This window comes from Plantibacter sp. CFBP 8775, assembly GCF_014839505.1.
Taxonomy (GTDB): Bacteria; Actinomycetota; Actinomycetes; order Actinomycetales; family Microbacteriaceae; genus Plantibacter; species Plantibacter auratus.
Genome location: NZ_JACYNV010000002.1, coordinates 512,509 through 568,148 on the forward strand (window position 1 = coordinate 512,509; position 55,640 = coordinate 568,148).

A 55,640-nucleotide genomic window follows, 5' to 3' on the forward strand; every position below is an offset into this window, starting at 1 on the left:
AAGAGCGGGCGGAGAGCACGTCCACCCGACCGGATCACCCGGGCGGTGACTCGTCGAGCGCATCGAGCTCCCGCAGCGCCGCCTCGGCGCGCTCGAGTCGATCGCCCTCCGACTCCTCCCACCACTTCGGGCCGCGTTCACCGAGCCCGTGCTTCGCGAGCCCGACGCGACGGCGGGCAGCAGCGACCGCATCCTCGTCACCCGCCCGCTTCCCGACACCGACACCGGAACGCCCACGACCGAGATGGGACTGCAGGGACGCGACGAGCTCCGACGGCAGAATCGGATCCGTCCGGCGCCAGCGCCTGCCGTTCACCACGAACCAGTGGTCGTCCTCCACCGGCCCGTCGTCCGATCGCGGCGTCACGGGTGCCTCCTGGAGACGACGCAGGGCCCGGCCCGCCGCGAATGCGGACGAGACCGGGCCCTGGAGGTCATGACGACGCGATCAGCCGTTCTTGACGGCGTCGAGCACGCCCGCCCAGCCGAAGGCGGAGATGGCGTCGGCGAAGGTCGAGTCGCCGCGCCCCTCGCCGATCTGCTTGCCCGAGGCGTCGCGGACGACGACCGTGTGGTCCTTCTCGGCCTCGGTGCCGTTGCCCTCCTCGATGAAGTCGATGTGGATCTCGCTGTCGCCGAGGGTGCCGGTGACCGTGGTCGTGGCGTCCTTCTCGGTGGTCTTCGTCGTGAGGAACGGACCGCCGCCAAGTGCCGCGAGCGCCTCGTTGATCTGGTTCGTGAGCGATGAGGTGTTCATGTGTCTCTCCCTACGGTGGTGAAGCGTCCAGGGTAGTGAGCGGACCCGGGAACGGCGGGAGCATGGCGCTCGCGCACGAGATGTGCGATGGGGCGAGCGGAGACGTCGACTGGAGTCGGCGACCGGACACGACGACCGGAGTCGCCGCAGGAGCAGAAGATCCGCCTCGCGTCAACGGTCGGCACCATCCAGGTGCCGTCGGAGCCGCGAGTCGTAGGCTGCGAGCCACGCAGACCGGCACCCCGACACCGACGGGCCGGTCGACGAGACGAAGGAGACCCCCATGGCCGGAGACACCGACCCCTACACGACCCTCAACAAGCTGCTCGCGGACTTCCGCTTCGCGATGCTCACCACGGTGGACCTCGACGGCAAGCTCGTCGCCCACCCGCTCACCGTCCAGGAGCGCGAGTTCGACGGCGACCTGTGGTTCATCGTCGGCAAGGACGCCTCCGCCGTCCAGCAGCTCGACGTCAACCCGAACGCCGGCGTCACGCTGAGCTCGGACAGCTCATGGGTGTCGCTCGCCGGCACCGCCGAGCTCGTCGAGGACCACGCCAAGCTGGAACAGCTCTGGAACAGCGTCGTCGAGGCCTGGTTCCCGGACGGCCCCTCCGACCCGCGCGTCGGTCTGCTGAAGTTCTCGGCCGACAGCGCCGAGTACTGGGACAGCCCCGGCGGCAAGATCGCGACCGCCGTCGCGTTCGTGAAGTCGAAGGTCACCGGCGAGACCTACGACGGCGGCGACAACGCGAAGCTCAACCTGTAACGAACGGTCGCCTGAACACCTTCAGGCGCGTTCGTCCGCCAGGACACCGCCGAGGGTGCGGGCCGCCTCATCGAAGCGACCCGCGTCCTCGCCGGAGTAGTTGACCCGGAGGTAGGGCCCCGCGGGCTCCGCCGGGAACCACTCGGTGCCGTTCGAGACGATGAGCCCACGGCTCTCGCAGGTGCGGACCACGCGCGGCACATCGGTGCCCTCCGGGAGCCGCAGCCACAGGTTCAGTCCACCGAGCGGCAGCCGCTCGAGGTGCGCCGTCGGGGCGTGCTCGCGCAGGCTCGCGACGAGCAGGTCCCGCCGGGCCCGGAGGAGCGGTCGCAGACCACGGAGGTGCGACCGCCACCCGGGCTGGGTGACCACGTCGAGGGCCGCGGCCTGCAGGACCCCACTGATGTACATCGACTCGGCGGCCAGGTCGGCCAGGATCCGGTCGTGGGCGGGCCCCCGCGCGATGACGGCGGCGACCCGCAGCGCCGGCGAGACGCTCTTGGTCAGCGACCGCAGGTAGATGACGTGTCCGTCGTCGTCGAGCGCGGCGAGCGGCCGGGCATCGACGTCGATCGCGAGGTCGTGCGCCCAGTCGTCCTCGATGAGGAACGCGCCGTGCCGCCGGACGGTCTCGAGGATCGCGACCCCCGTCTCCGGCGACCAGCGGCCGCCGGTCGGATTCGCGAAGGTCGGCTGTGCGTAGAACGCCCGCGCACCGGTGTCCTGGAACGCGCGCTCCACGACGTCCGGGTCCGGTCCGTCCGGGCCGGTCGGCACGGGGACCAGCGTCACACCCGCCTGCTCGGCCGCGAGGATCGCACCCCAGTAGCTCGGCGACTCGATGAGCATCGGCTGCCCCGGGCCGACGAGTGCCCGGAAGATCGAGCTGAGTCCGCTCTGGCTGCCGGAGATCACGATGACGTCCCGCGCGGTCGGCGGCGTGACCCCGGGCGGTGCGGCTTCCGCGAGGTCGGCTGCGAACCACGCCTGGAGTTCCGGCGACCCGGCCGCCGGTGATCGGGTCATCACCACGTCGGTGCGGGCGGCACGCGCGAGCGCGGCGCGGACCAGCCGTTCAGGCAACAGTTCTCGGGCGGGGTATCCGGAGTGCATCGCGATCGCGGCGGGTGCGACCGACCGTTGCGCCGAGGAGAGCGCGCCAGAGCGCCACGGCAGCGCGCCGAGCGCAGCGGTCTGCCAGCCGTAGTCCACCGACCGCGCCGGACGAGCCGCACGCACGAAGGTGCCGACGCCCGGCCGACTCTCGATGAGCCCTCGGCCGGCGAGCTGGCGCATCGCGTTCTGGACGGTGACGGGGCTCGCTGCGAACTCGGCGGTCAACGCCCGATTGGAGGGCACGCGTGCACCCGGAGGTGCCGCTGCGATCCAAGCGGTCATGGCGGCGACGATCCGCCCGGTGCTATCGTTGTCCATGAGTCCACAGAGTAGCGTTATCGTGACGCCGGCGCGAGTGTTATCCCGCAGCGGGCTCGACTGGGGCTTCCTCGGCGTCCTGGCGTTCTCCTTCACGGTCCCCGTCACGAAGGTCGCACTCGTCGGACTCTCGCCACTCTTCATCGGTTCCGGGCGCGCGGTCATCGCAGCCCTACTCGCCGCGATCACCCTCGCCACTCTGCGAGCCCGACGACCGACCGGCGTGCAGTGGGCTCGCGTCGCGATCGTCGCCGGCGGCGTCGTCGTCGGATTCCCGCTCCTGACCTCCTTCGCGCTGACCACCGCTCCCGCCGGTCACAGCGCCGTGGTGATCGGCCTCCTCCCGGCGGCGACGGCGGTCGCCGCCGTCCTCCGGGGCGGCGAGCGCCCGACGCGTCGCTTCTGGATCTTCGCGGGGTCTGGCGCGGTCGCGGCGATGGTCTTCGCCTCGGTGCAGCACGGCGGCCTCGCGCCGCTGGCCTGGTCGGACCTCCTCCTCCTCGGCGCCGTCGTCGCGGCCGCCGTCGGCTACGCGGAGGGCGGACTGCTCGCCCGGGAGCTGGGCTCCTGGCAGACGATCTCCTGGGCGCTCGTCGTGGCAGCACCGCTCATGATCGCCCTCATAGCGCTGTCGGTCGTCCAGCAGCCGCCGACCGCCGCCATCGGCAGCTGGCTGGCGTTCGGCTACCTCGGCGTCGTGAGCATGTTCCTCGGCTTCTTCGCCTGGTATCGCGGACTCGCGATCGGCCCGATCGCCCGGGTCAGCCAGATCCAACTCGTCCAGCCGGTGCTGAGCATCGTCTGGGCGGCCCTCATCCTCCGCGAGCGACTCGACTGGGCCACCGTGCTCGGCGGGCTCGCGGTCATCCTGTGCGCCGGCCTCGCCGTCCGCACCCGTCTCGACCGGAAGTGACCCCACCATGCGCCACACCCCCACGTACCTGATGACCGACGTCGACGAGGTCAAGCGCCTCATCCGCAACCACCCGTGGGCGACGTTCGTCTCGCCCGCGAGCACCGGTCTCGTCGCCTCCCACTATCCGGCGATCCTCGAGGAGGACCGGGACGAGCTGTCGATCGTCAGCCACTTCGGCCGACCGGACGAGCACTCGCACGAGCTCGGCGAGCACGAGATCCTCGTCATCATCCAGGGACCGCACGACTACGTCTCGCCGAGCTGGTACCCGGAGGGCCAGCTGATCCCGACGTGGAACCACGTCACCGCGCACCTGTACGGCACGCCGGAGGTCCTCAGCGAGGACGAGAACTACGAGATGCTCTCGCGACTCACCGACCACTTCGAGGACCACCGACAGGACGGCCGCCACCTGTCCCAGGACGAGGCCGGCACCCGGCGCGCAGCGAAGGGGACGGTCGGCCTCCGGATGCGCGTGACCCGCTTCGACGCCCGCGCGAAGCTCAGTCAGAACAAGACGCCCGAGGTGGTCGACGACATCACCGCGCACCTTGCGGAGCGGAATCCGGCACTGGCCGAGGAGATGCGCCGTCAGCAGGATCGGCGGCCGGAGGGGCACTGACCCGACGGGCATCGACGCGACCGCGGGCGTCGCTCACGAGCACGAGGGCGACGCCCGCCGCACTGAGCAGGAACCCGCCGGCCGTCAGGAGCGTGAACGGCTCCCGGAACAGGAGCGCACCCGCGACGGCGGTCGTCGGCGCGACCAGGAACAGGAGCGCGTTGAGGACCGTGACCCCGATGCGACGCAGCAGCCACCAGTAGAGCCCGTAGGCCGACAGCGTCGGCACGAGCGCGAGGAAGAGCGTCGTGAGCCAGAAGGTCGCGTCGCCCGGCGGTACCGCCTCACCGGTCGCGAGGGCGTGCACGGCGAGGAGCACCATGGTCGCCGTCGCGTGGACGGTGAGCGTGAGGAGGACCGGGGCTCGGTGCGGCGAGCGCCGTTCCAGGATCGTCGCGGTGATGAGGCTGACCATGGCCAGTGCGGGCAGGGCGTAGGCGATCGGCGGTGCGTCCGAGGCGCCGAACTGGGACTGCACGATGAGGAACACCCCGACTGCGCCGATCCCGAGCCCCAACCATTGAGCGCCCGGGACCCGCACGTGCAGCAGCGGTCCGGCGAGCGCCGCGATGACGAGCGGCTGGACGGCGTCGATGAGCGCGGTCGTCCCGGTCGAGATGCCCACGGCGACCGAGGCGTAGACGAACACGACGTAGCCGAACTGCGCGAACAGGCCGATGACGAGCTGCGACCGCACCTGTGCCCGGGTGGCGTTCCGCCACTGCCCGCTGAGCAGTAGCACGATCGCGAGCCCCGCGGCGAGCGGTACGAACCGCCAGAGGAGCACGGTGAGCACCGGCACGTCCTCGGTTCCGATCTTCGCGACGATGAACCCGGAGCTCCACGCGAGGACGAACCCGATCGCCGCGAGGGGGACGATGACCGCGCGGATCGCACGAACCACAGGTATACCGATCTGTTTACTCATCCCGGCAGTATACAGACTGGTATAGTCTTCGCATGACGGTCGACACTCCAGAGCTCGCACCCCTCACGCCGGGCGCCCGACGCGTGCTCGACGCCGCCTCCGTGCTCTTCTACGAGAACGGCATCCACGCGGTCGGCGTCGACACCATCGCGGAGGCGGCCGGCGTCACGAAGAAGACGCTCTACGACCGCTTCGGCAGCAAGGAGGCCCTCGTGCTCTCCTACCTGCAGCATCGCGACGCCCGCTGGCGCGTCTGGGTCGACGAGTTCCTCGCCCGGCACCCGGAACCCGGGATCGACCGGGTCCTCGCGATCTTCGACGCGGCGATCGGCTGGTCGGACGACAACAGCCCCAAGGGCTGCAGCGCCGTCAACGCACGTGCGGAGATCCCCGACCACGCGACGAGCGGCCTCGTCCTCCCCGAGGTCACCCGACAGAAGCAGTGGCTGCTCGACCGCTTCGCCGAGCTCATCACCGAGGCCGGCCTGTCCGATCCCGGAGCGCGGGCCCGCGAACTCATGCTGCTGTACGAGGGCGCCATCGTGACGGTCGGGATGCGCACCTTCCGCGAACCGTTCGAGACCGCGCGTGCGATCGCGCGTCGACTCCTGGCCGCCTGACCGGAGCCGGCGCCGGTCTGTCGCCGACAACCCGACATCGCGTAGGGTCTCGGGATGGACTTCACCGACGACGCCATCGCCGCCGACCACGAGAACAGCACCGACCGCATCGCCATCGTGACCGGGGTCGGGCGCCGCCGCTCGATCGGCGCGGGACTCGCCACCGGTCTCGCCGCGGACGGTTGGAACCTCGTCCTCAACGCCTGGCGACCCTACGACGACCGCGTCGGCTACGAGCGGACCCCCGACGACCCCGAGTCGATCGCCGACGAGTGCCGTGCGCTCGGCGTGACCGTCGAGCTCGTGCTCGGCGACCTCGCCGACCCGGCGTTCCCGGCCGAGCTCGTCGGGCGGGCGGCGCAGCTGGGTCCCGTGTCGGGGCTCGTCATGTCGCACTGCGAGTCGGTGGACAGCTCGATCCTCACGACGGACCTCGACAGCTGGGACCGTCACTTCGCCGTGAACGCGCGCGCGACGTGGCTGCTCATCAAGGCCTTCGCCGAACAGCTCCCCGTGCAGGAGGCACCGCCCCGGGTGGCCGGTCGCATCGTCGCCCTCACGAGCGATCACACCGTGCACAACCTCCCCTACGGGGCGAGTAAGGGCGCGCTCGACCGCATCGTGACCGCTGCGGCGGTGGAGCTGGGCGACCGCGGGGTGCGGGCGAACGTCATCAACCCGGGTCCGATCGACACGGGTTGGATGACCGACGACATCCGCCGCTGGGGAGCCGAGGCGACGCCCGCCGGCCGGCTCGGAACGCCGTCCGACACCGCCGACCTCGTCCGCTTCCTGTTCTCAGCCCCGGGCTCCTGGATCAACGGCCAGGTGCTCTCGAGCAACGGCGGGTTTAACGTCGGCTAGGGGCGTCGCTCCCGGCCGACCCGCGCACGGATGTCGGCGATGTCGTCCGGCATGATGCGGCAGCAGCCGCCGACGATCGTCGCCCCGGCCTCCAGCCAGGCCTCCACCTCGCCGACCCCGGCGGCTCCGCGCCAACAGCGGGCGTCGGCGTCCCAGCGCTCGCCCGAGTTCGGATAGACCACCACCGCCTTGTCCGTCACGGACCGCGCAGCGGCGATGGCCGGAAGGACCTCGTCCGGGTGCGAGCAGTTGACACCGACGGCCTGGAACTCGTCGATCCCCTCGACCAGTCGGAAGCCCTCCGCCATCGGCTCGCCCGAGCGGAGACGACCGCCCTCCACCGTGAACGACAACCATGCCGGCACGCCCGAACCCCGTACCAGATCGGCGAGCGCCATCGCCTCGTCGAGCGTCGGGATGGTCTCCAGGGCGAGGAGGTCGGGGGCCGCGTCGACCAGCACTGCCAGACGCCGCTCGTGCCACTGCCGCAGCTCGGTCCGGCTGAGACCGGAGGCACCCTCGTACTCCGAGCCGTCGCCGAGCGTCGCACCGTACGGACCGACCGACGCGGCGACGAGGAGCGGGGCGTCGGGGTCCGATTCCGACCGCGTGTCGCGCGCCGCACGCGCCACGTCGACGCTCGATCGCAGGAGCCGTTCGGTCTCGGGAGGCGCGATGCCGATGCGCTCGAACGCGTCGAACCCGACCTGGTACGACGAGGTGATCGCGATCTGCGCACCGGCGGCGAAGAACTCCCGATGAGCGTCCAGAATGGCCCGTGGCTCCTCGAGGAGCAGACGAGCGCTCCACAGCGCGTCGGAGAGGTCGTGCCCGCGCGCCTCGAGCAGCGTTCCGAGACCGCCGTCGAGGGTCCAGACACCGCGCCGAACATCCATGCCGTCCATTGTGCCCGCACCACCGCGGGGAGGGGCGCCACTGGACACCTGGTATTGTCTATACCCGTCCAGAGCCGAGAGGACGCGTTCTCCCCGAGAACGACCCGCCACCCGACGTGAAGCTCCCCCGAGCTCCGTGCCAGTGCAGCATGGCGATCCTCCGGCATTTCTCGGGCACTGAGCGACTACGCGAGTGCCGAATGATTCAACACGACTGTCAGGAAACGAGTACTGCTTGTGAACTCCAGCGACAACGCGGCATCATCGTCCCCCGCATCCCCCTCCCCCAAGACCGGCCGGAAGCCGGCCCGTAAGACCAGACGCCTCCGCGTCGACGACGTCCTCGTCGTCAAGACGTCCAAGGTCCGCACTGCCATCTCAGGCACCGTCGTCGGCAACTTCATGGAGTGGTTCGACTTCGGCATCTACGGCTACCTCGCGGTCACGATGACCGTCGTCTTCACCGAGGGACTCCCTCCTGAGGCCGGCATCCTCGTCACCCTGTTCGGCTTCGCCGTGTCGTTCCTCGTGCGTCCGCTCGGCGGGCTCGTGCTCGGACCACTCGGCGACAAGATCGGCCGGAAGAAGATCCTCTTCCTCACGATGTCGATGATGGCCGCGGCCACCGCGCTCATCGGCGTGCTGCCGACCGCCGCCCAGATCGGGCTGTGGGCCATCGCCCCGCTGTACCTCCTCAAGATGATCCAGGGCTTCTCGACCGGTGGTGAGTACGCCGGCGCTTCCACCTACGTCGCCGAGTTCTCACCCGACCGTCGCCGCGGGTTCTGGGCCTCCTGGCTCGACGTCGGGTCCTACGTCGGCTTCGCGGCCGGTGCCGGGACTGTCGCCCTCACCACGCTGATCGCGGAGGGCCTCGCCGGCCCCGACGCGATGACCGAGTTCGGTTGGCGCATCCCGTTCCTCATCGCCCTACCGCTCGGTGCGGTGGCGGTGTGGTTCCGCCTCAAGATCCCCGAGACCCCGGCCTACGAGGTCGCCGAGACCGCTGGCGGCATCGAGGCGGAGCACGAGGACCCCATGGCCCGCCAGGGCGTCTTCGGGATCTTCCGTCACTTCTGGCGCCAGATCCTCATCGCGATGGCGATCGTCGCCGCGACGAACACCGCCGGCTACGCGCTCACGAGCTACATGCCGACCTACCTCGAGAAGGACGTCGGCGTCTCCAACCTGACGGCGGCGGTCGCGACCATCCCGGTCCTGCTCATCATGTCCGCCTGCCTGCCGCTCGTCGGCCGGATGTCCGACAAGCTCGGCCGCAAGCCCGTCTACCTCATGGCCGTCGGTGCGACCCTCGCCCTCATGGTGCCGGCGTTCGCGGTCATGCAGATCGGTGAGATCTGGGCCATCTTCATCGCCCTCTTCATGGTGGCCGCCCCGGTCGCGCTGTGGGCGGGACCGTCCGCGGCCTCGCTGCCGGCGTTCTTCCCGACGGCGTCCCGCTTCGGCGCGATGGCGATCGCCTACAACCTGTCGGTCTCGCTCTTCGGCGGCACGACGCCGCTGTTCAGCGAGTTCCTCATCCAGCTCACCGGCAACACCTTCATGCCCGCGTTCTACATCATGTTCTTCGCGGCGGTGGCGGGCGTCGGCGTGCTCACGATGCGGGAGACGGCTCGTCGCCCGCTCATCGGCTCGGTGCCGACGGTCGAGACGCAGGCCGAGGCGGTGGAACTCGTCAAGGGGCAGGACGACAACCCGCTCATCGACACCCACACGATGCCGCTCGACATCCTGCCGCCCGCGTCGACCACCGGTGCCGCGGCGGACGGCCAGGACGGACGCGTCACGACGCCCGCCGGCTAGCGGACTCGTCGACGCGTTCGTCGAGGACGACGCGTTCGGTGATCACGATCGGGGCGGGTGCGCGGTGCGCATCCGCCCCGTCGCGTCCGACCCGTTCGAGGAGCGCGGCCTGCCAGCCGCCGCTCGCGACCGGCTTCGCCGAGGCAGACGGCACGGACGGCTCCACCTGCACCTCCGACGTCGTCGACGGCTCGAGCTGCGCGACCGACCCACGATCCTCGACGAGCGCCTCCTGGATGATCCGTCGGGGATCGAACTGTCGAGGGTCGAGGCGTTTCCACTCGGTCGGGTCGAACTCGGGGCCCAGTTCCTCGGCGGCTCGCGCCTTGGTCGTCGCGACGAGGTCGCGGACCGTGCGGACGAGCACCCCGAGTCGCTCGGCGTACACCGGCAACTGTTTCGGGCCGATGAGCACGGCCGCGAGGATGCCGATGACGATCAGCTTGTCCATGGTGAGTCCGAACACGATGCGCTCCGATGATCAGGCGGCAGGCGTGTCGGCGCGAGTGTCGGTGTCGGCCGACACCTCGTCCTTCAGGATGCGCGCTGACTGCCCGACGCTGCGGGCGAGGCTGGGGAGTTTCGCCGCGCCGAAGAACAGCAGGATGACGGCGAGGACGATGAGGGCGTGCCAGCCCGTGAGGTTCTGGAGGAATCCCATGACGGGTCCTTTCGGGTCGATACGGGATGGGTCGGGGATGCGAGGAGACGCGGCGCGGTCAGCGGCCGCTCGGGGGCGTCCCTCCGCCACCGCCGGCCCCACCACCACCGGACGGAGCGGCGCCGGCGGTCGGCGTCGTCGTGGTGTCCACGCGGACGGTGAGCGCCACCTGGTACCCGGAGGTCGCGTCGCCCGACACCGTCGCGAGTTGCAGGGCACCGCCGTCGTCACCGAAGACGTTGTCGTCGTCGAGACTCACCTGGGCCAGGTTCGCGCTCGAACCGTCGTAGTCCGACAGCGCGTAGACGGTGTCGCACGCCGCCTGCGGGAGGGCGACCTGCGAGGTCGCGATCGCGTTCGCGGAGTCGGAGATGTCGTTCACCGTGGGGTACACCTCGAAGTGGATGTGCGGCCACCGGCCCGAGTAGCAGGCCGGGAAGATCGAGGTGTACGAGACGGTCCCCGAGCTGTCGGCGACCTGGACGCCGCGGAGGTAGGTCTCGTCCTCGATCCCGTCGGAGTACATCGAGTAGCCGCCCGATGCGTCGCAGTGCCAGACGTAGACGGCGACGTCGGCGAACGGGGTGTCACCGTTCGCCATGTCGAGGATGGTGAGCGAGAGGGCCATGGGGACCCCGCTCGCGGTGGTGCCGGACCCGATGCTCGACCGGATGTCGCTGCGGACGATGCCGGACTCCTCGAGCACGTCGGCTCCGTTCGAGCCATCGCCCGGGTAGGGGCCCGCGGTCTCGTCGGGGATCTCGCCCGATGGGAGGTCGCCGGTCGCGGTCGCGGTGCTCGTGCCGGAACTCGCGGCGCCGGTGCTCGTGCTGCTGCTGCCGGACGCCCCGGTGGAGCAGGCGGCGAGCGCGACGGCCCCGACCCCGGCGCCCACGAGGCTCAGCACCGTGCGTCGGCTGACGAGGGTTCCGAGGTCGAACGCGACGCCCTGGTCGACGACCTCCTCGTCGGCCCGGTCGAGCAGGCGGCCCTCGTAGGCCGGGCCGTCCGGGGTGGTCTCGGGTGTCGGGATCCTGCTCATGGTGCGCCTCGCCTTCGTCTGCGATCGGTGGTCTCGATCGGTGGTGAGACGAGCATCGGCGTGCCGGCTATGGGCTTCCTATGAGCCGTCCATACGTCGTCGATGGGTCTGCTGGGCGGTTGCCGAGCCCGCGTCGTCCCACCAGGCGAGGACCCGGGAACCGATGAGCGTGAGCCACTTCGACGGTTCGCCCTCCGGCACGTCGGTGTCGAACCAGACGCGTCCGGGCAGGGGCCGCCCCTGGAGCCAGGTCCCGTCCGGCCGGCGAGCCGCACGGACGAGCTCGACGGCGTCGGCGAGGCGCGGATCCGGGGGCGTGCCGTCGGCGAGCGAGGCGTCCCGGAAGTGGTCGAGGGCGGCGAGGGCACTGTAGCGGTAGCGGTTCGGGAAGACCAGGTGGTCGACGAACGGGCCGACCCGCTCCCCGGTCGTCGCCCGGTTGAGGAGTCGTCGCGTCAGGAGGTACTCCTCGCCACCCTGCCGGGCCTCACGGACGCTCGAGTCACCCGTGTACGCCTCGTACGCCAGGAGACCGCGCACCGCGTTGAGGGTCGAGTGGAAGGAGGACCGCACCGAGTCGCCCTCCTCCGCCTCGCAGTTCCAGCCGCCGTCGGCGAGGCGATGCGTGGTGAACCAGGCGGCGAGCGGGGTGACGTCGACGCCGAGCCAGGCGCCGGTGGCGAGCGTGAACGAGTTGATGCAGACGTCGACCTCACCGCCCCAGTACGGCAGATCGTCGTACTCCCACCGACTGTTGACCGCCAGGCGCTCGGCCGTGTCGGTCAGGGCGGCGGCATCGACGCCCCACTCGCGGAGGTCCTTGAGGGCCCAGGTGGTCCCGACCCAGGGCTGCCCGGGCTCCTCCTGCTCGGCACTGCCGAAGAAACCGGCCGGGAAGTACGCGCCGCCCGCCCACTGCCCGTCGGGGTCCTGATGCGCGAGCAGCTCGGCACCGAACCCGGTCGTCGCGACGGTGCTCCGCGTCGCCTCCCAGACCTCGGGTGGCGCACCCGCCAGGTCTCGTTCGACCTGCCACCGGAGAGCCGGATCGGCGTCGAGCAACCAGTCGAGCAGCTTCGGATCGATCGCCATGCGGGAACGCTACTCCCCGACGGCGCGCTCCGACAGAGCGGATCAGCGCGGGGTGGCCTTGAGCCCATTGGGCGGTCCGTCGCGGTCGGAGGTGGTGCGCGGGACGTCGTACCGCACGAGGGCGTCGGCGCGTTCCAGGCTCGGTTGCACACTCATCAACACCCGCTTGAGCGGATCGATGTCCCAGGCGATGACGAAGTACGCGTCGGCACCACCCCGATCGCGGCGCCGTTCGATGACCGCCTTCGGGATCACCGGGTCATTCCGCATCACGAGCCACGTGTCGTGGTCGAGGCGGATCGGACGCGGGCGGGTCATGTGTCGAACATACGTTCGAACGTCACATGAGGCAAGTCGACGATCGAGCTGCTTAACTTTGCTTAACCGCTTGACCACCTTCTCGGCGTCCCGCTACGGTAACTGCGTAACCGATTAACCACTCACTGCAGAGGACGTCATGAACCAACGAGGGTTCCACCAGCCGAATGGCGCATGGGTCGGAGACGTCATCCCCTGGCAGGAGGACGGTGTCTTCCACCTCCTCTACCTGCACGAGTCGCGTCGCGTGCCCAAGATCGGTATGCCGTGGCATCGCGTGACCACCCGCAACCTCGTCGACTTCGACGAGCTCGGCGAGGCACTGGCGTCGGGCGGACCGTCCGCGCCGGACTTCAACGTCTACACGGGGAGCATCGTCCTGGGCCCCGACGGGGTCCACCACGTCTTCTACACAGGACAGCACCCGGAGCGCCGCGGAGCCGACGGTCTGGCGCTGCAACTCGTCATGCACGCCATCAGCACCGACGGCATGCGCACCTGGGAGCGCCGGGAGGCCGACACCTTCGGCGCCACCGCAGGATATGAGACCGCCGACTGGCGGGACCCCTTCGTCTTCTGGGACGAGGACGCGGACGTCTGGCGGATGCTCATCACCGCCCGGCACGCACACGGCCCGGAACGGCGTCGCGGCGTCATCGCCCAGTGCACCTCCACGGACCTCTCGACCTGGGAACCCGTCGAGCCGTTCTGGGACCCGCGCCGCTACATCGCTCACGAGTGCCCCGAGGTCTTCCAGTGGGGCGACTGGTGGTACCTCGTGTACTCCGAGTTCAGCGAGTCGTTCACGACGCGCTACCGGATGTCGCGCACCCTGCACGGCCCCTGGCTCGTCCCCGAGCACGACACGCTCGACGGACGCGCCTACTATGCGGCGAAGTCCGCCGCCCGCGACGGACGCCGGTTCTTCTTCGGCTGGATCGCCTCGCGTGAGGGAGCCCACGACGCGGGCGCCTGGCAGTGGGCCGGCACCATGTCGGTCCTCGAAGCGGAGCAGCGCGCCGACGGCACCCTCGCTTTCCATCCGCCGGTCGAACTCCGCGAGACGTTCGGACCCGCCGAGGAGCGGACGGACGCCGTCATCACCTCGGGCACGGTCCTGAGCGCCCCCGACGGGTACGCCGACGCCCTGTCGGCCGTGGACGCGCCGAGTTCCTTCCGGCTGGTCGCCCGGTTCGACATCGCCCCCGGCACGACCGAGTGCGGTGTCCTCCTCCGGGCGAGCGACGACGGCGACGAGGGCTACGTCCTGCGCCTGGAGCCGAAGCGCGACCGCCTCGTGTTCGACCGCTGGCCCCGCTCCAGCACCGGCACGGAGCAGTGGCAGATCTCGGGCGACGTCCCGTTCGTCGTCGAACTCGAACGCCCCTGCCACCTCACCCCCGGCTTGCACGAGCTCGAAGTGATCGTCGACGGCGACCTCTGCGTCGCGACCGTCGACGACGCGGTCGTCCTCAGCACGCGCCTGTACGACCGACCGACCGGTCGCGTCGGCGTCTTCGTCGGCGAGGGGACCGTCACCGTCGAGGCGTGCACGCTCCTGGAACGCGACGGCGGCGACTCCGACGACGACCCCACCTCACACCGACTCCTCACCAGCACCACGTCCTGATCCCGGCACCACGCTCCGCCCTGCTGCACCACCACCCGCACACCCGCACCCACCTGTGATCGATCAACGGAGATTCCGACCATGCCAACCACCGCACGCCCCCGCACCATGCGCCCCACCCGCGGCACCGCCTTCGTGGCGCTCGTCGCCGCTGCAGCACTCGCCCTCTCCGGCTGTGCCGGCGGATCGAGCGCCACGGACCCGACCGACGTCGACCCGAAGGGCGACATCGTCCCCCGCGAGATCTCGTGGCTGCTCTCCCGCCCGGCCGACGGCGGGGTGATCACCGCGATGGAGCAGATCGCCGACGAGTACGCGAAGGACCACCCCGGCTTCTCGCTGAACCTCATCACGACGCCCGACCGCCCGTCCTACATCCAGAAGTACGAGACCCTCGCGGCCGCGAACAAGCTCCCCGAGCTCTTCGACACCGACGCGACCCCCTTCGCGCAGAAGCTCGCGAAGCAGGGCCGGATGGTCGACGTCGACCTGCTCCTCGAAGACCTCGGTCTCGCCGACTCCTACCGCGAGGCGGCGCTCAACTACCAGCGGTTCGACGACGGCTCGCTGTACATGGTGCCGTTCGAGTTCCAGCTGGAGTTCTTCTGGTACAACCGCTCCCTGCTCGAGGACGCCGGTGTCACCGTCCCGGCCACGCTCGACGACTTCCCCGCCATGTGCAAGGCACTCCGCGCCAAGGGCGTCACCCCGATCGCGCTCGACGGTCAGGACCAGTGGCCGCTCGAACGCTACATGGCCTACTACCCGTTCCGGATGGCGGGTCCCGAGTACATCCAGGACCTGAAGGCCGGGAAGGCCTCCTTCTCCGACCCGGCCGGAAAGGCCGCAGCCGAGTGGCTGTACGACCTCGGGCAGGCCGGCTGCTTCCAGGAGGGCTTCTCCTCGACCGGTTACGCGGACGCGCAGGCGCTCTTCACCTCGGGGAAGGCCGCGGTCTACAACATCGGCACCTGGGAGCTCTCGAACCTCGCGACGGATGCGCTCGACCCCGGCGTCCGTGATGCGGTCGGCACCTTCACGCTGCCGACCATCGACGGTGCCGTCACCGCCGACAACGAGTACGTCACCCCCTCCGGCATCGGCATGGCCGTGAACGCGAAGACGTACGACCCGCTCGTGCGCGACTTCCTCGCGTTCGCCCTCGAGCGCTACCCGGAGCTCTACGCGGCGACGGGCGCCCTGTCGCCGACGACCTCCGCGCAGACCACCGTCCCCGCGAACGCGACCGAGCTGTACGCGAGCTCCGTGGCGCAGGCCGACGGCGTCGGACCGGCGATCGCCATGCCCTGGGACACCCAGCTCGACCCGGCCACGAACACCCGACTCCAGCAGGAGCTGACCCTGCTGGTGCAGGGCGACATCACGCCGGACGAGTTCATCAAGACGATGGATGCGGCCCTCACGGAGAACGTCGATGACTGAGCTCACCCAGAGCGCGGTGGGCGCGGCACCGGCCCGCCCACCGCGGCGGCGGAAGCCGATGTCCACCTCGATGCTGCCCCGCCGGTCGACCCTGTCGGTGCTCGTGTTCCTCGTGCCGCCGCTCGTCCTCTACGGTGTGGCGGTGCTGCTGCCGATCGTGCAGTCGCTGTTCCTCAGCCTCTTCTCGTGGGACGGCATCACGGACATGGCGTTCGTCGGACTCGACAACTACGTCAAGATGCTCACGCGTGACGACGTCTTCTGGACCTCCTTCGGCAACGCCCTCGGCTACCTCGCGATCTGTCTGGTGCTCCAGCTCGGCGGCGCGCTCCTCGTCGCCGGGCTGCTCACGGCCCTCCCCCGGGCCCGCGAGCTCGTCAAGACGCTGTACCTCCTGCCTGCCGTCATCTCGACGGTCGCGATCGCCATCCTGTTCCAGCGGTTGTACGCCCTCGAGCCGGTCGGGCTGATCAACCAGCTGCTCGCGTGGGTCGGCCTCGGCGACCTCCAGACGGCCTGGCTGTCGAACGTGCAGACGGTCCTCGCGGCCGTGTCGATCCCCGAGGGCTGGCGGTTCACCGGCCTGTACATGCTCATCATCTACGCCGCCCTCATGGCCGTGCCCCGCGACCTCGAGGAGGCCGCCAGGCTGGACGGCGCCTCCTGGTGGCAGATCTTCTGGCGGATCCGCTTCCCGTACATCCGGCCGGTGTGGATCACGACGACGGTCATGGCGACGACCTTCGCCCTCCGCGGCTTCGACATCCCGTACCTGCTGACGAACGGCGGGCCCGGTCAGTCGTCCGAGCTGCTGACCACGTACATGTACAAGACGGCGTTCGTCCACACGGACTACGGCTACGCCAGCGCGATCTCCATGTTCATCGTCGTCGAGTGTCTCGTCGCCGTCGGCCTCATCTTCCTGCTGCTCCGACGGAAGGACAAGTCATGACCGCCACCCTCCCAGCCCGGCCGACCGAAGCCGTCGCGCCCCCGGCGGCGCCGGCACCGAAGCGGAAGCCCCGGCACACCCCGCGCGTGCGGGTGCAGCGGACGATCCTCACCGTGACCGTCGTCGCGATCGTGCTCGTCCAGGTCTACCCGCTCGTCTGGTTGCTGCTCACGAGCTTCCGGACGGCGGCGGACTTCGCCGGTGGCAACCCCTTCGCGCTGCCGTCCGAGTGGACACTCGACAACTACGCGCGGGCGTTCTCGACCGGCAACCTCGGGCTCAACATCGTCAACAGCCTGATCGTCACCCTCGGGTCGAGTGCCCTGATCGTCATCGCCGGCATGATGGCGGCGTACGCGCTCCAGGTCCTCGGGTTCCGGTTCAGCGGGCTCGTCCGCGGTCTGTTCCTCCTCGGCATCATCGTGCCCGTGCAGATCGCGCTCGTCCCCCTGTTCATCGACTACTCGCAGGTCGGCCTGCTCGACACCCACCTGTCGATGATCATCCCGCTGGCGGCGTTCGCCCTGCCGATGGCGGTCTACCTGTTCTCGTCGTTCTACGAGTACATCCCGAGGGAGATGTACGAGGCCGCGTCGCTCGACGGGGCGGGTCCGTACCGGATCTTCGGCCAGATCACCTTCCCGCTCTCGGTCAACACGATCATCACCGTCGTGCTCGTCAACAGCATCTTCATCTGGAACGACTTCATCTTCGCGAACACCTTCGTGCTCTCCGACGGATTGAAGACCATCCCGCTCGGCCTGCAGAACTACATCGGGGCGATGGGGAACACTGATTGGACGGCGACGTTCGCCGCCGTCTGCGTCACGGTCACACCGCTGCTGTTGGTGTTCCTCGTGTTGAACAAAGCGATGATCAGCGGCCTCGAGAGCGGAGCGACCAAGGGATGAGCAGCACCGACCAGCCGAAGCCCGGCTCAGACCACCCGAAGAACACCTCGGGCATCACGATGCGCGACGTCGCGAAGGCCGCCGGCGTCTCCGTGGCGACCGTCTCCCACGTCGTCAACGACAAGCCGGGGTCGCGGATCGGCGAAGACGCCAAGCGTCGGGTGCACGAGGCGGTGGCGGAGCTCGGCTACCGGCCGAACGCCCTCGCGAAGACGCTGTCCCAGGGGCACTCCCGGTTCATCGGCCTCGTCGCCGACGCGATCGCGACGACCCCGTTCGCCGGCCAGATCATCCACGGCGCCCAGGACGAGGCGTGGCGCCACGGCTACGTCCTGCTCGTCGCCAACACCGACGGCAACACGGCCGCCGAGGAGGAGGCCATCGCGATGATGCTCGAGCACCAGGTCCGCGGGATCCTCTACTCGACCTGGTTCCACCACGAGATCACCGTGCCGGAGGCGCTCCTCCAGACCGACACCGTGCTCGTCGACTGCTACGCCGCCGGCAGCGGGCTCCCGGCCGTCGTCCCCGACGAGGAGCAGGGCGGGCGGACCGCGACCGAGGCGCTGCTCGCGGCCGGTCACCGACGGATCGCGTTCGTCAACACGACGACCCCCTCACCGGCACAGACCGGCCGGCTCGCCGGGTACCGATCGGCGTTGCAGGCGGCGGGGGTGGCGTTCGACGACGCCCTCGTGTTCCCGGCCTCACCAGAGCAGGAGGGCGGGTACGCGGCGACCGCCGAGGTCGTCGACTCGGGCGCCACCGCGGTGTTCTGCCACAACGACCGTGTAGCGATGGGCCTCTATGACGGCCTGCGCGAGCGCGGACTGCGGATCCCCGACGACATGGCCGTCATGGGGTTCGACAACCAGGACGTCATCGCCGCCCACCTCCGGCCACCGCTGTCGACGGTCGCCCTCCCCCACTACGAGCTCGGGGCGGCCGGTGTCCGTCGGCTGCTCGGTCTCGACGCCGCGCTGCCCGCCGGGCCGCAGCTCATCGCCTGCCCGGCCGTCCCGCGTCACTCCGTCTGAGGGCGCGACCGTGCACGACGAACAGCACGCCCTTCCACGGCCCGGCTTCCACCTGACGCCCGAGCGGAACTGGATGAACGACCCGAACGGCCTGGTCTTCCACCGCGGGCGGTGGCACGCGTTCTTCCAGTACAACCCGGAGGGTGGCGACTGGGGCAACATGAGCTGGGGTCACGCGTCGAGCGTCGACCTGCAGCACTGGGACGAGCATCCGGTCGCCCTGCGGTACAGCGCCGAGGAGCAGGTGTACTCGGGATCGGTGGTCGCCGCGGGTCCCGGCGGACGCCTCACGGCGTACTACACGAGCGTGTCCACCGACGGTCGGCAGGCGCAGTCCCGGGCGACCAGTGATGACGACGGGCTCACCTGGCAGCGCGACCCGGACAACCCGATCCTCGACCGCGGCTCGCACGCGTTCCGGGACCCGAAGATCATCCGGTATGAGGACGCCGCGGGCTTCCGTTGGATCATGCTGACGGTGGAAGCCGTGGAGCGTCAGGTCCTCGTGTACTCCTCCACCGACCTCCGAACCTGGGAGCACGTCAGCACCGTCGGTCCGTTCGGTCCCACCGGCGTCGTGTGGGAGTGCCCCGACCTCATCCCGCTCGCGGTCGACGGCCGCCCGGACGAGCTCCGGTGGGTCCTGCTCCTCAGCACCAACCCGATCGGCGACGCGCAGGACCCGGACGGATCGTCGATGAGCTATCTCGTCGGCGACTTCGACGGCACGGCGTTCACGCCTGAGCGGGCAGAGCTGCAGCGGCTCGACCACGGTCGGGACTTCTACGCGGCGGTCGGGTTCGACGGCGCTCCGGACGGCGAAGCGGTGATCCTCGGCTGGATGAGCAATTGGCGCTACGCGGCCGACCTGCCCGCCTCGCCGTGGCGGGGCGCGATGTCGCTCCCCAGACGCCTGTCCTTGACCACGGTCGACGGCCAGCCGCGACTCGTGCAGGAGCCGCCGGCCTTCGTCCGGGAACGACTGGCCGCGATCGAACCGACGACCGTCGCCCTGTCCTCGGACGCCGTCGACCTGGCGCTCGATGGCGACGGCGTAGTCGAGTTGCGCTGGGATCCGTCGATCACGGGTGAGCTGCGGCTCCGACTGACGGCCGACACCGGCGGAGCGGTCCTCATCGTCCACGACCCGGCGGCGGCGTCACTCTCCGTCGCCCGGTCGGGCGGTGCCATGGACACGGTGCACCCCGACTTCGCCTCGACGAGCATCGTCCCGCTCGCCGGTGACCGTCCGGCGCGGCTCCTCCTCAGCCTCGACGGCCCGCTGCTCGAGCTGTTCGTCGACGGCGGTCTCGCCACCGTCTCCGACCTCGTCCTCCTGGGGAGCGGACGACCGACGCTGACCGTCGCGAGCGAACGCGCCAGTCCCGTCTCGGTGGCCGTCACCGTCCTCGACCGGGTGCCAGCCACCGACCAGGCGCACGCGCCCGCCTGAGCAGTCCTCCACCGCACGATCCAGCACCATCCCCGCCACGGGTGCCTTCGGCGCGCCCGTGGCACCGACGAAAGGAACCGCAATGACGCACGACCTCTCCCGCCGGACCGTCCTCCAGGGCGCCGGCCTCGGGGCGCTCGCCCTGTTCGCGAGTGCCGGCACACCCCTCGCCGCACAGGCGCAGACCACCGCACAGGCGCAGGCCTCCCTCAGATCGGTGTTCCACATGACGCCGCCGTCGGGGTGGCTCTGCGACCCGCAACGACCGGTGTTCACGAACGGCGCGTACCAGCTGTACTACCTGCACTCCGGCCAGAACAACGGCCCGGGCGGTTGGGATCACGCGACGACGACCGACGGCGTCGCCTTCACCCACCACGGGACCGTCATGCCGCTGCAACCGGACTTCCCGGTGTGGTCGGGATCCGCCGTCGTCGACACCGCGAACACCGCCGGTTTCGGGGCGGGCGCGGTCATCGCCCTCGCGACGCAGCCCACGGACGGCGTCCGGAAGTTCCAGGAGCAGTACCTCTACTGGTCGACGGACGGCGGCTTCACGTTCACGATGCTCCCCGACCCGGTGATCGTGAACACCGACGGACGTGCGGCCCAGACCACGGCGGAGATCGAGAACGCCGAATGGTTCCGGGACCCGAAGGTCCACTGGGACGCGGCCAGGAACGAATGGGTGTGCGTCATCGGCCGGGCGCGCTACGCGGCCTTCTACACCTCGCCCGACCTCACGACGTGGCAGCTGCAGCACAACTTCGACTTCCCGAACCACGACCTCGGCGGCATCGAGTGCCCGGACCTGTTCCAGATGCGAGCGGGTGACGGCAGCTGGCACTGGGTGCTGGGCGCCAGCATGGACGCCTACTCGATCGGCCTGCCGATGACCTACGCCTACTGGACGGGCACCTGGGACGGGACGCGGTTCACGGCCGACGACCTCACCCCGCAGTGGTTGGACTGGGGCTGGGACTGGTACGCCGCCGTCACCTGGCCGAAGGCGGAGTCGCCCGACGACCGCCGGCTCGCGATCGCCTGGATGAACAACTGGAAGTACGCGGCCCGCGACGTCCCCACCGACGCCTCGGACGGCTACAACGGCCAGAACTCCGTCGTCCGGGAGCTGCGACTCGAGGCCCAGTCCGGTGGTCGGTACAGCCTGCTCAGCTCACCCGTGGACGCCCTGGCCGGGTATGCGACCTCGACTGTCTCCCTCCCGGACCAGACGGTCACCGGGAGCGCCGTCCTGCCTTGGAGCGGCCGGGCGTACGAGATCGAGCTCGACCTCACCTGGGACACCGCGACCAACGTCGGTCTCTCCGTCGGGCGCTCGGCGGACGGCTCCCGACACACCAACATCGGGAAGGCCGGGGCCGAGCTCTACGTCGACCGCGCACCGTCCGACCTGGCCGGCTTCTCGCTGCTGCCGTACACGCGTGCCGCAGCACCGATCGACGCGGCTGCACGCTCGGTCCACCTGCGGGTCTTCGTCGACACGCAGAGCGTCGAGGTCTTCGTCGACGCCGGTCACACCGTCGTCTCGCAGCAGGTGCACTTCGCCGAGGGCGACACGGGGATCTCGCTCTACTCCGATGGCGGGCCGCTGACCGCCTCGGGGATCACGATCCGCGAGTTCGGCACGGCGATCTGAGGCGAGCGCACGCATCCATACGTCAGGATGGACGGATGGATCTCCAGAGCCTTGTCGAACACGGACGTTGGACGACGGCCCCTGCGGCGGTGACGACGGAGCCGGACGGTTCCCTGCTCGTCACCGCCGTCGAGGGCAGTGACGCCTGGCGGCACACCTCCTACGGTTTCGTCCACGACACGGAGCATGCGCTGATCGCGCCGATGCAGCGACGGGCGGCGATCGAGGTGTCGTTCGTCCTCGACGGCTCCGAGCAGTTCGATCAGGCCGGTGTGTTCCTCCGCGCCTCCGAAGCGACGTGGATCAAGGCCGGGGTCGAGGTGTCCGACGGGGTCGCCCAGCTCGGCGCGGTCGTCACGCACGGCACCTCCGACTGGTCGGTGGCACCGGTCCCCGACTGGCTCGGACGAACGGTGACCGTGCGCGCGAGCCGCGACGGCGACGCCGTCACCGTGCGCGCACGGGTGGACGACGAGGGCTGGCGACTGGTCCGCGTCGCCCACCTCGACCCGGAGGCCGACGTCGAGGCGGGACTCTTCTGCGCGGCCCCGACGCGCGCCGGTCTCACGGTCCGGTTCACCGCGGTGCGTCTCGGTCCGCCGGACGACGCGCTCCACGGCTGACGGTCTGCGCGGTCGTGGCATTGCGCTCCGCGAGCTGCGCGAACGCGGTGACGAGCTCGGACGGCTCGACGACGTCGATGTCGGAGTCGAAGCGGTTCAGGGAGGCGGCGAGCGCCACCCACGACCACGCGCCGGCGGTGTAGCGCGTGCGGTCCGGGCCGAGGGGCTCGGCGGTGCCGTCGCCCACGAACGGTCGGACCGCCTCGAACGGCAGGTGGAGCACGACGGTGCCGATACAGGGCCAGGCGTCGGTCTGCTCGGATCCCTTGAACCTCGCCGCCACGAACGTCTGCACATCTCCACCTGGCAACTCACGCGGACGGAATCGCGGCCCGGTCGGCGTCCTCGGCGCGATGCGGTCGGCGCGGAAGATCCGCCAGTCGTCGCGGTCGAGGTCCCAGGCCACGAGGTACCAGCGCCCCTGGGAGGTGACCAGGTGGTGTGGCTCGACGCGCCGGGGAGGTACCGGATCGTCGTCGGATCGCCCGAACCGGAGCACCTCCCGCGCGCTGATGGCGGCGGACAGCGCGAGGAGGACCGGCACGGCCACCTGCGGGGTCGGTCCGTTGCCTGAGCGAGGCACCGAGGTGACGTCGAGGGCGTCGAGTCGATGCCGCAGCCGCGACGGCAGGACCTGTCTCACGGTCGTGAGTGCTCGGAGCGCGGGCTCCTCGAACCCGGATCCCGCGACGGCGGCGGTCTGGAGGGCCATGGTGAGCGCGACGATCTGCTCGTCATCGAAGAGCAGCGGCGGGAGCTCGCTCCCGGCGTCGAGATGGTACCCGCCGTCCGGCCCCATCGTGGCCTCGATGCGATACCCCATCTCGCGGAGCCGGTCGACGTCGCGTCGGATCGTGCGGTGACTGACGTCCAGCCGGTCGGCGAGCAGGGCACCCGGCCAGTCGCGCCGCGCCTGCAGGAGCGAGAGCAACTGCAGGAGTCGGGAGGTCGGTGAGGCCATGGTGCGAGCGTAGTCCGAGTGCAGGACACAAGCTGTCCTAGACGCTTGGGACAGTGGTGCTCGACCGGGAGGAGCCCGGCACGACTCGAGGAGCACACATGAGCATCACGACCACGACCCACCTCAACTTCCAGGGAGACGCCCGCGCTGCGCTGGAGTTCTACCAGTCCGTCTTCGGCGGGCGGACGACGATCGCGAGCTACAGCGACTTCGGGATGCCGAAGGACGCCCCGGGTGCCGACCTGGTCGTCTTCGGTCAGGTCGAATCCGAGGACGGCTTCCGGGTGATGGCGTACGACAGCCCGGGAGCTCCGGCGGCGTCACTGATCGGCACTGGAACGACCCGCCGCGAGCACGGGACGACGGTCACCGAGCAGTCCTGTTTCGTCGCGGTGCGTGGCGAGACGCTCGCGGAGGTCGAGGTGTTCTGGAACCGACTCGTCGTCGGAGGTTCGGTCGTCGAGGAGCTCGCCGCATCCGCCTGGAGCCCCGGCTTCGGCATGGTGACGGACCGGTTCGGCGTCACGTGGGTGCTCGACGTCGCGGCGGCCGGCTGAGGCGTCCACGCACGTCCTGCGGGACAGAGAACGGGCCAGTGAGGACGATTGCGTCCACACCGGCCCGTTCCGGTCGTCAGGTTGCGACTCAGCGCACTGTGTCGAACCGCTGGCCCTCAGGCTTCGAGGGCAGGAGGAAGAGGACGAACAGGATGAGGCCGCCGACCGACGGGATGAGCGAGAGGAAGTAGAACGGGCCGGGGAAGTTGGCGTCGTGCAGGCGGCGCCAGGCGATGGCCAGGTTCGGGACGATGGTCGCCAGCCAGATGAGGCCGAGGAGCACCAGCCCGGTCAGGATCAAGGGAGCGGCTCCGGGGATCTCGAGGATGCCGGGCTGGGTGTAGTACGTCTTGGAACTGGTGATGCCGTCGAACACGACCGGCTCACGCTGCGCGGCGGCCGACACGGACCCGATCACGACACCCGTGATGAAGAGGATGTTGGGGATGAGCGCGACGAGGAAGACGAACAGCGTGGCCCACCAGTACTCGCTCCGCGAGGCGCGGCCGGTGAAGGTCGCGTACTTGCGGAGGTAGCGCTTGATGGCCTGCGGGAAGGTCGCCCCGTAGAGCGGGAGCGTCAGATCCTCCGGCGAGGCGGCGCCGCGGATCGGAGCGGGCGCGTACGGCTGCCCGTACGTCGGCGTCGCGGGGTATTCGGGGGTGGTGTTGGAACTCATGGCGTCTTTCGATCGAGGTACACGTTACTGAGATCCTGGCATAACACTGGACTACTCAAGTACAACTTGCGCGACCGACCGACTTCGGGCATGCTCCGCGGCATTGTTCCCGGTCCCTGAGCCTGTCGAAGGGCACCCGAGGAACCACGCGCTCCGGTGATCTCCTCCCGGTCCCCGAGTCCGTCGAAGGGCACACGAGGAACCTCTGCACTTCGACAGGCTCGGTGACCAGGAGCGGCATGCCGGACCACTCCCGTCCGGGAGGAACCTCGTCCGCTCCCTGAGCCTGTCGAAGGGCACACGAGCGACCGCCCGAATCCGGTGATCCTCCACCGCTCCCTGAGCTTGTCGAAGGGCACACGAGCAACCTCCCGAATCCGGTGATCCTCCACCGCTCCCTGAGCCTGTCGAAGGGCACACGAGCGACCGCCCGAATCCGGTGATCCTCCACCGCTCCCTGAGCCTGTCGAAGGGCACACGAGAATCTCCCACAGCCGCTCCGACTCACCATCTGGAATGTCAGTGGTCCATGGTGGACTGGTTCCATGACCGAGACCACCCTCACCGCGACCCGCGTCGGCGATGACTACGCCGCGCAGCTGGCGGAGTTCTCGGACGAGTGGACTGAGATCCACCGGCAGCAGGCCGTCCTCGACGCACGCAAGGCGCGCCTCCTCGCCCGCTCCGCCGCCTATGCGGACGCGTTCGCAGACGCCACGGTCCCCGCGATCTTCCCGCCGGCCGAGCGCCGGGCGCTCTCTCGCCGGTCGACCTGCGCGGCTCTCGCGATGGCGACCCGAATACCGGAGCGGACGATCCAACGGGCGACCAACGACGCCGAGCGCCTCGTGAACGACGCACCAACCGTACTCGCGTCACTGGAGGCCGGCCGCATCTCGGCGCGGCATGCGCAGGTGATCACCGACCAGCTCTGCGACGTCCCTGCTGCTGGGCGGGCGGTGTTCCTCGAGCAGGTGCTGCCGGTCGCCGAGAGTGCGACCGTCTCGTACCTCCGGCAACACGCCCGTGTCCTGCGCGAGCGCCTCCACCCCGAATCGATCACCGCCCGAGCGGTCCGCTCCGAGGCCGACCGCCGGGTCGAGTTCGAACCGGCCGCCGATGGCATGGCCTGGGTGCACCTGTTCACCACCGCGCCCATCGCGCAGGGCATCGCCGAGCGGATCGAGGCGGCCGCGGCGGAGTCACGTAACGCCGGTGACACCCGCACGTGCGCCCAGCTGCAGGCAGATGCCCTGGCGGCGCTCGCACTCACTGGCGTGACTCCGGAAGATGTGATGTCGAGCCCGGTGCTCCCACACCCGATCGAGGTCCAGGAGCATATCAAGCCCACGGTGCAGATCACGGTCCCGGCGCTCAGCATGGCCGGCGTCTCCGACGCACCCGGCATGCTCGACGGCTACGGTCCGATCGATCCCGAGACCGCCGCCCGGCTCGCGGTCAATGCACCGAGCTTCACCAGGATCCTCGTCCAGCCGGAAACCGGCGCGGTCTTGTCGGTCGGGCGGAATCAGTACCGGGTTCCCGCTGACCTCCAACGGGCGGTGCGACTTCGGGACGGCACCTGTCGGGCGCCAGGCTGCGGCAGGCGAGCCCGAGCGTGTGACCTCGACCATTCGGTCGCCTGGCAGGACGGCGGCGCAACAGATGTCGGCAATCTCGCCTGCCTGTGTCGACATCACCACCGGATGAAGCACCTCCCCGGCTGGAACCTCGACCATCGGCCCGGCGGGGTCCTCGACTGGACAACACCCGATGGGAAGCAGTATCGGACGGAACCGGATCCCGCACCGTTCTGACTTGCCTCGGCGTACGCAGATCGAAGGGTTCCTCGTGGGCACTTCGACAAGCTCAGTGAGCGGGAGAGATGTGCCCGGAACGACGAGGAGTCCTCGTGGGCACTTCGACAAGCTCAGTGAGCGGGAAAGGTGTGCCCGGAACGATGAGGCGTCCTCGTGGGCACTTCGACAAGCTCAGTGACCGGGAGAGATGTGCCCGGAACGACGAGGAGTCCTCGTGGGCACTTCGACAAGCTCAGTGACCGGGAAAGGTGTGCCCGGAACGATGAGGCGTCCTCGTGGGCACTTCGACAAGCTCAGTGAGCGGGAGAGGTGCGCCCGGAACGATGAGGCGTCCTCGTGGGCACTTCGACAGGCTCAGTGACCGGAGAAGGTCCACCGGGAACGCCTGGGTCCCTGAGCCTGTCGAAGGGCAGCTGGGTCGTGACACCTCGGTGAGCCGGAGACACTCACCGGGAACGATTCGGTCCCTGAGCCTGTCGAAGGGCAGCTGGGTCGTGACACCTCGGTGACCGGAGGAGGCCCACCAGGGGTGCGCCCGGCCCCTCTGCCGGCCAGAGCGCGCTCCGAGCCGCACCACGTCTGGGAAAGCGCTTGCCGAGCGCCGCCCGCACCGGTAACCTCGTCCGGAACCCCACCCGGAAGGTCGCGATGCTGCGCCGAAACGACACCTCCACCATGCCGATCGTCGTCAACGACAACGCCGCCTGGTGCTGGTTCCAGGACGAGCGCGCACTCGTCGATCCGACCTCGAACCTCCTCGTCGTCGGCTCGATCGCGTCGACGGGCGGCGTCGACGGCGAGCAGCGCGGCGGCAACGTCGAGGTCACCGTCGTCGACCTCCGCACCGGCACGGCCGACATCGTCGTCCTACACGAACGCCTCGAGTCCGACGACCACGACGTCCCGGCCCTCTGGCGGCGGCGCGACGGGCGCTGGCTCGCGATGTACACCCGCCACAAGACCGACGACCTCACCCGCTGGCGCATCAGCGAACCACACGACCCACGCCGCTGGGGGCCCGAGCACACGTTCGATTGGAGCGCCCACACCGGCGGACTCGGCGTGACCTACTCGAACCTCCACGAACTCGACGGCCGCCTGTACTGCTTCGCCCGCGCCGTCAACGACGACCAGTGCGCGCTCGTGTCGGACGACGACGGCGACACCTGGAACTACGCCGGCAAGCTGTTCACGCGGCCGAAGGTCGGCTACGTCAACGGCTACACGCGCTACGTCTCCTCCCCCGGTCGCATCGACCTCATCACCACCGACCACCACCCGCGCGACTACGACAACAGCGTCTACCACGGCTTCCTCGACGCCGACGGGCTCCACCGAACCGACGGCGCCGTCGTCGACCCGCATCCGTTGCGTGGCGACGCACCCTCGCAGGTCGAGCTCACCACCCTCGTCGCCGCCGGCTCACGAATGCCCGACGGCGCCAGCTGGGCCGGCGACCGACTCTCCCACTGCTGGACCGTCGACGTGCGACGAGCCCCCGACGGCACCGTGGCCGCCGTCGTCTCCGCCCGCGCCGACGACGGACCAGCGCATCCGGACGAGGCGACCGAACGACTCCGGCCCGTCCTGGACCACCGGTTCCTCTTCGCCCGCCTCACGCCCGGCGGCTCCTGGCAGGTACACCCACTCGCCCTCGCCGGCCCCGGCCTCCTCCCGCACGAGCAGGACTACACCGGACTCGTGGCGATCGACCCGGACGACCTCGACTCACTCTACGTCTCGACGCCGATCGATCCCCGAGACGACCAACCGCTCGCCCACCACGAGATCTTTCACGGTCACACCGACGACGACGGGGCGACCTGGGCCTGGACGCCCGTCACAGAGGACTCCGACGTCGACAACCTGCGGCCGATCGTCGCACCCGGCGACCCCTCGGCCGTCTCGCTCCTCTGGTTCCGCGGGGACATGGCGAGCTCGCAGGGCTACCGGTGCGAGGCCGTCCTGCTCCGGCTGCCACGCACCGGGTGACGACCGGTCACTCGGGCCAGGACACCTCGCCACTGAAGTCCGGGTGCTTACGGAGGTAGGCCTGGATGAAGGGGCAGTACGGCACGATCGTCAGTCCTCGCTCGACCGCATCGTCGAGCGCCGCGGCGGCGAGGACGCTGCCGAGCCCCTGCCCGCCGAAGTCGGGATCGATCTCGGTGTGGGTGAACAGGATGCGACCAGGTTCCTCCCGGTACCCGGCGATCCCGGCGACGCGCTCCCCCACTCTGATCTCGTACTCGTGACGCTCGTCGTTGCGGACGACCTGTGGGCCGTCCTCGGGTGTGCTCGATGTCGACATCGGGGCTCCCTTCCGTTCGTCCCCCACTGTACGTCGAGCGATCCGTCATGTGCTGTTTACGCAGCGGCCGATTCCGCAACGTGCCGGAAACACGCGCACAGGCCATCGGAAACACGCCGGTGTCACGCTGGGCGCACCCGACGCGCTCCAGCCGCGTCCCTGCGGAGAGGCACCTCGAATGGATCAAGGAAACACAGCGTTCATCCTGATATCAGCGGCACTCGTGCTGCTCATGACACCAGGGCTCGCGTTCTTCTACGGCGGCCTGGTCAAGGCGAAGAGCGTCATCAGCATGATGATGATGAGCTTCGGCGCACTCGGCCTCATCGGCGTCCTCTGGGTGCTCTACGGGTACGCGATCGCGTTCCCCGGCTCCGAAGGCACCGTCGCCCCCTGGGCGATCGACACCGGGAACATCGGTCTGACCGCCGCCCTCGAGACGCCTGAGGGAGCGGCCTACCCGCCACTCGCCTTCGTCGCCTTCCAGGCCACCTTCGCGATCATCACCGTCGCCCTCGTCTCCGGCGCCATCGCCGACCGCGCGAAGTTCGGCTCCTGGATGATCTTCGCCGGCATCTGGGCGACCGTCGTCTACTTCCCGGTCGCGAGCTGGGTGTTCAACTTCGGCCTCGCCGACGACGGCAGCTTCGCCTACGGCGGTTGGATCACGCACGGCCTGCAGGACGTCTTCGGCGTCGGCGTCATCGACTTCGCCGGTGGTACCGCGGTCCACATCAACGCCGGTGCGGCAGCGCTCGCCCTCGCGCTCGTCCTCGGTCGTCGTGTCGGATTCAAGAAGGGCGCCTACGTCCCCCACAACCCGCCGTTCGTCCTCCTCGGCGCCGGTCTCCTCTGGTTCGGCTGGTTCGGGTTCAACGCCGGTTCGGAACTGGCGGCCGACGGCACCGCGGCACTCGTGTTCGTCAACACCATCGCGGCCCCGGCAGCAGCCCTGCTCGCCTGGCTCGTCGTCGAGAAGATCAAGGACGGCAAGCCGACCTCCGTCGGTGCCGCGTCGGGTGCCGTCGCCGGTCTCGTCGCCATCACCCCGGCGTGCGGTTCGCTGCACCCGATCTGGGCCATCGTCCTCGGTGTCGTCGCCGGCGCGGTCTGTGCGCTCGCGATCGACCTGAAGTTCAAGCTCGGCTTCGACGACTCGCTCGACGTCGTGGGCATCCACCTCGTCGGTGGTCTCATCGGCACCCTGTACCTCGGCTTCTTCGCCAACGGCACCGGCCTCTTCATGGGTGGTGACGCTTCGCAGCTGCTCGTCCAGGCGATCGCCGCGTTCGCCGTCCTCATCTACTCCTTCGTGCTCGCCTTCATCATCGGCTTCGCGATCGAGAAGACGATCGGGTTCCGCGTGAAGAACGAGGACGAGATCGCCGGCATCGACACCGTGGTCCACGGCGAAGAGGGCTACATCCTCGTCGACGACAAGGCCTGATCCACCGATCTGAACGACCTGCCCGACCCGACCCGACGAGGACGAGATGCGCGGAGCAGCTGGACCCGAACCGGCTGCCACCCCCGCTCATCTCGTCCTCGTCGACGTCGCGTCACGACCACCGGCCGACCCGGGCCCGCCCCGGCTCGTCCGGTTCGCCGACCTCGTGCGGCAACCACTCGACCGCGGCCGAGGTAGCGTGCGAGACGTCTGGACGAGCACCGACGTCGACCGCCGCATCCGCTGGCGCCTGCAGGTCGTCGAGCTCCGTGACGCCGCCGGACTCATCGCCGCTCCCGACGACATGAACCACGCGATCGTCGGCTTCGCCGGCCCACAGGTCGCGGTCCGCGCGGGCGGGAACGAGCTGAACGGCCCCGGACGCATCCTGCACCGCGATGAGGTCCTGACCGTGCGCGAATCCTCGGTGCGCCTCTCGAGACCGCGGCTGCGGGCTTCGGGGTCGAGCTCGATGATCCTGTTGAGTTACAGCACCTCGGAGGACCCTCCGACGCTGAACTTCGAGCAGCCGGACACCGCGCACGATCCCGCCGACGGCCTGCGGATCACCCTTGCCCTGCGCGGTCCGATCCGGCGCGGCGAGGGCGAGGTGCCGCAGGGTGCCGCCCTCGTCTCTGCGCCGTTCGCCGTTCCGCCGCGCTACCGCTGACCGGCGGAAGCCTGGATCGCCGCACGGCGCGCCTGTGCACGCTCCGACCTGCCACGGGCGGCCATCACCAGCATCATGACGCCTGACCCCCCGAGGATGACGGTGAGGACCGCTCCGAGGCCCGTCATCCACTCGCCCTCGCCCCCATAGCCCTCGACGCCCGCCGCCCCCGGGTCTGTCGCCCGGTACACGATCACGACCTCGTCGCCGACGGACGGCCGGTCGCTGATGTCCCAGGACTCCCACACCGAGTGCACGACGTCGTCGGTGGACCGGTAGTCGACCCGGAAGTCCAGGTCGGAGGCCTCGACACCGTCCTGCACCTCGGTGATCGTGCCGGTGGTGCGCGTCCCCGTCTCCAGCAACTGGTCGTCCGCCAGCCGGAGGCCGACGCCGATCGCGATCATCACCGGACCGACGAGCAGCATGCCCAGGATCAGCGCGACGACGCCGAGACGGTTGCGGGTGGGATGCGACGCCGCGGCGGCAGGTTGCTTCTGGAGGTCCACCCGCCCATCTCAACACACGAGCGGTCAGGCCGACGCCTCCGACGCACCGGTCCGGCCGTCGGCGAACCGCTGTCGCGCGTGCTGCTGCCGCGACCCGACGGGCACCGCCTCGGTCGCCGCGGGCAGCCCCATGGACGGGGTCGAGACGTAGATGCTCTCGGCGCGATCGACGAGGAACGTCTCGTGCCAGACGCCGACGGCCTTCGGCGCGGACCGGGCGCGCTTGTTGAACCGAGACCAGGCAGGCCGATGGGCGGAGGCCGGCGCTGACGCGTAGGCGTAGAGCTTGTCGATCGACGACCAGTACTGGACGAGGTACGGGCCGCTGGAACCGATCAGGATGTGCGAACCGAGGAGCCCGGACTCCGGGTCGGACATGAGCTCCTGCAGCATGCGCGGCATGTCACCGAAGATCGGGAGCCACTTGTCCACCCGCCACCACTGGTTGATGGTCATCCCGATGTGGAACACGACGAGCTCACCCTCGTGACGATGAGTGATTCGGCCGACGACGACGCGTGACATAGACTGCTCCTGTTCGATAGTGACGCTATCCAAGTTGGATAGTAGCACTATCCAGACGAGGAGGACAGGATGAGGATCTCGGAACTCGCGGCGGTGTCCGAGGTGCCGGTGGCGACCATCAAGTACTACCTCCGCGAGCAACTCCTCCCGGAGGGCGAGCGCACCTCGGCGACCCAGGCGAGCTACGGCGACGCACACGTGTCCCGGCTCCGCGTGATCCGCGCGCTACTCACCGCCGGCGTGAGCATCGCGGAGACCCGCAACGTCGTCGCCGCGCTGGACTCACCGCCGGCGGGCCCCTACGACCTCCTCGGCGTCGCCCACACCGCCGTCACCCCGCGCCCGAGCGGTCCGGTCGACACGACCCGCGCACTGGAGCTCTACGAACGACTCGGCGGCATCGAGGCGCAGTGCGATCCCGGACTCCTCGCCGGCCTGGCCGGGGCCTTGGACACCCTGGAACGAGCCGGCTTCACCGTGCCACCCGCGGTGCTCGACCGCTATGTCGACGCAGCGCGCAGCATCGCCGAAGCCGAGATCGACGGCATCCCGGCGGACTCCCCCGAGCTCGCGGTGCAGTACATCGTGCTCGGCACCGTGCTCACCGAACCGCTGATCCTCGCCCTCCGTCGGGCGGCTCAGCAGGTGGTGTCATCGGAGCGGTTCGCCGGGACGGAAGACCCGGCGCCCCAGCTATCCTGACGCTCAGGCTCCGAGGGCCTCAGGCGTCGAGTTCCGCCGAGGTGGGCGGGTTCGCCCCGGGCCGCGACACCGTGATGCTCGCGGCCCGTGCGGCGCGGTCGAGCAGCTGCTGCAGCACCTCGTCGGACACCTCACGAAGTCGCTCCTCGGCCCCGGGCCCAGCGATACCGGCGGTCAGCAGTCCGTCGATCAGCGCACCCATGAACGTGTCGCCGGCACCGACGGTGTCGGCCACCTGCACCCGCGGCGTCTCGATCTCGAGCACGGAACCGTCTCTGACCGCGACCGCCCCGTCACCACCCATCGTCACGACCACGAGTCCCGGCCCGGCCGCGACCCACTCCCGAGCGGCGTCCACCGGCGCCACACCGGGCAGGAGGAACGCGACGTCCTCGTCACTCGCCTTCACGACGTGGGCGCGTGCGATGCAGTCGAGGGCCGACTGACGCACGCGAGCTGCGTCGTCGATGAGCGATGGCCGGATGTTCGGGTCGTAGGTGATGAGTGCCGAGGGACGACGCGCCTCGACCAGCTCGCGCAGGCGGTCGGCACTCGGCTCGAGGACCGAGGCGATCGAGCCGGTGTGGACGACGGCGGCGTCCGGCGCACCCGAGGCCTCCAGATCGAGCGAGAGGTCGAACTCGTAGGTGGCCGCACCCTCGGCGTCGAGGGTCGCCTGCGCCGTGGACGTCCGACCGGTCGGAGCCGACACGAGGGCCACCGCGGACGCGTCGAGCCAGGAGCGGATCGCCGCGCCTCGCTCGTCGTCGCCCACATGGGTCACCAGGGCCGGAGCGCGGCCCAGCCGGCCGAGGGTGATCCCGACGTTCGCCGGGCTGCCGCCGGGGCTCTCCGCCTGCGTCCCGTCGAGCCGCCGGACGATGTCGATGAGGGTCTCGCCGGCGATGAGGACGTCGGTCGTGGGGGCTGCGTGCATGGCATCTCTCTCTGCTGGATCCGAGGGTCGGGTGGCGTCAACCGGCGTCGGTCGACACCGCGGCGATGAGCGAGTCCCGCTCGATGATCGGCATGGTGACCAGCTCGTGCCCGAGGGCGTGCTGGCCGAGGAGCATCGAGGCTCCGAGCGCGCCGATCTCCTGGTAGGGCAGCCGCGCGGTGGTGAGGCCCGGGCGCAGGTAGCCGGCGAGGATCTCGTCGTCGAAGGAGACGACGGAGACGTCCTGCGGGATCCGACGCCCCTGTTCGAGCAGCACCTGGTAAGCACCGAAGGCGACGCCGTCGTTCGCGGCGAGGATCGCCGTAACGTCCGGATGGCGCTCGAGGAGCGTGGCCGTCGCCTCGTAACCGGGTTCCGGTTGCCACTCGACGATGTCGACCCGAGCAGGTTCGATCCCGGCCTCCGCGAAGGCCGCGGCGATGCCCGCGAAGCGCAGCGCCACCGTCGCACTCTGTCGTGGGTCGCTGATGACGTCCTGCGGCAGGTCGCCGACCACGCCGATCCGTCGGTGACCCGCGTCGACGAGCCGTTTCGCGACCGCGTACCCGGCCGCGCGCTCATCGGGCAGGACGTTCGCGTGTCCTGAGGAGGACGCTCCGTTGAGCACGACGACGGGGACACCGGTCGAGGTGGCGGGGAGGTCGATGAGGCGGGCGCCGAGGAGGCCGATGAGGATGCCGTCGACCCGGTGGTCGATCATCGTCTCGAAGGCGCGGGCGAGACCGCCCTCGATCCCCTCGGTCTCCGCGATGAGCATCGTGTGGTCGTGGGCCTTCGACACCTCGAGCGCACCGCCGATGAGCCCCGAGGCGTGCCGGGTGAGCGTGACCTCGTCGGAGATGAACCCGATCGTCCTGGTCTTCCCGCGGCGCAGCACCTGGGCCGCGGGGTTCGGCCGGTAGTCGAGCTCCGCCGCGGCGGCGCGGACCCGCTCGACGGCGTCCGCGGACAGCCGGGATCCGGGGCGGTCGTTCATGATCATGCTCACCGCGGCCTTGGACATGCCCGCGCGCTCCGCGACGTCCGCGAGGGTCGTGCGGCGGCGTTGCGTGGACATGACACTCCCTCGTGCGGTTTGCTGAATCAGTTCAGCATATCGCGCGGAGCTGTGTTATGTTTCGTTTGCTGAATCCGTTCAGCACCTTCATTCACGGCTCATCGTCCGCGCCCTGCGAACGGTCGGCCCCGATTTCGCAGGAGCAACAACGTGGTTGATCTGAGTCGCAGGGCGGCACTCGCCCTGCTCGGTCTCGGTCTGGCGGGCACGGCCATCTCCTGGCCGCGCCTCACCGGCGGAGACATCCCCGGCCGAGGTGACGACGCCCTCACCGTCGCCCTCTTCGGCACCGCCCAGGACGCCGCCGCCCGGCAGTCGCTCGTGGACGGCTTCCAGAAGCTGCACCCCGACATCCCCGTCCGGATCATCGCGATCCAGGGCCAGGACTGGGGCAACTTCTTCGCCAAGATCCTCACGATGGTCGCGGCCGGCACCCCGCCGGACATCGTGTCGGTCGCCACGGAGGGCACCCAGCTGTTCGCCGAGCGCCTCGCCCACCCGATCGACGAGTACGTGCAGCGCGACGCCGCCGAGCTGCAGGAGTACTTCGACGACGTGAACCCCTCGCTCATCGAGTCGTTCATGTACAAGGGCAACCTGTTCCAACTGCCCGACAACTTCAACGCGGCGAACATGTACTACAACACCTCCGCGTTCGAGCGGGCCGGCCTCGAGCGTCCGCGCGACGACTGGTCGGTCGACGACTTCTTCACCGTCGGCCGCACCATGCAGGCCAGCGCCCCCGGATCGTTCCTGCCGTACTTCTGGAACAACCGACTCTGGGGCGGCGTCGTGCCCTGGTTGTACATCAACGACACGAGCTTCCTCACCGAGGAGAAAGCACCCGGCGGCGACTGGATGTGGTCGAAGTTCTACCCGAACGAGACCCCTCGTGATGGTGGGTACCTGTGGGAGAACGCCGACGCGCTCAGCGACCGCACCGTCGAGAGCTTCGAGGTCCTGCAGCGCATGGTCTCCGAGGGCATCGCCGCGAACCCCGCGCAGGGCGGCGGCAACGAGCTCGTCTCGCTCTTCTCCCGCGGCTCGGTCGGCATGACGCCGGCCGGCGGGTTCTGGGTCAAGGGACTCAACGACGCCGGCCTCGGCAATGACGAGTACGACGTCACCTACTTCCCGAAGATGCGCGGACAGCGCCACCAGTTCGGAGCCGGCGGCTACGCGATGATGCAGACCTCCGAACGCAAGGACGAGGCGTGGGAGTGGATGAAATACTGCATCTCCGTCGAGGGCATGTCGATCGCGCACAGCCAGCCCGACTCGTCGCTGCCCCGACGTTCTCTCAACGCCGAGCTGTACGGCGGTGACATCGGCCCGAAGCACTGGGAGGTCTTCTACGACACCCTCGACCGGTTCCCGACGACCGGCCCGATGCCCGCACCGCCTCAGCAGGCGGCCGTGGAGTCGGCCCTCATCAAGAACGTGGTCGGCACGATCACGAACGGCCCGAACGGCGTCCGCCGCGGCCTCGAGACGATGCAGCGAGACCTCGAACTCGCGCTGAAGGGACGATGATGGCACTGCAGTCACCGACGGCGACCCGGGCACTGGTCGTCCCGCCCGAGGCCAAGACCGGACGGCGCAAGCAGGCCCCTCGCGGCAGCCGGCTGCTCGTCTGGGTGTTCCTCGCCCCGACGCTCATCGGCCTCGGACTCTTCAGCTTCGTCCCGATCATCGGGTCGTTCGTCCTCGCCTTCTTCCGGTGGGACATCATCTCGGCACCCGAGTTCGTCGGCGTCGGCAACTTCGTCGACCTCGCGGCCAACCCGACGGTGCGCGTGTCCTTCCTGAACACGGTCGGCTTCGTCGTGGTTGCGGTGACGCTGCAGCTCGCCGTCGCGCTCCTCCTCGCGATCCTCGTGCAGTCGCGCATGCCGGAATGGCTGCGTACCTTCTTCCGCTCCGCGCTGTTCTTCCCGTTGGTGCTGTCGGCCGCGTCCGTGTCGCTCGTGATGTCGTACCTGTTCAACCAGGAGTTCGGCCTCGTCAACGAGTTCCTCGGGCTCTTCGGCGTCGGGAACATCGGCTGGCTGACGACCGGGTTCGGAGCGAAGATCGTCGTCCTCCTCGTGTACGTGTGGCAGAACTTCGGCTTCACCTTCCTGCTGTTCATCGGCGGACTCGCCGCGATCCCGCGCGAGGTCTACGAGGCGTCGTCGCTCGACGGCGCGTACGGCTGGAGCCAGTTCCGGAACGTCACCCTGCCCCTCGTGAGCCCCACCATGCTCGTCGCGTCCGTCATGGCCATCATCAGCGCCCTGCAGATCTTCGACCAGCCGTACGTCCTCACGCGAGGCGGGCCGGGAGACGACACCCGTACCGCGGTGATGGTGATCTACGAGTCCGCGTTCCAGCAGCTCGACTTCGGTCTCGCCGCAGCGATCGGCATCGTGCTGACGCTCCTGATCATGCTCGTCACCGCCGCGCAGTTCCGACTGAGCAAGCGTTTCGTCTTCTACGGATGAGGTCCCAGATGTCCATCGCAGCAGTCACCCCCGACTCATCACGCCGCCGACTCGCCACGGCCGGGAAGTTCCTCGTCCTCGTCATCGCCGCGTTCCTCACGCTCGCGCCCGTCGTGTGGACGCTCATCACCGCGCTCACCCCGGCGAACGTCGCCACCGGGCAGACCGAGTTCGGCCCGGGCGCGTTCATCGACGTCTTCCAGAAGATCCCGATCCTGCTCTACACGTGGAACAGCGCGCTCGTGACGCTCCTCATCGCGGCCGGGCAGATGCTCAGCGCGGCGATGGCCGGCTACGTGTTCGCGCGCTTCGACTTCGGCGGCAAGCGCATCCTGTTCGGCCTCATCCTCGCCACGATGATGGTGCCGATGCAGGTGACGATCGTCCCCGTGTTCATGCTCATCCGCGGCATGGGACTCTCGGACACGCTCCTCGCGCTCATCATCCCGATGATCCCGACGGCGTTCGGCACGTTCCTCATGCGGCAGTACTTCATGGGGTTGCCACCGGAGCTCGCCGAGGCGGCGCAGATCGACGGGGCGGGTCCGTGGAAGATCTTCTTCCGCATCTACCTGCCGCTCGCAGCCCCGGGCCTCGCCATCGTCGGCATCCTCGCCTTCAACTACCACTGGAACGAGTTCTTCCGGCCATTGATCCTCACGATCAGCGAGCAGAACTTCACCCTCCCGCTCGGGCTCGTGACCCTGCAGGGCAACCTCGGCACCGGGTCGGTCGCAACCGTCCTCGCCGGTGTCGTCCTGTCCATGATCCCGGCTGCGCTGGTCTTCGTCTTCGGCCAGAAGCCGCTGCGCGAAGGGCTCACCGCCGGCGTCAGCAAGTGACCAGCACCACCGCCCTCCCCTCGATCCGACTGATCTCGAACCGAAAGGAAGCCATGACCGGCCTCCACGCAACGCACGTCCTCGACCGCGGCTTCCCGCTGCTGCACCCGCGACCCGAGGCCGGGTGGTTGAACGATCCGAACGGCATCATGTTCGTCGACGGTCGCTGGCACGTCTTCTTCCAATACAACCCGGGGTCGGCCCGGCACGAGGACATCCACTGGGGTCACGTGAGCTCGCCGGACCTGCTCGCCTGGGAGGAGCACCCGGTGGCCCTGGCACCCCGCCCGGGCACCACCGATGGCTTCGGCTGTTGGAGCGGCGTCGGGGTCGTCGACCAGGGCCGGCCGTCCGTCGTCTACTCGGGCGCGCGTGACCGGCACGGGTTCTCGGAGGTCGTCATCGTCCACGGCTCGGCGGATGCGCAGGACTGGACCGGCGAACGCATCGTCGCTGCCGGGCTCCCCGCCGATGAGCGCGTGACGATGGTGCGCGACCCGTTCCTCTTCGAGCTGGGTGGGCGCCGCTGGGCGATCCAGGGCGCCGGCCGCTCCGACGTCGGTGGCGCACTACTCCTCTACGGCGTCGACGACCTCGACGCCTGGACCGAGGAGGGGTACCTGCTGGCGGCCGATGCGCCGGTCGTCTCCGAGCTCGCTCCGTGCGAAGGGTGGGAGTGCCCGCAGCTCGTGCGGGTCGGCGACGACTGGGTGCTGCTGGTGTCACTGTGGCTCGACGGCCAGCCGCACCGCGGGGTGGCCTGGGTCCTCGGCTCGATGGACCTCGACGAGGCCACCGGGCGGCCCGTGTTCAGCGCCCGCCGGACCGGCATCATCGACGAGGGGTCGAGCTTCTACGCGCCGCAGGCCGTGCAGTCCGACGGCTCGGACGGACAGTCGGAGCGGGTGCTGCTCTGGGGCTGGGCGCAGGAGATCGCTCCCGATGGCGTGCGCGGCCGGACGCAGGCGGACACCGACGAGCAGGGTTGGTCGGGCATGCTGACGTTCCCGCGCGAGCTCGTGGTCCGCGGCGACGAGGTCGAGCTGATCCCGGCGCGGGAGCTGACGGGACTCCGGGCCGAGGTCGTCGACCCGGCGGAACTCCCTGATCAGGCTGAGGTGCGACTCACGGGTGCAGGCGCGGCCTCCCTCGAGCTGGAGGGTTCGGACACGCAGCTGATCTGGCGGGGCGAGCTGGCCGAGGGTGACGAGGTCCGGATCCTCATCGACGCGTCCATCGTCGAGATCCACCACTCCGGGCACCCCGCCCGGACGTTCCGGGCGTATCCGGCCGACGGCGAGCGGTACGCCGTGCGGCACGACGCGGCCGTGCGAGCCGAGGCCTGGTCGCTGGCCCTCCCCACGGCAGGCGGCGTGTCGGCGTCCCGCTGACCCGGAAACGCGGTGACGCGCGGCACGGAATGCGCCGCGCGTCACCGCGTGCAGTCGCCGGACCTACTTCGCGAGGAACTCCAGGACGGCCTCGTTCCATTCCTCCGCGTGGCTGACGTTGACGCCGTGCGGCGCACCCTTGACGACATACAGCGTCGACGTCGGGATCGCCGCGTGCGTCCGTGCACCGGAGCCCTCGAAGGGGACGGTCGCATCGCTGTCGCCGTGGATGACGAGCGTCGGGACCGTGACGTTCGGCAAGTCGTCGCGGAAGTCGGTGTTCGCGAACGACGCCATCGCCTCGAGCGCGGCGGGCTTGAACGCCTGGTGCGCGAGCGCGAGGGCTTCCTGACGCTGCTCCTCCGTGACCTTCAGCTCGCCGTCGACCGAGAAGAAGTCGGTCGTGAACTGGTCGTAGAACGCGTCCTGGTCCGCCGTGAGACCTGCGGTCATCTTCGCGGCCTCGGAGACGGGGAGCGGACCGTCCGGGTTGCCGGGGGTCTGCAGCAGGTAGGGCGGCACTGCGGAGGCGAACACCGCACTGTGGATGCGCTCCGAACCGTGGCGGGTGAAGTACCGGGCGACCTCGCCGCCACCCATCGAGAACCCGACGAGCGTCACGTCGCGCAGGTCGAGGGCTTCGATGACGGCCTGCAGGTCGTCGGTGAGCCGGTCGTAGCCGTAACCGGTCAGCGGCTTGTCGCTGCGACCGAAGCCGCGGCGATCGTAGGTGATGACACGGTAGCCGGCGGCCTCGAAGGCCGGGACCTGTTCCTTCCACGACTCGCCCGACAGCGGCCACCCGTGGATGAGGACGACCGGGCGTCCGGTGCCGCCGGTGTCGTCGACGTGCAGCTTCGTCTCCTTCAGCAGGCCGTGGTGTGCGGTGATCTCCGACATGGCGTTCCTCTCCCGGGCCGCAGGTCGCGGCCACTCAGACCAGCTTCGGAGGGAGTGCCGCGAGCGGATGGGGGCTTGCGAACCGCGAGGCGATGTCCTATCCGATGAAGACTCCGGCGACGTGGCGACCCGGCACGTTCACCGCTCGGTCGGGAGCAGCCCCAACCGCCGTGCGGTGGCCAGCGCGTCCTCGCGGGAGTCGACACCGAGCTTCCGGTAGACGTTCCGGAAGTGGAACTTCACCGTGTTCGCGGACACGTACAGCGCCTGCGCGATGTCCTGCCGGGTCCGGCCCTCCGCGGAGAGCTGGAGGATCCGACGCTCGGTGGCGGTGAGCTCCACGAGCTGCACGGTCTCCGGCGTCGGCTCGGGACTCGAGGCGAGCGTCCGCTCGATCCGCGCATGGGTCTCGCTGGGCGACATCGTGCCGAGGAGGTGTCGGAGCGGCCTGCGCGGCGCCACCACGAAGGGCGTCAGCATCCCGGTCCGCGCCGTCGTCGCGATCGCCTGCAGGAGATGCCGCCGACCGTCCTCGTCCGAGTCGTCGGCGAGCGCCGAGGTGATGAGCAGCTCCGTCTGCGCACCGGCGTCGATGTGCTCCTCGGCGAGCCCGGCGGTGGCGAGCTCCCGGGCGAGGGGTTTGCGGTCGCTCAGGAGCGCGAGCCGCGAGGCGACCGCCGCGGTGTGGGCATTGCGGTCACGGCCGTCGAGGAGGACGCTGGCCTCCGTCGGCCGGTCGAGGGCGAGGAGGAGTGACGCTTCCACGGCGTCGAGCAGTCGCTCCGACCCGGCGTGACGCAGGCTGCGACCGGCGAACACGCGGGTGCGTTCGATGAGCTGCAGCGCCGCCCGTCGATCGCCCCAGAGGAGTGCGTGCTGCGCTTGCGCGTAGGTGATGAACGGGGCCCAGGACCGCTCGCGGTTGACCTGGAGCTCCAGCGTCGCGAGCGCCGCCTCAGCCGCTGCCCGGTCGACGCGGGCGATGGCGATCAAGGCCCGGGCGATGGCACCCGACAGTTGGACCAGCGGCACCATCCACCCGTGCGCGCCGCCCCCGTCGTCGTGGCGCTCGAGCCAGCGGTCCGCCTCGACGATCTCGCCGCGCACGGCGTAGAGCAGGGCGAGCTTGCCGGAGGCGTCCCCGCCGTTCCGGCCGTCCCAGGACTCGTGCCGGAGCTCGTACGCCTCGCGGAGGACGAGGCTCGCCTCATGGAGGTCTCCCACGAGCAGTTTCGTGATCCCCACCTGCAGCAGGGCTGTGGGGACGCGGGGCGCGAACTCGGTCGGGCGGTGCACGCGGGCCCGGCGAGCGAGCTCCTCGGTGATCCGCGCGTAGTGCAACGCGCGCTGGTGCCGGCCGTGCACGCGGTAGGCGATCATGAACGCCGTCGATGCGCTCAGGCTGATGCGCGCAAGCTCGGAGCGGGCGCGGTCACGGATGTCGTCGGGATGGGTCGGGAGCTGGAACTGCCCCACCGACTGGTCGAGTGCGTCGGTCTCCCCGCGGATGTTGAGCCGGATCTCGCGGACGGCGAAGACGATGGGGTGGTTCGAGAGCACCCGCGCCGGGAGCGCCTGCAGTGCGTGGTCGAGTGTCGCGAGGTCGAGCGCCATGAGGATCCCCCACTCGTACTCGATCACCGAGACGACCGTGTCCCAGTCCTCCTCCTGGATGGCCGTGGTGAGGAGACGGGTGACCGGGGCGACGTCCGTGGGGTGGAGGAACCCCGCCCCGAGGGAGGGAAAGTACCTATTCCGACCGATGCGCACGGGTCAACCCTAAGTGACCGTCACCTGTCGGGGAACACCCGGGGCAGGATGCGGGGTGGTCTTTGGCCGATCCGCCCGGGCCGCGTCGGGGTTGCCGCTCTACTGATCCTCGGCCCCACAGCTGGGGCCAGGTTTTCGGCGGGCGCACCGCCGCTTCACGGGGAAGGCAACACACATGCAGCAGCACACGGGTCGAAGGAGTCACCGCGCACGGTGGCGGAACCGGTGGGGCGCACCGTCCGCCGGTCGCGCGACCATGGGGATCATCGGGGTGACCGTCCTGTCGGCGCTCTCGCTCGTCGGGGTCGGCTCGAGCGCGCAGGCGCTGCCGGGGACGCCGGGAACGCCGCAGACGGGCTCGGTCGTCTACACCGAGGACTTCGAGAACGGCGTGACGTCGCCGACGTACATCGAGGACTACGTCGGAGCCGACGGCACGCGGTACACCGCGGACGCCTCCTGGCGCGACCACACCCAGTGCAACGGCAACATCACGAGCTTCGCCTCGTCCGCGGAGCCGCAGTGCCTCGCGGCATCGGCGTCCGGTGAAGGGCGCACGCGGCAGCTCGCCTGGGCCCTCGGCGCCGGCGACACGGCCAACCACTCCGTGAGTGCCTGGACCTCGCAGCAGAACCTCACGATGAACCCGCCGAACGCGGTCGAGTTCGCGACCGTCGACCCGATCGCGCTCACGAGCGCCGGCCGGTACCTCACGACCTCGGTGGATCTCGCCGCGGTTTCCTGCAACGCGGCGCAGCAGCCCGTCCTCGAGTTCTTCCTCACCGACGACCAGGGCGGCGCCCACTCCGTCGGGGCCATCAACGGCTGTACCGCAGCCGGCTCCCGGTCCGTCACCGCCCCGGCCACCGGTGCGGCCGGGGCGGAGAACGTCCGTGTCGGCACCTACGTCTCGCCGGGCGCGGTCCTGCTCCCCGGGGCGACCGTCGGCATCGTCGCCCGCAACCTGACCGGTGGCGGCACGGCCGGCAACGACCACGCCTTCGACAACATCCAGGTGCTCGACGTCTCCCCGCAGTTGGACAAGTCGTTCAGCCCGGCGAGCGTCGTCGCCGGTGAGACGTCCACGCTGACCCTCACGATCACCAACACCGACGAGCTCGCGGCGAAGAACGGGTGGTCGTTCACGGACGCGCTGCCCGCCGGCCTGACGATCGCCGACGGCGACGCGTCGACCACCTGCCCGTCGGGTGTCGTCACCGCGCCCGAGGGCGGCTCGTCGATCGACGTCACCGGGAACCTCAGCCAAGGCATGATCTCCTGCGCCGTGACCGTCGAGGTCACGTCGCCCGTCGCCGGGACGTTCACGAACGGGCCCGACAACATCACGAGCGTGGGCCTCAACCCGCCGGCCGACGCCACGGTCGAGTTCGTGCCGCAGGCCCCCGCGATCACCGTTGTGAAGTCCGCGTCCCCCGCAGCGGCGGAGTACGCCGTCGGCGACGAGATCACCTACTCGTTCCTCGTCACCAACACCGGCAACGTCCCGCTCACCGACGTCCAGGTCGACGAAGGCGCGTTCACCGGGACCGGTGACCTCTCCGACGTCGTCTGCCCGCCGGGTGCCGCGTCGCTCGCACCTGCGGCGGCCGTGACCTGCGAAGCCACGTACACGATGACGCAGGCCGACATCGACGCCGGTACCGTCTCCAACTCGGCCACCGCGACCGGGACGCCGCCGCAGGGTCAGCCGCCGGTCTCACCGCCGTCCGAGGTCACCATCCCGGGCGTGGCCCAGGCCCCGGCGCTCACCGTCGTGAAGTCGGCGACGCCGACGACGGTCGCGGGCGCCGGCGAGGACGTCACCTACTCGTTCCTCGTCACCAACACCGGCAACGTCACCCTGACCGACGTCTCGATCATCGAGGGCGAGTTCTCCGGCACCGGCGAGCTCTCCGACGTGGTGTGCCCGGCCGCAGCGGGCTCGCTCGCCCCGGCGGCGACCGTCACCTGCGAAGCGACCTACACGGTCACGCAGGCCGACGTCGACGCCGGCTCGGTGACCAACTCGGCGACCGCGACCGGCACCCCGCCGTCGGGCGGCACTCCCCCGGTCTCACCGCCGTCGGAGACCACGGTCGAGTTCCCCGCCGCGCCCGCCATCACGGTGGCGAAGTCCGCGACGCCGACCACGGTCGCGAACGCCGGCGAGGACGTCACCTACTCGTTCCTGGTCACCAACACCGGCAACGTCACCCTCACCGACGTCCAGGTCGTCGAGGGCGACTTCACCGGCACCGGCGAGCTGTCCCAGGTCGTCTGCCCGCCCGCGGCAGGCTCGCTCGCACCCGCCGCAGCCGTCACTTGCGAGGCCACCTACACGGTGACCCAGGCCGACGTCGACGCGGGATCGGTCACGAACAGCGCGACCGCGACCGGCACCCCGCCGAACGGCGGCACTCCCCCGGTCTCGCCGCCGTCGGAGACCACCGTCGCGTTCCCGGCGACAGCCGCCATCACGGTCGTGAAGTCGGCCGATGCGGTGGCCCAGGACGGCCTCGCTGTCGGCCAGGTCGTCACCTACTCCTTCCTCCTCACCAACACCGGGAACGTCACGCTGACGAACCCGACGGTGGTGGAAGGGGAGTTCTCCGGCGCCGGCGAGCTGTCCGACGTCGTCTGCCCGCCCGAAGCCGCTGCGTTGGCACCGGGCGCGACGATCACCTGCGAGGCCACCTACACGGTCGTGCAAGCCGACGTCGATGCGGGGCTGATCACGAACTCGGCGACCGCGACGGCGACGCCGCCGAACAGCGTGAACGGTGTGCCGCCGGTCTCGCCGCCGTCCGAGGTCACGATCCCGTCGCCGCCCGTCCCCGGTCTCTCGGTGGTCAAGACGGCAGACGTCGAGCGGGCCACGACCGCAGGACAGGTCATCACCTACTCGTTCCAGGTGACGAACACCGGCAACGTCACGCTGCGTGACGTCGCGGTCCAGGAAGGTGACTTCACCGGCACGGGCACGCTCTCCGCGATCACCTGCCCGACCGGCACGGCGCTCCTCGCCCCCGGGCTCCAGCTCGTCTGCACCGCGACGTACACGGTCACCCAGGCTGACCTGAACGCGGGCTCGATCCGCAACACCGCATTCGGGACCGGCACGACGCCGGGCGGCGAATCGTTCACCTCCGACCCGTCCACGGCCACCGTGAGCACGCCTGGTCCGGTGCTCGCCTCGACCGGAACGACCGTCGCACCACTGGCGGTCGGAGCGGCGATCCTGCTGTTGCTCGGTACCGGGCTCGTCATCCGACGCCGCCTCGTCACCGGGCGCTGACCCGGACCTGACCGATCGGGCGGGTCGAGCCTTCGGGCTCGGCCCGCCCGTCGTACTTCCACCACCACTACCCTGTTGAGGCCATGAGATCCGCGACCACCACGACCCTGCTGCGCTGTGCGGCCTTCGGCGCCGTCGGTGCCGTCATCCTCGTCCTCGTCAGCCCGCTGACGTCGACCGCCGCGGTGCTCAACCCGGTGCTCTACGCCGCGATCGCCGCCGTCACGATGGTGATGCCGATGCTCGCCAGGCGCTGGACGGGCGTCCCCGGTGCGACGGTGCTCACCGCAGCCGTCACCGGGCTCCTCGCACTGCCCGTCACGGCCCTCGGCCCGGCGATCATCGTCGCGCTCGTCGTTCCGGCAGCCGCGATCGACCTGGTGCTCGCCCGCCGCCGTCACCCCGCCCGCGTGACGACCTGGATTGCGGCCGCGGCCGGCGGCGTCGCGATCTGGGCGCTGTCCTTCGCGGTGATCTCGCCCGACCTCGTCTCGCCGGTGCTCGTCATCGTGCTGCTCGCGGTCCGCGTCGTGAGCTACGTCCTCGCCATGGAGCTGGCCGGTCTCGTCGCCGGGCGCCTCCGCCGATCCGGCGTGCGATCAGGGCGTCGCCGGGACGCCCGCCGAGGATCCTCCGACGCCTGATCCGCGTCAGCCTTCGACAGCCGCGTTCCACCGGGGACGGTCGGGGTCGGCGTCCCACTCCTCCAGCACCGCTGCTCCGGAGGCGACCGGGAAGGTCGTGATCAGGCGCTCGTCGATGCCGTACACGAGCGCGACGGCGTCGGTGTCCGTCGGGTCGCCGAGCGCCAGACGCATCCGACCGGACGGGCCCTCGGCCGTCCGTACCGGTCGTGCGAGCAGGTCCTGCGCGGCCGCCGTCACCCGCGACAGCAGGGACGACGCACGAGCCCACGGGACGAACTCGTCGTCGGGGAGCCCGAACGCGCGCGCGAGCCTCCCGTCCAGCCAGCGGTCACGCTTCAACCCGTACGGCGTCGGGACCGACGAGAGCAGATAGCCGTAGACGTGGAGGAGCCCGGCGTTCCCGACGGGCCAGGCCGCGGCGAGGCCGGCGCGCGCATGGAGTGCCTCGAACAGCACACGAGGGATCACGGGCCCGCCCGTGTGCTCGTCGATGACGGTCGACGCACCCCACGAGGCGAACCGGCCGGCCGCTGTGTCGTCGTCGATCGCCGCACCCAACCAGGAATGCTCCTCGAGCACGGTCGAGGGTTCGGTCTCTGCTCGTCGCGCGAGCTCCGTCATCATCACAGCACCACAGCATAGGCGGCTCGTGCGTCGGTGAATTCACCCGCCGTTCACCCGCCATGGTGATTGCGTCCACACTCGCCGTCCATGATGGACGCAGCGTCCGCAGGAGCGGCCGTGTGAACGACACGCTCAGAAGGAGCGCCTGTGGCCCCCACCATCCTCTTCGATTTCGACGGCACCCTCGCCCTCGGCGACGGGCCGATCACGGCCTTCGCCCGCGCCATCGCCGAGCGCACCGGCGATTCCGAGTTCGCGATGCGCGCCGAGGCTGCCCTCGCCGCGTTCGCGACCGGCGAGACCGATGCCCGCGACGGGTACGACGCCGTGACCCGGATCGCCCGCGAAGCCGGCGTCGGTGCCGACGTCATCGGCGCGTCCTACGACGACTCCCGCGCGCTGCTCGGCTCGAGTGAAGCGGCGGTCGACTCCCCCGAGGGCCTGCCCGCGTTCCTCGAGACGCTGGGCACCCACGCCCGACTCATCCTGGCCACGAACGCCCCCGGTGACGGCATCACGGCGCTCCTCCAGACCTGGGGCGTCGCCGAGGCGTTCGACGCCGTGCACTTCACCGTCGGGAAGCCGGCCGGCCTCGTCCCGCTCATCCGCGACGCACTCGCCGCCGGCCCCGTCCTCGCCGTCGGCGACATCGTCGAGAACGACCTCGCTCCCGCCGCCGAGCTGGGCGCCGACACCGCCCTCGTCGGCGCGACCTTCGAGCGCTCGACGGCCACCGCCACGATGCGTGGGCGCTCGCTCGCCGATCTGTACGACCAGATCATCGCCTGGGCCGCAGCAGCATCGCGCCTCCCCGACGCCTCCCCGACCTCCACTCCCGCTCCGTCCGCCTCCTGATCACCCTCCACCCTCGAAAGGCATCCCGAACATGCGCAAGACCCTGCTCCTCACCGGCGTCGCGGCCGTCGCCGCCCTCGCCCTCGCCGGCTGCAGCCCCGCCGCCTCGTCCCCGTCGGCCACGGGCACGGCGTCCTGGCCCGACTCCATCACCATCTCGCTCGTGCCGTCAGTGGAGGGCGAGGACCTCGCCGAAGCGCTCGACCCGCTCACCAGCTACCTCTCGGAGAACCTCGGCATCGAGGTCAACGGCGTCGTCGCGACGGACTACGCCGCGACCGTCGAGGCCCTCGGCAGCGACCAGGCGCAGGTCATCATCACCGACGCCGGCTCGCTCTACAACGCGACCGAGCGCTACGACGCGAACCTCGTCCTGCGCGACGTCCGCTTCGGCGCGACCTCGTACGCGTCGGTCGCCTACACGAACAACCCCGACAAGTACTGCGCCGAGGCGCCGGTCATGGTCACCTACGCGGCGAGCGACACCCCGCTCTCCTACTGCAACGGCATCGAGCCCGGCGCAGACGCTGCGACCGGCTCCGGGCCGGCCGCGCTGAAGGCCCTCGACAAGATCTCGAAGGGCACCAAGGTCGCCCTGCAGGCCGCGACCTCGCCCGCCGGATACCAGTACCCCGTGGTCGCCATGCGTGACGCCGGCATCGACACCGACGCCGACATCACCCAGGTCCCGGTCGAGGGCAACAACAACGCGGTCCTCTCCGTCTACAACGGCGACGCCGAGGTCTCGTTCGGCTACTGGGACGCGCGCACGACCGTCCTCAAGGAGGCGCCCGACGTCGCCGACAAGGTCGTCGCCTTCGCCTACACCGAGATGATCCCCAACGGCGGCGTCGCCGTCTCGAAGTCGCTCCCGGCCGACCTCACCAAGCAGCTCACGAAGCTCATGGCGGGCTACGCGGACTCCTCCGATGCGGCGAAGAAGGTCATGTTCGACCTCGTCGGCCTCTCCGGCTGGACCGACAAGACCGCACCGGACGAGATCACCCGCTACGGCGAGATCCTCGACCAGTTCTCGAACTGACCCGCTCCAACCGATCGACCCTCTCCAGGAATCCGGTGCATGAACACTGATCAGCATCGCGCGGAGGCCCGAGCCCAGCTCGCGGCCTCCGCGTCGTGGTCCATCCGTCTCGACGACGTCTCGGTCACCTACCCGAACGGCACGAAGGCGCTCCGCAACGTCTCACTCGACATCGCCGCCGGGGAGATGGTCTCCGTCGTGGGGCTCTCCGGCTCCGGCAAGTCGACGCTCATCCGCACGATCAACGGCCTCGTGTCGGCGACGAGCGGGACCGTCGCCGTCGGGCCGCACACCGTCACCGGTCTGCGCGGCAGGCAGCTCCGTCGGCTGCGCGGGCACGTCGGCATGATCTTCCAGGGCTTCAACCTGGCCGACCGGACGAGCGTGTACCGCAACGTGCTCGTCGGCCGGTTCGCCAGCACCCCGACGTACCGGAACGTCCTCGGCCTGACGACCGCCGCCGACCGGGAGCTCGCCCTGCGCTCGCTCCAGTCGGTCGGCATGCTCGACAAGGTCTGGACCCGCGCGGCGCAGCTCTCCGGCGGGCAGAAGCAGCGGGTCGCGATCGCCCGCGCCCTCACGCAACAGCCGAGCGTCATGCTCGCCGACGAGCCCGTCGCGAGCCTCGACCCGCCGACCGCGCACACGGTGATGAACGACCTGCGCCGGGTGAACACCGAGACGGGTCTCACGGTGCTCGTGAACATCCACCTCATGGACCTCGCTCGCACCTACACGACCCGCATGATCGGGCTCCGCGACGGCGAACTCGTCTACGACGGCTCCGCAGCCGACGCGACCGAGGCGGACTTCGAGCGCATCTACGGTCGCCCCATCCAGCCCGACGATCGGCTCGACCGATGACGGCGACCGGGACCGACATGAAGCCGCCGTCCGGGACCGACTGGCGGCTGCCGCCCAGGCCGAGCACCCGGCTGCGGACCGCGCTCATCATCGGGGCCGTGGCCGCCTTCACGATCGCCACCTGCCTCCCGGCGATCGGCGGCGTGCAGCTCGACTTCGGCGCGCTCATCTCCCACTGGGACAACGGATCCGGTCTGCTCCTCCAGCTCTTCCAACCCGACTTCGCCTTCCTGCCACGGACGGTGCAACCGATGCTCGAGACGCTGCAGATGGCGCTCGTGGGTGCGGTGGCCGCTGCGTTGCTGTCCGTCCCACTGACGCTGTGGGCGGCGGCCCCGACGAACCCGAACGGCCTGTCGCGTCGCATCCTGCGCGCGATCGTCAACGTCATCCGAGCGGTGCCCGACCTCGTCTACGCGACCATCCTCGTCGCCATGGTCGGCGTCGGCGCGCTGCCCGGCCTCCTGACGCTCTTCCTCTTCGACCTCGGCATCATCGTCAAACTCGTCTCCGAGGCGATCGACTCCGCCGACCACCCGTACATCGAGGCCGGCAAGGCCGCCGGTGGGACGCAGACGCAGATCAACCGCGTCACCGTCCTCCCGCAGGTCTGGCCGCTGTTCGCGAACCAGTGGCTGTACACCCTCGAGCTCAACGTCCGCATCTCCGCCATCCTCGGCATCGTCGGCGCCGGCGGCATCGGTCGGCTGCTCGACGAACGGCGGGCGTTCTACGCCTACGACGACGTCTCGGTGATCGTCCTCGAGATCCTCGTCGTCGTCGTGCTCATCGAGGTCGCATCCAACCTGCTGCGGAGGCGACTCGTATGACCGCGAACGATCCGAACACGTTGCTCCCCCGCCGTCCCTCGCGACTCGTCCCGACCCTCGCGGCCGTCGCCGTCGGGATCGTCGTCATCGCGGCGACCGCCGGACTGCCGATCGACTGGCGCGACCTCGGCACCGTCCCGGCGCAGCTCGTGCACTTCGGCGGGCTCATGTTCGAGAGCCCGAACTGGGAGAAGCTGCCGCGGGCGCTCACCGAGATGTGGCGGTCGATCTCGATGGCCTGGATCGGCGCGATCCTCTGCGTCCTCGTCTCGATCCCGCTCGGCATGCTCGCCGCAGGGTCGGTCGGTCCGGTCTGGCTGCGGCTGCCGTTGCGTGGGGTGTTCGCCGTCATCCGCGCGGTCCCGGAGGTGATCATCGCCCTCATCCTGCTCACGATCACCGGGCTCACCCCGTTCACGGGCGCGCTGGCCCTCGGGATCGCCGGCATCGGCACCCAGGGGAAGTGGGTCTACGAGACGATCGAGTCCGTGCAGGAGGGCGCCTCGGAGGCCGTCCGCGCGGCCGGTGGCGGTACCGCCGAGGTGACGCGCTGGGCGCTCTGGCCCGCCGCCGCCCCGGCACTGCTGTCGCTCGCGCTCTACCGGTTCGAGATCAACATCCGCACCTCGGCGGTCCTCGGGCTCGTCGGCGCGGGCGGGATCGGCAGCATGCTGGCGAACTACACCAACTATCGACAGTGGGATACAGTCGGGATGCTGCTGATCGTGGTGGTCGTCGTGACCATGACGATGGACGCGATCTCGGGTGCCATCCGACGCCGGATCACCCGGGGCCCCGGCATCGCCCGCACCACCCGTACCGCCCTTCCCGCCCGCACGACGAGGAGCCGCAATGTGGACAGGGTCCGCTGACGCCCCGCCGACGGCCAGGATCGCGATGCTCGCGCCGTCGCTCCAGCCGAGCGAACGCCGGGTGGCCGAGACGGTGGCCGAGGACATCGAGGCGAGCATCGAGCGCACCGCCCAGGAGGTCGCCGACCTCGCCGGCGTCGGCCGCGCCACCGTCATCCGCACCGCGCAGTCGCTCGGGTACGAGGGCTACCCGCAGCTGCGGGTCGCCCTCACCCGCGAGGTCGCGCTCGGGACACCGACCGCCCGCGACGATGGCGACGACACGATGCTCGGCACCCTCCGCGGGGCCGTCGACCACTTCGCCGGTCGCCTCGGCCAGACGACGTCGGCGATGACGGAGGAGACGCTCGAACGGTTCGTCGGCGTGCTCGACGAGGCGCCGAGGCTGCTCATCGCGGCGAACGGCCTCTCCTCACCGCTCGGTTCCGATCTGGCGATGCGGCTCATCTCGGCCGGCCGGCCGGCGGAGTACCTGCCCGACACGCTCGGGCAGCAGATCGCCGCCACCCACCTCGGCCCGGGCGCGGCGTGTCTGGTCCTGTCGGGCTCGGGCGCGAACCGCGCTTCCGTCGACGTGGCCGCGGCAGCTCGGGCGAGTGGCGCGACCGTCCTCGCGATCACCTCCTTCCCGCGCTCGGCCGTCGCCGAACTCGCCGATGTCGCGCTCGTCGTCGCTCCCATCGACGCGACCTTCAGGGACGAACTCGTGCACACCTCCCGGGCGGCCATCATGCTCGTGACGGAATCCGTGGTCGGGCTGCTCGTGGGCCGACGGGGCGATCGTGCGCAGCGCGCACAGTCGGCGACGCTCGCCGTCATCAGCGGCTCGCTGTCGGACGACGCCTCGGACTGACCAGGCTCGGGCTGTTCCGATCGGCGCCGGACCGGGCCGGTGCCGGGATCCGCGAGAATGTTCCCCATGCCCCGTCACCGACTGCGTCGTCACCTGCTCACCGCCGTGATCGCGGCCACCGGTTCCCTGCTCGTCCTCACCGGCTGCGCGGGCCCAGCCACGACACCCACCGCGGACACCGACGCGACGCTCCGCGTGGGTCTCGTCCTCGAGCCGTCGGACCTGAACATCCGCACGACCTCCGGCGTCGCACTCGAGCAGGTCCTCATCGACAACGTCTACCAGGGGCTGGTCTCGCGCACACCGGACAACGAGATCGTCGACACCCTCGCCGAACGCCACGAGGTCAGCACCGACGGACTCACCTACACCTTCGTCCTCCGCGACGGCGTGACCTTCCACGACGGCGCTCCACTGACCGCCGCCGATGTGGTCGACTCGCTCACGCAGGTGCAGCAGAACGCGGCGTTCGTCGACCACCTCGACCTGGAACAGCTCCAGAGCGTGACGGCGGTCGACGACCGCACCGTCCGCCTGCAGCTCAGCTCCCCCGACTCCGACCTGCTGTGGGCGCTGACGGGTCGTGCGGGGCTCGTCCTCCAGGCCGGGGCCGACAACGACCTGTCGACGACGGCGAACGGCACCGGCCCGTTCACGCTCACGTCGTGGAAGCAGGGCGACAGCATCACCGTCGAACGGAACGACGACTACTGGGGTGACGCTCCGAAGGTGAAGGAGGTCGTCTTCAGCTACATCCCCGATGCGTCCTCGGCCGTCAACGCGACCCTCGCCGGCGAGGTCGACGTGCAGATCGGTCTCGATGCGAACCTGCGGGACCAGGTCGCTCGTACCGACGGCCTGACGATCGTCGAGGGGAAGACGACCGACAAGTACACCCTCGCCTTCAACAACCAGCGCGCACCGCTCGACGACCCCCTCGTCCGGCAGGCGCTCCGCACGGCCATCGACCACGCTGCCATCGTCGAGGCGGTCGGCGGCGCCGCGGCCCTGCAGTACGGACCGATCCCGGAGCTCGACCCCGGCTACGAGGACCTCAGTGACGTCGTGAGCTACGACCCGGAAGCGGCGAAGGCGCTCCTCGCCCAGGCCGGCCAGGAGGACCTCGCACTCACGCTCACCGTCCCGAACCATTACGGCACCGCCGCCGCCAACGTCCTGGTCTCGCAGTTCAAGGCCATCGGCGTCACCCTCACGGTCGACAGCGTCGAGTTCCCCACGTGGTTGAACGACGTCTACACGAATCACGACTACGACCTCAGTCTCGTGAACCACGTCGAGGCACGCGACATCCGGCACTGGGCGGACCCGGACTACTACTTCGGCTACGACAACCCGCAGGTGCAGTCCCTGGTCGCCGAGGCCAGCGCTGCGACCGACCCCGAGGTCGCCGACGAACGACTCCGCGAAGCCGCAGCGCTGGTCTCGAAGGACCACGCCGCTGACTGGCTCTACACCGGGATCACCCTCACCGTCGTGCGCGAAGGCGTGACCGGTTTCCCCACCGACTTCGTGAGCGAGCACCTCGACCTCCGGGACGTCGCCGTCACCGACTGATCGGCGGCGGGGTGCTAGTCGCGCTCGGCGGCGCGCGTGGCGGAGGACACCAGGTCGTCCTTCGGCAGCGCCGTGCCGTCCGTGAGGGCCTGCGTCCACGCCTCCGTCGTCGCGACCGCGGCGAAGTTTGAGTCGAGCAGCGCCATGAGGGTCGTGTGCACCGTCTTCGCGTCGACGGACCCGGCCGCGTTCTCGAGGTTGATCGCACCGGTCGCGTCGGAGAGCACCTCCACCTGGATACCGAGTTCCTCGGCGCCCGCCGCGGACGCGATGACGCAGTTGTTCGTCATGTACCCGACGAGCGTGACGGTGTCCACGCCCTGCTCGCGCAGCCACCCCTCGAGCTCGGTCCCGGCGAAGACCGAACCGTACTGCTTCACGACGCCCTTCCAGGACGGCTGCACCCGGCGGGCGACCTCGGGATGCAGCTCGAAGGCGCTCGTTTCCGGGTCGAAGACCGGTGCACCGCTGCCCGATGAGTGCTGGACGACGGCGACCGGGATGCCTGCTGCCGTCGCCGCATCGATGGCGGTCGCGATCCGCAGGATCGACTCCTCGCGCGGCGGGTACTGGATCGCGAGCGGACCGGCGAAGTACTCCTGCTGGACGTCGATCAGGATCAGGGCGCGACGGGTCGTGGTCACAGGGGAACTCCTCGGTTCGGTGATGGCATCGGCACGACGCCGGTTCCATCCTCCCTCGGAAGCGATCGACGCGCGCCACCGATAGTCTCGGCGCATGGGGATCAGGGGTGCGGGGATGCGGTCGGTCGGGATCAGTGCGGGACTCGCCGTGATGGTGGTGCTGTCAGTGTCGGCGTGCGCGTCGTCCGCGACACCGAACGCGTCGCCGACCTCCAACGCACCGAGCGCCCCGGCGTCGGCCGATCTTCTCGCGTGCAGCGACCTCGCGTCACTCGACACGGTCGCCGGTGTCCTCGCCGCTGAACCGGCGGACGTCGTCGAGGCCGTGCAACCGTCCGACGCCGTGGATCTGGCCGTCCTGACGGCGGCCGGTGGCCTCGCTTGCTCCTGGCGGGTGGGCGCCGGACAGCAGATGATCGGCGACGGAGCGGGCGACTGGGCCTACCTCTCGATCGAGATCCTGCCGGGCGCTGCCGACGATTGGGCCCCGCCCTACGCCGGCGACACACCGTCCGAGGACACGAGGACGATCGCCGGTGTCGAGGCGACCACCTCGTCGGGCGAGACCGGATGGCGCGTGTCGGCGCCCGTCAGCTCGGCCTGGGTCGAGCTGTCGATCACCGCCTCCGGGCTGACCTCCACCGGCAGCCGATTCCAGGGCACGCCGGCGGGCGAGGTCCTCGACAACCTCGCCACGGCGGCGGAGACCACCTTCTCGACGGTGGAGCCCGCCTCCGAGGCTCAGCTCGCCTGGCCCGCGCTCGCGCCACGCGAAGGCGACGCGACCTGCGACGGCGGGCTGGACGAGGCCGGGCTCGTTTCCGCACTGCAATACGGCGAGGCCACCACCACCTACACCGTCATCGACCCACGGGCCCAGCCGATCGGCGACCTGGAGGATGCGGCGAGCGCCCGCGTCGGTGCGTTCAGCTGCGAACTCTTCGCAGAGGGCTTCGGGTACACCGACATCCTGGTCGTGCGCGACGGCGCGACGATCATCGACGAGCTGGCAGCCCAGCCCGACATGGCGGCGGCGCTCGAGCCGGTCACCCTCGAGGGCGCGGTCGACGGCGAGTCGGCGTTCGTCGCGCGCCGCATGGACGGCCCGCGGTCGCCGCTCTACCTCACCGTCGGAGAGACGTTCTACGCCGTCAGCTCCGGCGACGGCGCGCAGACGGTCGCTGAGGCGATCATCGCCCAGACCCGGTAGGCCGGCGGCGCGATTACTCGGTGTCGAATCCGCAGGTCTGGATGGTCCAGGCGATGAATGCCTGATAGTTCGGGTCGGTCGCGGCACTCTGCACGGCCTGGGACTCGGTGAACCTCGGGTCGAGCCCGACGTCGGAGACGAGGCTGTCGGCCGGGAACTCGGCGAGGATCGCGGCGGTCTCCTCAGCGGAGGTCGCGAAGACTTCGGCACCGGCTGCGACCTCGGCGCTCACACCGTCCAGGGGCAGGAGGTCGCGGATGGTCGTGACCTGCGCCTGCACGGCCTCGAGGTCCTC

56 protein-coding genes (1 of these 56 running past the window's edge) are annotated in these 55,640 nt (G+C 70.0%); 34 read left to right on the forward strand and 22 right to left on the reverse strand.

What is annotated here, in order from left to right:
• Positions 1-34 precede the first annotated feature (34 nt).
• Complete coding sequence (locus IFR14_RS14900) at positions 35-367, reverse strand: biopolymer transporter Tol (protein ID WP_191941542.1); 333 nt, start codon at positions 365-367, stop codon at positions 35-37.
• 81 nt (positions 368-448) lie between these two features.
• Positions 449-757, reverse strand: a complete 309-nt coding sequence (locus tag IFR14_RS14905; RefSeq protein ID WP_079706962.1) for a hypothetical protein — start codon at positions 755-757, stop codon at positions 449-451.
• 283 nt (positions 758-1,040) lie between these two features.
• Between IFR14_RS14905 and IFR14_RS14910 the strand changes: the two genes are divergently transcribed.
• Positions 1,041-1,526 carry a pyridoxamine 5'-phosphate oxidase family protein gene (locus tag IFR14_RS14910; RefSeq protein ID WP_191941543.1) on the forward strand — a complete coding sequence of 162 codons (486 nt, stop codon included), beginning with the start codon at positions 1,041-1,043 and terminating at the stop codon, positions 1,524-1,526.
• Positions 1,527-1,547: 21 nt separating this feature from the next.
• Here the strand turns inward: IFR14_RS14910 and IFR14_RS14915 are convergent, their stop codons facing one another.
• Positions 1,548-2,960 (reverse strand): aminotransferase-like domain-containing protein, encoded by a 1,413-nt coding sequence (locus IFR14_RS14915; RefSeq protein WP_191941544.1) that lies wholly within the window; start codon positions 2,958-2,960, stop codon positions 1,548-1,550.
• Between IFR14_RS14915 and IFR14_RS14920 the strand changes: the two genes are divergently transcribed.
• Both IFR14_RS14920 and IFR14_RS14925 read left to right on the forward strand, forming a co-directional pair.
• Positions 2,959-3,873 carry a DMT family transporter gene (locus IFR14_RS14920; protein WP_191941545.1) on the forward strand — a complete coding sequence of 305 codons (915 nt, stop codon included), beginning with the start codon at positions 2,959-2,961 and terminating at the stop codon, positions 3,871-3,873. The genes IFR14_RS14915 and IFR14_RS14920 overlap by 2 nt on opposite strands.
• A 7-nt stretch (positions 3,874-3,880) precedes the next feature.
• Positions 3,881-4,498 (forward strand): FMN-binding negative transcriptional regulator, encoded by a 618-nt coding sequence (locus tag IFR14_RS14925; protein ID WP_191941546.1) that lies wholly within the window; start codon positions 3,881-3,883, stop codon positions 4,496-4,498.
• On the opposite strand, the gene IFR14_RS14930 is transcribed toward IFR14_RS14925, so the two are convergent.
• Positions 4,416-5,426, reverse strand: a complete 1,011-nt coding sequence (locus tag IFR14_RS14930; protein WP_191941547.1) for a DMT family transporter — start codon at positions 5,424-5,426, stop codon at positions 4,416-4,418. The two genes, IFR14_RS14925 and IFR14_RS14930, sit on opposite strands and share 83 nt — an antisense overlap.
• Before the next feature lie 32 nt (positions 5,427-5,458).
• On the opposite strand from IFR14_RS14930, the gene IFR14_RS14935 reads away from it, so the two are divergent.
• Both IFR14_RS14935 and IFR14_RS14940 read left to right on the forward strand, forming a co-directional pair.
• Positions 5,459-6,046, forward strand: a complete 588-nt coding sequence (locus IFR14_RS14935; protein ID WP_191941548.1) for a TetR/AcrR family transcriptional regulator — start codon at positions 5,459-5,461, stop codon at positions 6,044-6,046.
• 54 nt (positions 6,047-6,100) lie between these two features.
• Positions 6,101-6,910 (forward strand): SDR family oxidoreductase, encoded by an 810-nt coding sequence (locus IFR14_RS14940; RefSeq protein WP_191941549.1) that lies wholly within the window; start codon positions 6,101-6,103, stop codon positions 6,908-6,910.
• On the opposite strand, the gene mmuM is transcribed toward IFR14_RS14940, so the two are convergent.
• Positions 6,907-7,806, reverse strand: coding sequence for a homocysteine S-methyltransferase (gene mmuM, locus IFR14_RS14945; protein ID WP_249407028.1), 900 nt, complete (start codon positions 7,804-7,806; stop codon positions 6,907-6,909). The two genes, IFR14_RS14940 and mmuM, sit on opposite strands and share 4 nt — an antisense overlap.
• 237 nt (positions 7,807-8,043) lie before the next feature.
• On the opposite strand from mmuM, the gene IFR14_RS14950 reads away from it, so the two are divergent.
• Positions 8,044-9,630 carry an MFS transporter gene (locus IFR14_RS14950; protein WP_191941551.1) on the forward strand — a complete coding sequence of 529 codons (1,587 nt, stop codon included), beginning with the start codon at positions 8,044-8,046 and terminating at the stop codon, positions 9,628-9,630.
• On the opposite strand, the gene IFR14_RS14955 is transcribed toward IFR14_RS14950, so the two are convergent.
• The 5 genes from IFR14_RS14955 to IFR14_RS14975 form a co-directional block, all read right to left on the reverse strand.
• On the reverse strand, positions 9,611-10,096 hold the full coding sequence (locus tag IFR14_RS14955) for a hypothetical protein (protein ID WP_191941552.1): 486 nt from the start codon (positions 10,094-10,096) through the stop codon (positions 9,611-9,613). The genes IFR14_RS14950 and IFR14_RS14955 overlap by 20 nt on opposite strands.
• A gap of 15 nt (positions 10,097-10,111) precedes the next feature.
• Entirely contained in the window at positions 10,112-10,291 is a 180-nt protein-coding gene (locus IFR14_RS14960; RefSeq protein ID WP_137243487.1) for a twin-arginine translocase TatA/TatE family subunit, read from the reverse strand.
• A gap of 58 nt (positions 10,292-10,349) precedes the next feature.
• Positions 10,350-11,333, reverse strand: a complete 984-nt coding sequence (locus tag IFR14_RS14965) for an intradiol ring-cleavage dioxygenase (RefSeq protein ID WP_137243488.1) — start codon at positions 11,331-11,333, stop codon at positions 10,350-10,352.
• A 78-nt stretch (positions 11,334-11,411) separates the two neighbouring features.
• Positions 11,412-12,425 carry a squalene cyclase gene (locus IFR14_RS14970; protein ID WP_191941553.1) on the reverse strand — a complete coding sequence of 338 codons (1,014 nt, stop codon included), beginning with the start codon at positions 12,423-12,425 and terminating at the stop codon, positions 11,412-11,414.
• A gap of 42 nt (positions 12,426-12,467) precedes the next feature.
• On the reverse strand, positions 12,468-12,743 hold the full coding sequence (locus tag IFR14_RS14975; RefSeq protein ID WP_079706952.1) for a hypothetical protein: 276 nt from the start codon (positions 12,741-12,743) through the stop codon (positions 12,468-12,470).
• Positions 12,744-12,882: 139 nt separating this feature from the next.
• Between IFR14_RS14975 and IFR14_RS14980 the strand changes: the two genes are divergently transcribed.
• From IFR14_RS14980 to IFR14_RS15015, 8 genes are all read left to right on the forward strand, one after another.
• Positions 12,883-14,373, forward strand: coding sequence for a glycoside hydrolase family 32 protein (locus tag IFR14_RS14980; RefSeq protein WP_191941554.1), 1,491 nt, complete (start codon positions 12,883-12,885; stop codon positions 14,371-14,373).
• Positions 14,374-14,454: 81 nt separating this feature from the next.
• A complete protein-coding gene (locus IFR14_RS14985) occupies positions 14,455-15,816 on the forward strand; it encodes an ABC transporter substrate-binding protein (RefSeq protein ID WP_446728097.1) in 1,362 nt (453 codons plus the stop codon).
• A gap of 70 nt (positions 15,817-15,886) precedes the next feature.
• Complete coding sequence (locus tag IFR14_RS14990) at positions 15,887-16,768, forward strand: carbohydrate ABC transporter permease (protein WP_056013507.1); 882 nt, start codon at positions 15,887-15,889, stop codon at positions 16,766-16,768.
• Entirely contained in the window at positions 16,765-17,679 is a 915-nt protein-coding gene (locus IFR14_RS14995) for a carbohydrate ABC transporter permease (protein WP_191941555.1), read from the forward strand. The genes IFR14_RS14990 and IFR14_RS14995 overlap by 4 nt, the downstream gene beginning before the upstream one ends.
• Complete coding sequence (locus IFR14_RS15000) at positions 17,676-18,716, forward strand: LacI family DNA-binding transcriptional regulator (RefSeq protein ID WP_121294009.1); 1,041 nt, start codon at positions 17,676-17,678, stop codon at positions 18,714-18,716. Before IFR14_RS14995 ends, IFR14_RS15000 begins: the two co-directional genes overlap by 4 nt.
• 10 nt (positions 18,717-18,726) lie before the next feature.
• Entirely contained in the window at positions 18,727-20,169 is a 1,443-nt protein-coding gene (locus tag IFR14_RS15005; RefSeq protein ID WP_191941556.1) for a GH32 C-terminal domain-containing protein, read from the forward strand.
• A gap of 82 nt (positions 20,170-20,251) precedes the next feature.
• Positions 20,252-21,829 (forward strand): glycoside hydrolase family 32 protein, encoded by a 1,578-nt coding sequence (locus tag IFR14_RS15010; protein ID WP_191941557.1) that lies wholly within the window; start codon positions 20,252-20,254, stop codon positions 21,827-21,829.
• A gap of 35 nt (positions 21,830-21,864) precedes the next feature.
• Positions 21,865-22,452 carry a DUF1349 domain-containing protein gene (locus IFR14_RS15015; protein ID WP_191941558.1) on the forward strand — a complete coding sequence of 196 codons (588 nt, stop codon included), beginning with the start codon at positions 21,865-21,867 and terminating at the stop codon, positions 22,450-22,452.
• Here IFR14_RS15015 and IFR14_RS15020 read toward each other — a convergent pair.
• Positions 22,406-23,413 carry a helix-turn-helix transcriptional regulator gene (locus IFR14_RS15020; RefSeq protein ID WP_191941559.1) on the reverse strand — a complete coding sequence of 336 codons (1,008 nt, stop codon included), beginning with the start codon at positions 23,411-23,413 and terminating at the stop codon, positions 22,406-22,408. The genes IFR14_RS15015 and IFR14_RS15020 overlap by 47 nt on opposite strands.
• A 98-nt stretch (positions 23,414-23,511) precedes the next feature.
• On the opposite strand from IFR14_RS15020, the gene IFR14_RS15025 reads away from it, so the two are divergent.
• Positions 23,512-23,970, forward strand: a complete 459-nt coding sequence (locus IFR14_RS15025; protein ID WP_191941560.1) for a VOC family protein — start codon at positions 23,512-23,514, stop codon at positions 23,968-23,970.
• An 88-nt stretch (positions 23,971-24,058) separates the two neighbouring features.
• On the opposite strand, the gene IFR14_RS15030 is transcribed toward IFR14_RS15025, so the two are convergent.
• Positions 24,059-24,649 (reverse strand): DUF805 domain-containing protein, encoded by a 591-nt coding sequence (locus IFR14_RS15030; protein WP_191941561.1) that lies wholly within the window; start codon positions 24,647-24,649, stop codon positions 24,059-24,061.
• 545 nt (positions 24,650-25,194) lie between these two features.
• Here IFR14_RS15030 and IFR14_RS15035 point away from each other — a divergent pair.
• Both IFR14_RS15035 and IFR14_RS15040 read left to right on the forward strand, forming a co-directional pair.
• Positions 25,195-26,466 carry an HNH endonuclease signature motif containing protein gene (locus tag IFR14_RS15035; RefSeq protein ID WP_191941562.1) on the forward strand — a complete coding sequence of 424 codons (1,272 nt, stop codon included), beginning with the start codon at positions 25,195-25,197 and terminating at the stop codon, positions 26,464-26,466.
• Positions 26,467-27,060: 594 nt separating this feature from the next.
• Positions 27,061-28,461 carry a BNR-4 repeat-containing protein gene (locus IFR14_RS15040; RefSeq protein ID WP_249407029.1) on the forward strand — a complete coding sequence of 467 codons (1,401 nt, stop codon included), beginning with the start codon at positions 27,061-27,063 and terminating at the stop codon, positions 28,459-28,461.
• 7 nt (positions 28,462-28,468) lie between these two features.
• Here IFR14_RS15040 and IFR14_RS15045 read toward each other — a convergent pair whose 3' ends face one another.
• Positions 28,469-28,780, reverse strand: a complete 312-nt coding sequence (locus tag IFR14_RS15045) for a GNAT family N-acetyltransferase (RefSeq protein ID WP_137243500.1) — start codon at positions 28,778-28,780, stop codon at positions 28,469-28,471.
• A 178-nt stretch (positions 28,781-28,958) separates the two neighbouring features.
• Between IFR14_RS15045 and IFR14_RS15050 the strand changes: the two genes are divergently transcribed.
• Positions 28,959-30,227: an ammonium transporter gene (locus tag IFR14_RS15050; protein WP_137243501.1), complete on the forward strand. Its 1,269-nt coding sequence runs from the start codon at positions 28,959-28,961 to the stop codon at positions 30,225-30,227.
• Between the two features lie 46 nt (positions 30,228-30,273).
• Entirely contained in the window at positions 30,274-30,897 is a 624-nt protein-coding gene (locus IFR14_RS15055; RefSeq protein ID WP_137243502.1) for a hypothetical protein, read from the forward strand.
• Here IFR14_RS15055 and IFR14_RS15060 read toward each other — a convergent pair.
• Together IFR14_RS15060 and IFR14_RS15065 are read right to left on the reverse strand one after the other, a co-directional pair.
• The gene (locus IFR14_RS15060; RefSeq protein ID WP_191941563.1) at positions 30,888-31,406 is read right to left on the reverse strand and encodes a DUF3592 domain-containing protein; all 519 of its coding nucleotides are present in this window, start codon (positions 31,404-31,406) and stop codon (positions 30,888-30,890) included. The two genes, IFR14_RS15055 and IFR14_RS15060, sit on opposite strands and share 10 nt — an antisense overlap.
• A 24-nt stretch (positions 31,407-31,430) precedes the next feature.
• Positions 31,431-31,931, reverse strand: coding sequence for a DUF4188 domain-containing protein (locus IFR14_RS15065; protein ID WP_191941564.1), 501 nt, complete (start codon positions 31,929-31,931; stop codon positions 31,431-31,433).
• Between the two features lie 69 nt (positions 31,932-32,000).
• Here IFR14_RS15065 and IFR14_RS15070 point away from each other — a divergent pair, with 69 nt between their 5' ends.
• Complete coding sequence (locus IFR14_RS15070; RefSeq protein ID WP_137243504.1) at positions 32,001-32,633, forward strand: MerR family transcriptional regulator; 633 nt, start codon at positions 32,001-32,003, stop codon at positions 32,631-32,633.
• 19 nt (positions 32,634-32,652) lie between these two features.
• On the opposite strand, the gene IFR14_RS15075 is transcribed toward IFR14_RS15070, so the two are convergent.
• Together IFR14_RS15075 and IFR14_RS15080 are read right to left on the reverse strand one after the other, a co-directional pair.
• Entirely contained in the window at positions 32,653-33,570 is a 918-nt protein-coding gene (locus IFR14_RS15075) for a carbohydrate kinase family protein (protein ID WP_137243505.1), read from the reverse strand.
• Between the two features lie 37 nt (positions 33,571-33,607).
• Positions 33,608-34,648 (reverse strand): LacI family DNA-binding transcriptional regulator, encoded by a 1,041-nt coding sequence (locus IFR14_RS15080; protein WP_137243506.1) that lies wholly within the window; start codon positions 34,646-34,648, stop codon positions 33,608-33,610.
• Between the two features lie 150 nt (positions 34,649-34,798).
• On the opposite strand from IFR14_RS15080, the gene IFR14_RS15085 reads away from it, so the two are divergent.
• The 4 genes from IFR14_RS15085 to IFR14_RS15100 are packed head-to-tail and all read left to right on the forward strand — an operon-like array spanning position 34,799 to position 39,364.
• Positions 34,799-36,181, forward strand: a complete 1,383-nt coding sequence (locus tag IFR14_RS15085; RefSeq protein WP_191941565.1) for an extracellular solute-binding protein — start codon at positions 34,799-34,801, stop codon at positions 36,179-36,181.
• A complete protein-coding gene (locus IFR14_RS15090; protein WP_191941566.1) occupies positions 36,181-37,131 on the forward strand; it encodes a carbohydrate ABC transporter permease in 951 nt (316 codons plus the stop codon). The genes IFR14_RS15085 and IFR14_RS15090 overlap by 1 nt, the downstream gene beginning before the upstream one ends.
• An 8-nt stretch (positions 37,132-37,139) precedes the next feature.
• Positions 37,140-37,973, forward strand: coding sequence for a carbohydrate ABC transporter permease (locus IFR14_RS15095; protein ID WP_064294695.1), 834 nt, complete (start codon positions 37,140-37,142; stop codon positions 37,971-37,973).
• 53 nt (positions 37,974-38,026) lie between these two features.
• On the forward strand, positions 38,027-39,364 hold the full coding sequence (locus IFR14_RS15100; protein WP_191941567.1) for a glycoside hydrolase family 32 protein: 1,338 nt from the start codon (positions 38,027-38,029) through the stop codon (positions 39,362-39,364).
• Between the two features lie 63 nt (positions 39,365-39,427).
• On the opposite strand, the gene IFR14_RS15105 is transcribed toward IFR14_RS15100, so the two are convergent.
• Positions 39,428-40,264 carry an alpha/beta fold hydrolase gene (locus tag IFR14_RS15105; RefSeq protein ID WP_191941568.1) on the reverse strand — a complete coding sequence of 279 codons (837 nt, stop codon included), beginning with the start codon at positions 40,262-40,264 and terminating at the stop codon, positions 39,428-39,430.
• A gap of 138 nt (positions 40,265-40,402) precedes the next feature.
• On the reverse strand, positions 40,403-42,034 hold the full coding sequence (locus tag IFR14_RS21440) for a helix-turn-helix transcriptional regulator (RefSeq protein ID WP_191941569.1): 1,632 nt from the start codon (positions 42,032-42,034) through the stop codon (positions 40,403-40,405).
• A 175-nt stretch (positions 42,035-42,209) separates the two neighbouring features.
• Here IFR14_RS21440 and IFR14_RS15115 point away from each other — a divergent pair, with 175 nt between their 5' ends.
• Complete coding sequence (locus tag IFR14_RS15115) at positions 42,210-45,329, forward strand: DUF7507 domain-containing protein (protein WP_191941570.1); 3,120 nt, start codon at positions 42,210-42,212, stop codon at positions 45,327-45,329.
• An 83-nt stretch (positions 45,330-45,412) separates the two neighbouring features.
• Entirely contained in the window at positions 45,413-45,973 is a 561-nt protein-coding gene (locus IFR14_RS15120) for a hypothetical protein (RefSeq protein ID WP_191941571.1), read from the forward strand.
• Positions 45,974-45,979: 6 nt separating this feature from the next.
• On the opposite strand, the gene IFR14_RS15125 is transcribed toward IFR14_RS15120, so the two are convergent.
• Complete coding sequence (locus IFR14_RS15125) at positions 45,980-46,600, reverse strand: amino acid deaminase (RefSeq protein ID WP_191941572.1); 621 nt, start codon at positions 46,598-46,600, stop codon at positions 45,980-45,982.
• Between the two features lie 147 nt (positions 46,601-46,747).
• Here IFR14_RS15125 and IFR14_RS15130 point away from each other — a divergent pair, with 147 nt between their 5' ends.
• The 7 genes from IFR14_RS15130 to IFR14_RS15160 all read left to right on the forward strand — a co-directional run bounded on the left by IFR14_RS15130 (position 46,748) and on the right by IFR14_RS15160 (position 53,491).
• Complete coding sequence (locus tag IFR14_RS15130; RefSeq protein WP_191941573.1) at positions 46,748-47,455, forward strand: HAD family hydrolase; 708 nt, start codon at positions 46,748-46,750, stop codon at positions 47,453-47,455.
• A 31-nt stretch (positions 47,456-47,486) separates the two neighbouring features.
• The gene (gene phnD / locus IFR14_RS15135; RefSeq protein ID WP_137243514.1) at positions 47,487-48,497 is read left to right on the forward strand and encodes a phosphate/phosphite/phosphonate ABC transporter substrate-binding protein; all 1,011 of its coding nucleotides are present in this window, start codon (positions 47,487-47,489) and stop codon (positions 48,495-48,497) included.
• A 39-nt stretch (positions 48,498-48,536) separates the two neighbouring features.
• Positions 48,537-49,361 (forward strand): phosphonate ABC transporter ATP-binding protein, encoded by an 825-nt coding sequence (phnC, locus tag IFR14_RS15140; RefSeq protein ID WP_191941574.1) that lies wholly within the window; start codon positions 48,537-48,539, stop codon positions 49,359-49,361.
• Positions 49,358-50,191, forward strand: coding sequence for a phosphonate ABC transporter, permease protein PhnE (gene phnE, locus IFR14_RS15145; RefSeq protein ID WP_198425061.1), 834 nt, complete (start codon positions 49,358-49,360; stop codon positions 50,189-50,191). The genes phnC and phnE (IFR14_RS15145) overlap by 4 nt, the downstream gene beginning before the upstream one ends.
• Positions 50,188-51,063 (forward strand): phosphonate ABC transporter, permease protein PhnE, encoded by an 876-nt coding sequence (gene phnE / locus IFR14_RS15150; RefSeq protein ID WP_085512370.1) that lies wholly within the window; start codon positions 50,188-50,190, stop codon positions 51,061-51,063. Before phnE (IFR14_RS15145) ends, phnE (IFR14_RS15150) begins: the two co-directional genes overlap by 4 nt.
• A complete protein-coding gene (locus IFR14_RS15155; RefSeq protein WP_191941575.1) occupies positions 51,044-51,916 on the forward strand; it encodes a MurR/RpiR family transcriptional regulator in 873 nt (290 codons plus the stop codon). The genes phnE (IFR14_RS15150) and IFR14_RS15155 overlap by 20 nt, the downstream gene beginning before the upstream one ends.
• A 66-nt stretch (positions 51,917-51,982) precedes the next feature.
• A complete protein-coding gene (locus IFR14_RS15160) occupies positions 51,983-53,491 on the forward strand; it encodes an ABC transporter substrate-binding protein (RefSeq protein ID WP_191941576.1) in 1,509 nt (502 codons plus the stop codon).
• A 14-nt stretch (positions 53,492-53,505) separates the two neighbouring features.
• On the opposite strand, the gene IFR14_RS15165 is transcribed toward IFR14_RS15160, so the two are convergent.
• Entirely contained in the window at positions 53,506-54,135 is a 630-nt protein-coding gene (locus IFR14_RS15165) for an isochorismatase family protein (protein WP_191941577.1), read from the reverse strand.
• 94 nt (positions 54,136-54,229) lie between these two features.
• Between IFR14_RS15165 and IFR14_RS15170 the strand changes: the two genes are divergently transcribed.
• A complete protein-coding gene (locus IFR14_RS15170) occupies positions 54,230-55,345 on the forward strand; it encodes a hypothetical protein (RefSeq protein ID WP_191941578.1) in 1,116 nt (371 codons plus the stop codon).
• A gap of 13 nt (positions 55,346-55,358) precedes the next feature.
• Here the strand turns inward: IFR14_RS15170 and IFR14_RS15175 are convergent, their stop codons facing one another.
• On the reverse strand, positions 55,359-55,640 hold the 3' portion of the coding sequence (locus tag IFR14_RS15175; protein ID WP_191941579.1) for a hypothetical protein. It continues 231 nt past the right edge of the window; 282 of the gene's 513 nt are visible here — the last part of the coding sequence; its start codon lies off the right edge, out of view; it ends in the stop codon at positions 55,359-55,361.

Excerpts from the sequence above, each read along its gene's own strand:
- IFR14_RS14905 (WP_079706962.1), bottom strand. The coding sequence starts at position 757 with ATGAACACCTCATCGCTCACGAACCAGATCAACGAGGCGCTCGCGGCA.
- IFR14_RS14910 (WP_191941543.1), top strand. The coding sequence starts at position 1,041 with ATGGCCGGAGACACCGACCCCTACACGACCCTCAACAAGCTGCTCGCG.
- IFR14_RS14920 (WP_191941545.1), top strand. The coding sequence starts at position 2,959 with ATGAGTCCACAGAGTAGCGTTATCGTGACGCCGGCGCGAGTGTTATCC.
- IFR14_RS14915 (WP_191941544.1), bottom strand. The coding sequence starts at position 2,960 with ATGGACAACGATAGCACCGGGCGGATCGTCGCCGCCATGACCGCTTGG.
- IFR14_RS14925 (WP_191941546.1), top strand. The coding sequence starts at position 3,881 with ATGCGCCACACCCCCACGTACCTGATGACCGACGTCGACGAGGTCAAG.
- IFR14_RS14930 (WP_191941547.1), bottom strand. The coding sequence starts at position 5,426 with ATGAGTAAACAGATCGGTATACCTGTGGTTCGTGCGATCCGCGCGGTC.
- IFR14_RS14935 (WP_191941548.1), top strand. The coding sequence starts at position 5,459 with ATGACGGTCGACACTCCAGAGCTCGCACCCCTCACGCCGGGCGCCCGA.
- IFR14_RS14940 (WP_191941549.1), top strand. The coding sequence starts at position 6,101 with ATGGACTTCACCGACGACGCCATCGCCGCCGACCACGAGAACAGCACC.
- mmuM (WP_249407028.1), bottom strand. The coding sequence starts at position 7,806 with ATGGATGTTCGGCGCGGTGTCTGGACCCTCGACGGCGGTCTCGGAACG.
- IFR14_RS14960 (WP_137243487.1), bottom strand. The coding sequence starts at position 10,291 with ATGGGATTCCTCCAGAACCTCACGGGCTGGCACGCCCTCATCGTCCTC.
- IFR14_RS14965 (WP_137243488.1), bottom strand. The coding sequence starts at position 11,333 with ATGAGCAGGATCCCGACACCCGAGACCACCCCGGACGGCCCGGCCTAC.
- IFR14_RS14970 (WP_191941553.1), bottom strand. The coding sequence starts at position 12,425 with ATGGCGATCGATCCGAAGCTGCTCGACTGGTTGCTCGACGCCGATCCG.
- IFR14_RS14975 (WP_079706952.1), bottom strand. The coding sequence starts at position 12,743 with ATGACCCGCCCGCGTCCGATCCGCCTCGACCACGACACGTGGCTCGTG.
- IFR14_RS14980 (WP_191941554.1), top strand. The coding sequence starts at position 12,883 with ATGAACCAACGAGGGTTCCACCAGCCGAATGGCGCATGGGTCGGAGAC.
- IFR14_RS14985 (WP_446728097.1), top strand. The coding sequence starts at position 14,455 with ATGCCAACCACCGCACGCCCCCGCACCATGCGCCCCACCCGCGGCACC.
- IFR14_RS14990 (WP_056013507.1), top strand. The coding sequence starts at position 15,887 with ATGCTGCCCCGCCGGTCGACCCTGTCGGTGCTCGTGTTCCTCGTGCCG.
- IFR14_RS14995 (WP_191941555.1), top strand. The coding sequence starts at position 16,765 with ATGACCGCCACCCTCCCAGCCCGGCCGACCGAAGCCGTCGCGCCCCCG.
- IFR14_RS15000 (WP_121294009.1), top strand. The coding sequence starts at position 17,676 with ATGAGCAGCACCGACCAGCCGAAGCCCGGCTCAGACCACCCGAAGAAC.
- IFR14_RS15010 (WP_191941557.1), top strand. The coding sequence starts at position 20,252 with ATGACGCACGACCTCTCCCGCCGGACCGTCCTCCAGGGCGCCGGCCTC.
- IFR14_RS15015 (WP_191941558.1), top strand. The coding sequence starts at position 21,865 with ATGGATCTCCAGAGCCTTGTCGAACACGGACGTTGGACGACGGCCCCT.
- IFR14_RS15020 (WP_191941559.1), bottom strand. The coding sequence starts at position 23,413 with ATGGCCTCACCGACCTCCCGACTCCTGCAGTTGCTCTCGCTCCTGCAG.
- IFR14_RS15025 (WP_191941560.1), top strand. The coding sequence starts at position 23,512 with ATGAGCATCACGACCACGACCCACCTCAACTTCCAGGGAGACGCCCGC.
- IFR14_RS15030 (WP_191941561.1), bottom strand. The coding sequence starts at position 24,649 with ATGAGTTCCAACACCACCCCCGAATACCCCGCGACGCCGACGTACGGG.
- IFR14_RS15035 (WP_191941562.1), top strand. The coding sequence starts at position 25,195 with ATGACCGAGACCACCCTCACCGCGACCCGCGTCGGCGATGACTACGCC.
- IFR14_RS15045 (WP_137243500.1), bottom strand. The coding sequence starts at position 28,780 with ATGTCGACATCGAGCACACCCGAGGACGGCCCACAGGTCGTCCGCAAC.
- IFR14_RS15050 (WP_137243501.1), top strand. The coding sequence starts at position 28,959 with ATGGATCAAGGAAACACAGCGTTCATCCTGATATCAGCGGCACTCGTG.
- IFR14_RS15055 (WP_137243502.1), top strand. The coding sequence starts at position 30,274 with ATGCGCGGAGCAGCTGGACCCGAACCGGCTGCCACCCCCGCTCATCTC.
- IFR14_RS15065 (WP_191941564.1), bottom strand. The coding sequence starts at position 31,931 with ATGTCACGCGTCGTCGTCGGCCGAATCACTCATCGTCACGAGGGTGAG.
- IFR14_RS15070 (WP_137243504.1), top strand. The coding sequence starts at position 32,001 with ATGAGGATCTCGGAACTCGCGGCGGTGTCCGAGGTGCCGGTGGCGACC.
- IFR14_RS15075 (WP_137243505.1), bottom strand. The coding sequence starts at position 33,570 with ATGCACGCAGCCCCCACGACCGACGTCCTCATCGCCGGCGAGACCCTC.
- IFR14_RS15080 (WP_137243506.1), bottom strand. The coding sequence starts at position 34,648 with ATGTCCACGCAACGCCGCCGCACGACCCTCGCGGACGTCGCGGAGCGC.
- IFR14_RS15090 (WP_191941566.1), top strand. The coding sequence starts at position 36,181 with ATGGCACTGCAGTCACCGACGGCGACCCGGGCACTGGTCGTCCCGCCC.
- IFR14_RS15095 (WP_064294695.1), top strand. The coding sequence starts at position 37,140 with ATGTCCATCGCAGCAGTCACCCCCGACTCATCACGCCGCCGACTCGCC.
- IFR14_RS15100 (WP_191941567.1), top strand. The coding sequence starts at position 38,027 with ATGACCGGCCTCCACGCAACGCACGTCCTCGACCGCGGCTTCCCGCTG.
- IFR14_RS15105 (WP_191941568.1), bottom strand. The coding sequence starts at position 40,264 with ATGTCGGAGATCACCGCACACCACGGCCTGCTGAAGGAGACGAAGCTG.
- IFR14_RS15115 (WP_191941570.1), top strand. The coding sequence starts at position 42,210 with ATGCAGCAGCACACGGGTCGAAGGAGTCACCGCGCACGGTGGCGGAAC.
- IFR14_RS15120 (WP_191941571.1), top strand. The coding sequence starts at position 45,413 with ATGAGATCCGCGACCACCACGACCCTGCTGCGCTGTGCGGCCTTCGGC.
- IFR14_RS15125 (WP_191941572.1), bottom strand. The coding sequence starts at position 46,600 with ATGATGACGGAGCTCGCGCGACGAGCAGAGACCGAACCCTCGACCGTG.
- phnD (WP_137243514.1), top strand. The coding sequence starts at position 47,487 with ATGCGCAAGACCCTGCTCCTCACCGGCGTCGCGGCCGTCGCCGCCCTC.
- phnC (WP_191941574.1), top strand. The coding sequence starts at position 48,537 with ATGAACACTGATCAGCATCGCGCGGAGGCCCGAGCCCAGCTCGCGGCC.
- phnE (WP_198425061.1), top strand. The coding sequence starts at position 49,358 with ATGACGGCGACCGGGACCGACATGAAGCCGCCGTCCGGGACCGACTGG.
- phnE (WP_085512370.1), top strand. The coding sequence starts at position 50,188 with ATGACCGCGAACGATCCGAACACGTTGCTCCCCCGCCGTCCCTCGCGA.
- IFR14_RS15155 (WP_191941575.1), top strand. The coding sequence starts at position 51,044 with ATGTGGACAGGGTCCGCTGACGCCCCGCCGACGGCCAGGATCGCGATG.
- IFR14_RS15160 (WP_191941576.1), top strand. The coding sequence starts at position 51,983 with ATGCCCCGTCACCGACTGCGTCGTCACCTGCTCACCGCCGTGATCGCG.
- IFR14_RS15170 (WP_191941578.1), top strand. The coding sequence starts at position 54,230 with ATGGGGATCAGGGGTGCGGGGATGCGGTCGGTCGGGATCAGTGCGGGA.